Genomic DNA, 56,739 nt, shown 5'->3' on the forward strand with positions numbered 1-56,739 from the left:
GTCGTCTCGGCCCGCGACATGGCGCTGGCACGCCCGAACAAGAACGGCGCCACGGTGTTCGGCGTCGCCGCCGGCAAGCGCGTCAGCCCGGAATGGGCCGCCTGGGCGAACGGCACCGCAGTGCGCGAGCTCGACATGCACGACACGTTTCTTGCCGCCGACTACTCGCATCCCGGCGACAACATCCCGCCGATCCTCGCGGTGGCGCAGACAACGGACAAATCCGGCCGCGAGCTGATCCGCGGGCTGGCCACCGGCTACGAGATCCAGATCGACCTGGTGCGCGCGATCTGCCTGCACGAACACAAGATCGACCACATCGCCCATCTGTGTCCGGCGCAGGCCGCCGGCATCGGCACCTTGCTCGGCCTCAAGCAGGACATGATCTTCCAGGCGGTGCAGCAGGCGGTGCATGTCAGCTTCACCACACGCCAGTCGCGCAAGGGCGAGATCAGCTCCTGGAAAGCCTACGCGCCCGCGCACGCGGGCAAGCTGGCGGTCGAGGCGGTCGATCGCGTACTGCGGGGCGAAGGCGCGCCAAGCCCGATCTACGAAGGCGAGGACAGCGTCGTTGCCTGGATGCTGAACGGTCCCGAGGCGCATTACCAGGTGCCGCTGCCGGCGCAAGGCGAGCCCAAGCGCGCCATTATGGACAGCTACACCAAGGAGCACAGCGCCGAATACCAGTCGCAGGCGCTGATCGATCTGGCGTTCCGCATGCGCGAGAAGATCGAGGACCTCGGTACGATCGAGAAGATCGTGATCCACACCAGCCATCATACGCACTACGTGATCGGCACCGGCGCCAATGATCCGCAGAAGCTGGACCCGAAGGCGAGCCGGGAGACATTGGATCACTCGATCATGTACATCTTCGCCGTCGCCCTTCAGGATGGCACCTGGCATCACGTCGACAGCTACGCGCCGAAGCGGGCGGCGCGCGCCGATACCGTGAAGCTGTGGCACAAGATCGAAACGACGGAAGACCCGGAGTGGACGCGCCGCTACCGCGCCACTGATCCGAACGAGCTGTCCTTCGGCGGCCGGGTGGAGATCTTCCTGCGTGACGGCAGCAAGGTGGAAGACGAGATGGCGGTGGCCAACGCGCATCCCTTGGGTGAAAAGCCGTTCGGCCGCGAGGACTACATCCGCAAGTTCGAGATCTTGACCGACGGGATCATCACCGCACGGGAAGCGAACCGTTTCCTGGAAGCGGTGCAGGACCTGCCGAGGCTGCCGGCCGGCGAGCTGCACCGGCTGAACGTGGCGCTGCCCGCGGGTGCGTTGACCATCGGCAAGCCAGGATTGTTCTAGCAGGAGGAACCAGACATGAGCGAGACCACGCCGCTACCCAACCGCACGAAGAAAGGCGTCGGCCTGTCCGGCATCACCGCGGGCAACACCGCCTTGTGCACCGTCGGCCGCTCCGGCAACGATCTGCACTATCGCGGCTACGACATCCTTGAATTCGCCGACAGCAGTGAATTCGAGGAGATCGCCTATCTGCTGGTGCATGGCCTGCTGCCGACGCGTGCCGAACTAGCCAGCTACAAGGCCAAGCTGAAGGCGTTGCGCGGTCTGCCGGCATCGCTGAAGGCGGTGCTCGAAGCCCTGCCGCCGGCGACGCATCCGATGGATGTCATGCGTACCGGCGTGTCCGCGCTGGGCTGCATGCTGCCGGAGAAAGACGACCAGAACCCGGCCGCCGCACGCGACATCGCCGACCGGCTGATGGCCTCGCTTGGCTCGATGCTGCTCTACTGGTTTCACTACGCCCATAACGGCAAGCGCATCGACGTGGAAACCGATGACGATTCCATTGGCGGCCACTTCCTGCATCTGCTGCACGGCAAGTCGCCATCCGCGGAATTCGTGCGCGCCATGCATACCTCCTTGATCCTGTATGCGGAGCATGAGTTCAACGCTTCAACCTTTACCTGCCGTGTCGTGGCCGGCACCGGTGCCGACATGTACTCGGCGATCACCGCCGGCATCGGCGCGTTGCGCGGGCCGAAGCACGGCGGCGCCAATGAAGTGTCGTTCGAAACACAAAGCCGCTACACCTCGCCCGACGAAGCCGAAGCCGACATTCGCAAGCGTATCGAAGCCCGCCAGGTCATCATCGGTTTCGGTCATGCGGTCTATACGATCAGCGATCCGCGCAACAAGGTGATCAAGGAAGTCGCGCGCGGATTGTCGCGGTCGGCCGGTTCAATGAAACTGTTCGACATCGCCGACCGCATCGAGGCGACGATGTGGGACGCCAAGAAGATGTTCGCCAACCTCGATTGGTTCAGCGCCATCAGCTATCACATGCTGGGTGTCCCCACCGCGATGTTCACACCGCTGTTCGTGATTTCCCGCACCTCTGGGTGGGCGGCGCATGTCATGGAGCAGCGTGTCGACAACAAGCTGATCCGTCCCACCGCCAACTATACTGGCCTTGAGAATCAGACATTCGTGCCGATCGACCAACGCGGCTGAACAGTGTTTTTGCTCCGTGTTGGAACCGCCGCGGCAGCGATGTCGCGGCGGTTATTTTTTCCATACGCGCCTGAAACGCTATGCACAGAGATTTTTGCGGCAATCAACCCTTGAAAGGTTGCTTTTCGTTGACAACCATGGAGTAGACGCGGAATAGCGGAAACTGTGTTTGCAAATCGATTCGCTTGCCTCGCTCCGGCTGTCGATGCGCGCAGACATCTAGCAGAAGGACGGTCGATGGGCCGCGACCTTGGAAAGCCGACGAAAAGTCGATCAAGCACCGAAACATGTGCGCCGGGCAGCCGCGTATCAGTCCGGCGGATGTTCGTCCGATCGATTGCCACCGAAGCTCGACGGTTTTGTCCATGAAACAAATTTCGCCGCGCGGTGGCAGGAAGCGCGGATGCTTTGCTCGACTCGCGGCCCGGCTTGGTCCGGAGAAAGTCACAACGAAAAGCTGGTCAACAAGGAGTTTTACAGGTGAGCACTGAAGATTCAATCATCGAGACGCCGCGGGCGCAAGCCATCGAGACGCCGCGGGCGCAAGCCATGGCGATGCGCGCCGCAGTGAAGAAGGCGCCGGCAAGGAAGCCCGTCGCGAAGAAGACGGCCGTCAAGGCACCGGCTAAGAAAGCCGCCGCCAAGCCGATGGCGACGAAAACCCCGGCGAAAGCCGCAGCGAAGACATCGGCCAGCAAGAAGGTCACGGCGAAGAAGCCTGCTGTCGTGGCGAAGAAGGCCGCTGCTCCGGCCAAGAAGACCGCCGCGAAGAAGGCCGCCGCGCCGGCCAAGAAAGCCGCTGCTCCGGCCAAGAAGACCGCCGCGAAGAAGGCCGCTGCCCCTGCGTCCAGATCCGCGGCGCCGGCAAAGAAGTCAGCCACTCCGGTCAAGAAGGCCGTCGCGAAGAAGCCCGTCGCGAAGAAGGCCATGCGCAGGACGAAACCACCCGTCGTCTCCACCCCCGCGCCCGAGGTCACTCCTGTCGCAGCGAGTGAGGCGCAGGATTGATCGTATTCGTGCCTGACGACGAAAAGGCGCCCTCGTGGCGCCTTTTTGTTGCTGGACCATTTTCAGCCTGACTGCGCAGGCTGAAAATGGTCTATCTCCATGTCTGATCGCGTGATCGACGCCCTTTGGACGTTCTGCCCAGCGCGATCATGCCCAGCGCGATCATGCTCTAACTGAAGGTCCGCAGCAGGTCGTCCACCTGGTCGGAATCCAACAACCGAGGAGACTGGTTCCGCAGCATCAGGAACAGTTTCGCGGCTTCCTCCAGTTCCTCGGCGGCATGGACCGCATCAGTCAGCGTCTTGCCGGATACCACCGGACCATGATTTGCCAGCAGCACCGCACGCGCATCATGCGCCGCGGCATGGATCGCCGGCTCCATCGCCGGGTCGCCCGGACGATAGTAACGAATGATCGGCATGTGCCGGCCGACACGCATGACGAAATACGGTGTCAGCGGCGGGATTGGATTCCCCTGGTCGACATCAGGCAGGCACGACACCGCCGTCGCCTGGGTGGAATGAAGATGCACCACCGCGCCCACATCCGCGCGTGCCCGATAGAAGGCGCGATGCATGAACACCTCCTTGGACGGCTTGTCGCCGCCGACATGGTGGAAGTCGGCATCCAGTTTCGACAGTCGGGACGGTTCGAGTCTGCCAAGATTCGAATTGGTCGGCGTCATCAGGTAGCCGTCCGTCAGCCGCGCGCTGATATTGCCGGCGCTGCCGACCGAAAACCCGCGCGCGAACAGACTGAAGGCCAGTTCGCAGAGCAGTTGCCGCGTGTCTCGCTCGTTCATGTCCGTGCTGTCCGAAAGGCCTTCAGGAAGAAGTCGGTCGCACCGAAATTCCCCGACTTCAGCGCCAGCATCAGGTCGGGCCCGCTGCCCTCCGCATAGGTCCAGGGCACACCTGGATCGATCTCGCCGCCGATGCGCAGGGATCGCACCCTCAGCCGTCCGACCACGGCGCCGGAGGTCTCGCCGCCAGCCACGACGATCCGCCGCACGCCTCGCGCCACCAGACCCTCGGCAATGCGTGCGACCGCGTCCTCGACCAGCGCGCCAGCCTGTTCCCGGCCGAGCCTGGATTGCAGCGCCGCCACCTTGTCTGGCCCGGTGGACGCCGCGATCACCACGGGTTTGTCGCCCAGCCGCCCGGATGCCCAGTCCAGCGCGGCCGAACTCAGCGCCGCCGCGTCGGGTGTTGCCAGCGCGTCCACGTCCAGCACCGGCACGTGCTCTCGGGCAAAGCCGATCTGCGCCAGCGTGGCGCGCGAGCACGAGCCGGCCAGCACCGCGCAGGGACCTTCCAGCATGGGCAGGGCGGCTGGATCGGTCGCCGCCGCCAGCAGGCCGGCCCGCCGGAAATTCGCTCCCAGCCCCAGCGCGACGCCCGATCCGCCGGTGATCAGCGCATGCGCCGCCGCCGCTTCACCGATCGACACCAGGTGCGCATCGGTGATGGCATCGATGATGGCGTAGCGCCGGCCCTGTTCCTTCAGGCGCGTCATCGCGTCACGGATCGCCGCGACGCCCTGATCGACGGTCATGAACGGCACCAGCCCGACCGTGCCCTCGGTCTGCCGCGACAGCACGCGCACCAGGTTGGCATCGGTCATCGGCGTCAGCGGGTGGTTCTCCATGCCGCTTTCGTTCAGCAGCGTACCGCCGACGAACAGATGCCCCTGGTAGACCGTGCGGGCATTGGTCGGAAACGCCGGACAGGCCAGCGCGAAGCCGCAGCCAAGCGCGGCCACCAGCGCATCCGCCACCGGGCCGATATTGCCGCGTTCAGTGCTGTCGAAGGTGGAGCAGTATTTGAAGAAGAACTGCCGAGCGCCCGCGGCTTGCAGCCATGTCAGCGCGGCCAGGCTTGCGTCGATCGCCTGTCGCGCCGGCGCGGTGCGCGACTTGAGCGCCACCACCACCGCGTCCGCTTCCGGCACCGTCTGGTCCGCCGCCGGCGTGCCGATAAGCTGCACCGTGCGCAACCCGCCGCGCACCAGCATCGAGCAAAGATCGGTTGCTCCGGTGAAGTCGTCGGCGATCGCGCCAAGCAGCATGATGTCCTCCTGTTTTTATTCCGCCAGAACAGCGGCGAGCCGCATTGCCTGCTCGTGCCACGATGGCAGAGATCGACCGGACTGCCACGCCATGTCCGCCATCTCCCGGCGCAACGTCCGGTCGAAGATCAGCCGGCGCATGGCTTTCGATAACTGTCCCACATCTCCTGGCGGACAGACCACACCGGCTTCCGGCCCGACCAGGGTTGGCGCCGCTCCTGTGGCGGTGACGGCGACGGTAATACCACGGCGCAACGCCTCCGCCATCGCCGTGCCGTAGCCCTCCAGCCAGGATGCCAGCGCGAACAGGTCGGCGTTCTGCCAGAGGGTCTCCATCGCCGTCACCTCGATCTCGTCGGTGAAATGAACGTGATGCGCGATGCGGCATTCCTCGGCCAGCGCGAGCAGCCCTTGCGCATGCACCGGGTCGCGGTCAGCCGAACCAACGATCGTCAGGTGCCAGTCCAGGTCGAACAGCCGACTGAGCGCTCGCAGCAGCACGTCGTGCCCCTTGCGCGGGATCAACGGACCGACAGACAGGATCATGCAGGTGTCGCCGTCGGCGCTGCCGCTGCTGCGCGGCGGGTTCTCGATGCCGGGGGCGATCACGGCGATGCGCGCCCGGTCGGCGCTGAACTCGGCGACCAGCCGATCCGCCGTCTGCTCGCTTGTCACGACAAGGCGCGGTGCCGCCTGGAACAGTGCGGTTTCCAGCGTGCGCAGGCGTTCATGGGTCTCCTGCGGCCAACCGGTTTCCAGCGCCGCGGGATGATGCACCAGCACGATGGCGCGCCGTGGCGCCAACGCGGCCGCCAGCCCGGCGAACGCCGGCAGTGCCAGCCCCTCGATCACCGCCACGCTATCCGCCTCAAGCTCGGCCCAGGCGGCATGCGCGGCATTGATCGCCGTGCTGTCAGGGTCGGGAAAGTGTCCCGCCAGTTCCACCACCCGAACCGCATGGCCCAGTGCACGCAGACCCTCGGCCATGTGACGGTCATAGGCGGCGGCGCCGGAAATCGTGGAGAGACCGGCAGGGACAATCAAGGAGACATGCATCGGCGCAGGTTTAGCAGCCTCCACGCCGATGTCATACGGCAACCCGGGATGACGACGGCGAACCGATCGCCTAATGACAGTCTAGCCCCACAGCGGCCAACCCCACAGCGGGCAACCCTATCGCGGAGTATGTCATGCCGGCTCCAACCCAGTCGATCCTCGCGTCCGTGCTGGATCACGTCGACACCAACCTGGTTGCCTCCCGTGAGAACCTGTTCACGCTGCTGCGGATACCGTCGGTCAGTGCGCAGCCGGCGCATGCGGCGGACTGCGCGCGCGCCGCCGCGTGGTGGAACGATCAGCTTGCCGCGTTGGGTTTTGCCGCGGCGGTGCGGCCCACCGCCGGCCATCCGGTGGTGGTCGGGCATTATCCCGGGCCCGCTGATTACAAAGGTCCGCACATCCTGTTCTATGGCCACTATGACGTGCAACCGGTCGATCCGGTCAGTCTGTGGCACAGCCCGCCGTTCGAACCGCGGGTCGTCGATGGCCCGCGCGGCAAGCGCTACACCGCCCGCGGCGCGGTCGACGACAAGGGACAGACGCTGATGTTCCTGGAAGCCCTGCGCGCCTGGAGCACGGCCGGCGGCGGCATTCCGGCGCGCATCACCGTGCTGATCGAAGGCGAGGAGGAGGTCGGTTCGGCCAACCTCGAGCCGTTCCTGCGGGCCAACAAGGATGACCTGGCGGCGGATGTGGCGCTGATCAGCGACACCGGGATGTGGGACGTCGATACACCCGCCATCACGACGCGTCTGCGCGGGATGACCTATGCGGAGGTGACGCTGAAGGCGGCCAGTCGCGACCTGCACTCGGGATTGTACGGCGGGTCGGCGCTGAACCCGATCAACGCGCTGACCCGGATCCTGGGCGAACTGCAGGACGCGAACGGCCGCATCCAGTTGCCCGGCTTCTACGACAAGGTGTCGCCCGTCACCAATGCGCAGCGCACGCAATGGGATGCACTAGGCTTCGACGAGCCGGCGTTCCTCGGCCGCATCGGCCTGAGCACGCCGGCCGGAGAGCATGGCTATGCGGCGCTGGAGCGGCTGTGGGCGCGCCCGACCGCCGACCTCAACGGCATCTGGGGTGGCTACACCGGCGCCGGCAGCAAGACGGTGATCGCGTCGGAGGCGTCGGCAAAGATCTCCTTCCGGCTGGTGCCGAACCAGGATCCGGACGAAGTGCTGGAGCAGTTCAAGCGGTTCATCAACGACCGGCTGCCACCTGGTGCGACCGCCAGCTTCGCCGATTTCGCCCGGGCGCCGGGGATCGAGGTGAATGTGGACAGCCCCCATGTCCGCGCCGCCCAGGCCGCGCTGGCCGAGGAATACGGCAAGCCGGCGGTGCTGATGGGCAGCGGCGGATCGATCCCGGTGGTGACAGCGTTGCGTTCGATCCTGGGGGTGGATTCGCTGCTGATCGGATTCGGCCTGGACGACGACCAGGTGCACAGTCCAAACGAGAAATTCGAGGAAGCCTGCTTCCACCATGGCATCCGTTCGCACACGCGGTTGCTGGCGAAGTTCGCCGGCGGATAGATCACTGCCGCGGCAATCAAGGTGTTGCAGCGGGATGAGCGGCCGGTCGATCGAGATCATCGCAATACGGAACGTCTGGCCAAGGCGCCAAGGGCGCTTCACCATCAACAATGCCTAAACCCGTCCTTGCAGGCAGGCTTTTGGTTGGCCGTTTCGTTTTGGTAAAGCACTGACAGTCGCCTGGGATGATGCCGATCATCATCGAAGTTTGGACGACCTTGTAGATCATGGTCCAGGTTGCCGCCGCGGCCGTCGGGGCAATAGGCCATTGATGCTGACAGAAAATCCTTGCAAATTGGAAGTCCATGTGCGATATGAGCCTTGGTTTTCCGTGATCGCGTGATTGGCGGGCATTACGCTCGTAGTTCCGGAAATTTTCATCCGAAACGCGTTCGTCCCCATTCATCGCGCGGGGCGACGAACTTTCAGGCGCTGGCCATTCATTCATTCCCAGGCGGCGCTGGAGCAAACCTTACCTCGTGACAAATACCACTTTCGCCTCCCTCGGCCTGGCCGAGCCGCTGCTGCGCGCCTTGAGTGCGCGTAAATTCGAAATCCCGACGCCGATCCAGTCAGATTCCATCCCCTCCTTGTTGGTGAACAAGGACCTGCTGGGCATCGCCCAGACCGGCAGCGGCAAGACCGCCGCCTTCACCCTGCCCATGCTGCAGCACCTGTCCGCCCAGCAGATCAGGCCGGCCCCCTTCGTGGCGCGCGCGCTGATCCTGGCGCCCACCCGCGAGCTCGCCTTGCAGATCGATGAGACGGTGCGCGCGCTGTCCGTCAACCTCCGCCTGCGCACTGTCGTGATCATCGGTGGCGCCAGCCGCTACAAGCAGGTCGAAGGCATGCGCCGCGGCGCCGATATCGTCATCGGCACGCCCGGCCGGGTCTGCGACCTGATGCAGACCCGCGAACTGCAACTCGGCGCCGTCACCCGCTTCGTGCTGGATGAGGCCGACCGGATGCTCGACCTGGGCTTCATCAAGGACATTCGCCGCATCGTCGCGGCGCTGCCCGCCATGCGGCAGTCCTGCCTGTGGTCCGCCACCATGCCGGCCGAGGTCGCCAGCCTGGCGAACAGCCTGCTGCGCGACCCGGTCCGGGTGGAGATTGCCCGCAAGGAGGAAACCGCGCCGAAAATCGAGCAGTTCGTTCACCACATCCCGCAGAGCGGCAAGCAAAGCCTGCTGCTGTCGATGCTGCAGGACGCGGCGTTCAGCCGGGTGATCGTGTTCACTCGCACCAAGCACGGCGCCAACAAGGTCGCCGGCGTGCTGGAGGAAAAGGGCATCCAGGTGAACGCCATCCACGGCAACAAGAGCCAGCCGCAGCGGGAGAAAGCACTGCGCGACTTCCGTAGCGGCCGCGCCAGGGTGCTGGTCGCGACGGATATCGCCGCGCGCGGGATCGATGTGACGGGGATCTCCCACGTCATCAACTTCGATCTGCCGGCGGAGGCGGAGAGTTACGTCCACCGCATCGGCCGCACCGCGCGCGCCGGCGCCGCCGGAACCGCGATTGCCTTCTGCGACTCGTCCGAGCGCGGGACGCTGCGCCAGATCGAGCGGATGATGGGCACGCCGATTACCGTGGTCGGCGACGCGCCGCCGCCGATGGACCACCGGCACGCCCAGCCGAAGCGCCCCAGCGCCCCAGGCCAGGCCCAGCGCCGCCGCTTCGGCAACAACCGCCCGAAGGGAGGCATGCGCTCCGCCGCATGAAGCATGTTCCGATCAGGTTGCTCCGTTTTCAACCCGTCATGGCCGGGCTCGTCCCAGCCATCTCGAACCGGTGCAACTTGATCGGAAACCCCTCCAGACCATGATCGGATACCGGCGAAGATGCGCCTCGAACGATCATGGTCTGGCGTCTGCTGAATGACCACGCTGTTCGTCGATGGCGATGCCTGCCCGGTGCGCGAGGAAGTCTATCGCGTCGCCGACAGGCTTGGCCTGCCGGTTGTCGTGGTGGCCAATGGCTCGCGGCCCATCCGACCGCCGAACCGGCCGAACGTGACCATGATCACGGTCGAGGCCGGCGCCGACGTGGCCGACAACTGGATCGCCGAACGAATTGTGAATACAGATGTGTGTATCACGACGGATATCCCGCTCGCCGCGCGCTGCCTGGCCAAAGGCGCGCGCGGCGTCGCTCCGTCCGGCAAGATCTGGACGCGGGACAATATCGGCAATGCCTTGGCAGGACGGGCGGTCGGTCAATATCTGCGGGAGATCGGCGTAGCCACCGGCGGTCCGGCACCCTTGACCAAGCAGGATCGCTCACGCTTCCTCAGCGCGCTGGATTCGGTGGTGCAGGCAGCAAGGCAGGAAAAATCCGCATGAATCAGACGAACGACAAGGTTCTCGGTATCCTCGGCGGCATGGGCCCGCTGGCCAGCGCGCAGTTCATGGTGCGACTGACCCTGCTGACCCAGGCCAACCGCGACCAGGAGCATATTCCCGCCGTGCTGTGGTCCGATCCACGTGTGCCGGACCGCATCGCCGGGCGGGCAGGGACGGGTCCTGATCCTCTGCCCTGGCTGCTGCGCGGCGTGGATGGTCTGCGCCAGGCCGGCTGCGGTGCCATCGCGATCCCCTGCAACACCGCGCATGGCTGGTACGAAGCGATGGCAAACGTGGCCGGCGTGCCGATCCTGCACATCGTTGATGCCGCCGCCGCCGACCTGCGCCGGAATGGCATGACCAGTGGCACGATCGGTGTGATGGCCACCCAGACCACGCTGGACATGCGGCTGTATCAGGACCGTCTGGGCGAACAGGGCTGGACCTGCATTCAGCCGGACGCCGATCGGATGCAACGCCTGGTCGAGCCGGCCACCGCGCTGGTCAAGGCCAACCGCGTGGCTGAAGCTTATCTGCCGCTGCTGGAGGTGGTGAACAGCCTGGGTGCCCGCGGCGCCTCCGCCGTCGTACTGGGCTGCACGGAAATTCCCCTCGGCATCCTGGCGGGACCGGCCAGCGCCCTGCGTGTGCCTGTGGTCGATACCATCGACGCCTTGGCCCGCGCCGCCATACAATGGGCGCAGTCGGGGGCGTGATCAGCCGCGTTTCCAGCCGTCCAAGCCGGATGCGGCCGAACCGCTCCGCGTTGCCATCGTAATCAACCGCCAGATCACGAAACAAAGTCCGCGAGGGCGACACGTCATGAATTGGCGTTGGCACTGGACCCGAGGAGCAACCGGGCCGCGCGGACATCCAGTCCCGCTTTGCCGACACCGGACCACCGGCCCGTCGATTTTCAAAATCGGATCATCTGAATTAACCACTCCGTAACCCTGGCTCGCCAAAATGCGAAGACTGGCTTATCGGCCAGCCCATTCGCAGAGGCCTGGTCAATGCGGCATTCCCTGGTTGACCTGTCACGAGCCGGTTCGGATCAATCCGACAGGATCCGGCCGCCGCGCGCGAACGATGTGTCGCCGTCGGCCCTGCACGCCCTGCAATGCGATGTTCTCGAGGCCGTCGCAGCCGGTCACCCGCTCGACCGCGTCATGCACCTGTTGTGCCGCCGTGTCGAACAATTGGCACCGGCGGTTGTCTGCTCGGTTCTGGCGATGGACGATCAGGGACATCTATACCCGCTCGCCGCCCCAAGCCTGCCCGAAGACTACGCGGACGCGTTGGCTGGGACGCAGGTCGGTGCCGCGATCGGGTCGCGCGGTTCCGCCGCGGTTCACCACCGCTGTATCGACATCAATGCCGATGCAAGCTGGACGCTCTTCGAGGCATCGCCGCTTTCCGCCGGCCTCCGCGCATGCTGGTCGAGTCCGATCAAGCGGCGGGATGGGCAGGTCATTGGCACCTTCGCCTTCTACTATCGCCGGTGCCGTCCGCCCACCGCGCTGGAGCGTCGTATCGTCGAGATCAGCCTGCCTCTCTGTGCCCTGGCAATCGAACACCACAGGGTCTGGAGCCGGTTGGAACTGACCAACCAGCGCTTTGATATAGCACTCAGCAACATGTCCCAGGGCCTGTGCTTCTTCGATGGCGCCCAGAAGCTGATCGTCGCGAACCGCCGCTACAGCGAGATCTATGGGCTTGCCCCGGCCAGCATCGGTCCCGGAACCTCGCTTCAGGAGATCGTCGATCTACGTATCGCGGCTGGCTCGGGACCGCGCATGCGGGCGGGGGCTTATCTCGACTGGCGCGATACGGTGCGTGACTTTGACACACCGTCGGACACCGTCGTCGAACTGACCAACGGACGGGTAATCGCCATCCACCACCGTCCAATGCCGGATTTCGGATGGGTCGCGACACATGAGGATGTCACCGAGCGCAAGCGCGTCGAGGCACAGATCGTCTACATGGCACGCTACGACGCATTGACCGGGCTGCCCAACCGGGTCTTGTTCAATGAAAAGATGGAACAGGCCCTCGCCCTGACCGGCCGTGGGCAGGGTTGCGCCGTGCTTTGCCTCGACCTCGACCATTTCAAGGCGGTCAACGACACCTATGGTCACTCCATCGGGGATGCCTTGCTGAAGGGGGTGGCGGAGCGGCTGGCGGCCTGCGTGCGCGAGGTTGATACCATCACCCGTCTCGGCGGCGACGAGTTCGCCGTCCTGCTGGTCGGCCTTGACCGGCCTGAAAGTGCTGGGGAACTGGCGCAGCGGATCGCTCGCAGCCTGAGCGAGCCTTTCGAGTTGGACAGCCACAGCATCGTTGCCGGCCTCAGCGTCGGCATCGCGATCGCCCCGCAGGACGGCAACACGCCGGACAAGCTGCTGAAGAACGCCGATACGGCTCTGCATCGGGCCAAGCAGGACGAGCGCGGCAGCTATCGCTTCTTCGAGCCGGAGATGGACGCGCGGTTACAGGCGCGCATGGCGCTGGAGCGTGATCTGCGCCAGGCGGTGCGTGACGAGGCGTTCGAACTGGCGTTCCAGCCGGTGCTCAATCTCGCCGCGAACGCCATTTGTTCGTTCGAGGCGCTGCTGCGCTGGCGCCATCCGACGCGGGGCATGATTTCGCCGGCGGAATTCATCCCGCTGGCCGAGGAAACCGGACTGATCGTGCCGATCGGCGCCTGGGTCCTGCGGCGGGCCTGTGCGGAGGCCAAGAACTGGCCGTCGCCGGTGAAGGTGGCGGTGAACTTGTCCGTGGTCCAGTTCAAGAGCCGGTCCCTGGTTGAAACCGTGCGCCAGGCGCTGGCGGCATCGGATCTTCCGGCGACGCGCCTGGAGCTGGAGATCACCGAGTCGATGCTGCTGAAGAACAGCAATGACACCCTGGCCATGCTGCACGAACTGCGGGATCTGGGCGCCAGCATCGCCATGGACGATTTCGGCACCGGCTACTCGTCATTGAGTTATCTGCGCAGCTTTCCCTTCGACAAGATCAAGATCGATCAGTCGTTCATTCGGGACCTGTCGAAAAAGGATGACTCGGTCGCGATCATTCGTGCCATTGTCAGCCTGGGCCGCAGCCTGGGCATGGTGACAACGGCGGAGGGTGTCGAAACCGAGGACCAGCTCGCGCAACTGCGACGGGAAGGCTGCACCGAGATCCAGGGCTACCTGTTCAGCCGGCCGACGTCGGCCGAAAACGCCCGCCGCATGTTCGCGGCAGCCAACAACAATCTGGCGGCGGCACGTGCCGGGACGGCCGCCGTGGCCTGGTCGCCGGCGTTAGTCAGCCAGGCAACTGCACCAGCAGGTCGTCGCCCTCGACCTTGAGCGGATAGACGGCGATATCCTCATCCGCCGGTGCCGACATCGCCTTGCCGGTGCGCACGTCGAACTGCGCGGCATGTAGCGGGCACTCGATGCAGCCGTCCTCCAGCCAGCCGTCCGACAGCAGTGCATACTCGTGCGAGCAGACATTGTCGGTGGCACGGAATTCGCCGTTCGGCAGATGAAACAGCGCGACCTCCTTGTCGCCGACACGCACGCCTAGGCACGCGCCCTCGGCCACATCGCCCTTCGCCGCTACCCGCACCCAGTCACCCATGGTCATCTCCCTGATCAGTCCCGACAACATGCCAGCGCCTGACACCATGCCAGCTCTTGACACCATGACAGCGGAATTCGCATCAGCCAACCAGCTTTCCGCCATCGACCGGAATGATCCATCCGGTGGTGGAGGTCAGGTTGACCACGGCCGCCATCACCGCCTGCGCCACCTCATCCGCCTGCACCACCCGCTTGAGCGGCGTGGTCGCGGCGACCCTTTCTACCATTGCCGTCGTGCGGCCAGGCACGAACGCGGTATCCACCGCGGCGGGGGAGACGGTCAGCACCCGAATGTCCGGCCCCAGTATCCGCGCCAGCGACAGCGCCATGGTGTCCAGCGCCGCCTTTGAACCGCCATAGGCGATGTTGCTGCCGGTGCCGACAATCGCCGCGACCGAGGAGATGTTGACGATCACCGCGTCGCCCGACTGCTTCATCAGCGGCACGAAGGCGCGGATCGTCGCGAACGGCCCACGCACGTTGGCAGCGAAGATCGCGTCGATCAGGTCGTCGTCCAACGCCTCCAGATCGTGATGCGGGATCATCCGGGTGAACCCGGCGGAGTTCACCAGCACGTCGCAACGACCCAGCTCGTGCGCCACGATAGCGGCTGCCTGCCGGATCAGCGGCGTTTCCAGCATTGGCATCCGCAGCGCGCGGTGCCCGGCGTTCGGCAGCGCCGCCACGACCGCCTCGGCCTGCTGCGGCCTGCTGTTGTAGCCAACCACCACGCGCGCCCCGGCTTGGGCCAGGCGCCGCGCGGTCGCCGACCCGATCGCGCCGCTGCCGCCGGTCACCACCGCGACCTTGCCTTGCAGATCCATGCCGACCACCTCCTGAGCAGCGGCCCGGACCTGGCCGCGTTGCAGCGCTAGAGCAGTTTCCGATCAGATCGCTCCACTTTCAACCCGTCATGGCCGGGCTCATATGAGCCCGGCCATGACGGGTTGGTGCAGCTTGATTGTAAATTGCTCTAGTCCCGCCGTTCGAACCGCGCGCGATCGGCCGCCAGCAGCCGGACCCTCATGTGAACGGCGTTGTCCGCGTCCTGCCGTTCGACCACCTCGCCATGCTGATAAAGCCACGCCAGCCGAGCGCCGTCCTGCGGCGGGATATCGTAATCGGCCAATTCCATGCCCGCGGCGATGCGGGCATCGATCGCCGCCTTCAAGCTTTCCAATCCGTCGCCGGTGATCGCCGACACGGCGACGGCGCCGGGGCGAAGCGGAACCTGATCGATGCCACCAAGGAGATCGGCCTTGTTCAGCACCTCGATCGTCCGGTCCGGCCAGGACGCGTCCAGCGTTCCGTCCGTCACCATGGAGTCCAGCACGCTGACCACGTCGCCGCGTTGCGCCGCGCTCTCTGGATGCGCCACGTCGCGGACGTGCAGGATCACGTCGGCCTCGGCGACTTCCTCGAGCGTGGCGCGAAACGCTTCCACCAGCTCATGCGGCAGTTGACTGATAAACCCGACCGTGTCGGACAGGATCACCCGCCGGCCGGAGGGCAGCGCCAATCCGCGCATCGTCGGATCCAGGGTCGCGAACAACTGGTCCCGCGCGGTCACCGCGGCGCCGGTCAGGGTGTTGAACAGGGTCGATTTGCCGGCGTTGGTGTAGCCGACCAGTGCGATCACCGGAAACGGCACGCGCTGGCGGGCAGAACGATGCAGCCCGCGCGTCCGCCGCACCTGATCCAGCTCCTTGCGCAGTCGTACCAGGCGTTCACCGATCAGCCGTCGGTCAGCCTCGATCTGCGTCTCGCCAGGGCCGCCCAGAAAGCCGAAGCCACCGCGCTGGCGTTCCAGATGGGTCCAGGACCGCACCAGCCGTGAGCGCTGATACTCCAAATGAGCGAGTTCGACCTGAAGCGAGCCTTCCTTGGTTGCCGCCCGCTCCCCGAATATGTCCAGGATCAGGCCGGTGCGGTCGATGACCTTGCAGCTCCAGGCACGTTCCAGATTGCGCTGCTGCACCGGGCTGAGTGCGGCGTCAATGATCACGACCTCGACATCGTTCTGTGTGAGCGACCGGCCTTGATCGGCGACCTGTCCCTCCCCAAGCAGCATCGAGGGCCGGCGCGTGCGCAGCGGCAGGATCGCGGTATGAACCACGGCCAGCCCGATCGACGCCGTCAGTCCGACAGCCTCCGCCAGCCGCGCCTCGGCCGCGCGGGTCTGATCGGTCCCAGTTCCATCCAATGCGCTATCCCGGCCCAACCCGCTAGCCCGGCCATGACGCTGCCACGGCAGGATAACAGCCGCACGGGTGCTTGACCCGGAGGTTGTCGTCTGGGTCTGCCCCGCGTGGCCGTTCAATAACGGGGCGGCATCCGGCGTGATGTCAGTCATTCCCCGCCGCGGGCGTCAGCTCCCGCGCCGGCGCGGCGGCGGCACCTTCGGCCTTGGTCGCATCAAACAATTGAATCGGCGCACCCGGCATGACCGTGCTGATGGCGTGCTTGTAAACAAGCTGGGTATGCCCATCCCGGCGAAGCAGAACGGAGAAATTATCAAACCACGTAATGATACCCTGAAGCTTGACGCCGTTCACAAGGAAGACCGTGACCGGTGTTTTGCTCTTCCGCACATGGTTCAGGAACACATCCTGAACATTCTGCGACTTTTCGTTGGCCACGGTCACGATCCTTCTTTTCTCTCGTATGCATCGAGATTGATTGACAGGCTGGACCGGCGGTTCGTGGCACGGCCACCAGTCTGGTCGCTAGTTGTTTTTGGTAGCTAGTTGTTGCAAACTTTTTAATTATGTTCAGCAAGGCGTGTGACAAGAGCGTCGGTGGTCGAGAAATGGATATCGGGGCTGGCTCTTTCAACGCCTCCATCATGCAAGGCATCACCGACCATGACCGCGGTAACCCCGGCTGCACGCGCGGTCCGCATGTCCAGCGCGGTGTCCCCCATATACCAGACCGATCGATCGGCGACGCGCGCCATTTGCCGCAGCGCCAGATGGATCGGGGCGGGATCAGGCTTGTCAGCCGCGGCATCCCCGGCGCCGATGACGCATGCGAAGAACCTGTCCCAGCCCAGATGCGTCACTTCACGCCGCAGGAATGGCCCGGCCTTGTTCGACACCACCCCCTGTGGCCAAGCGGCCCCGGCCGTCAGCACCGCCTCGGCGCCCGGCATCGGACTGACGTGCTGAAGGTGCTCCTGCGTGAGGACACCATAAAACAGGTCTCGGGCGTGCTCCCAGCGGTCGCCGAACATCACCGGAAAGCTTTCACGCAGGGAAACCCGCAGGCGATGACGCGTATCGTCAACCGTCCAGAGCGGATGGCCGAATTCAGCGAAAACCGCGTTCAAGGCGGCGGCGATGCCGGCCCAGCCATCGACCAGGGTGTTATCCCAGTCATACAGCAAGACCGAGGGACGCGTCGGCGTCATTACGATCCACTCCATGGCGGCTCTGGTTTGCGCAGACGATCGAGCACGCAGGCATTGGCGCAGATGCGAAGCCAGCCGTCGAAGGAGAAGTCGTGCGCGTTGTCGTCGGGCGCGAAGCGGTCGATATAGCCTTTCAGCAGGCCCGGCATGATGACCTCCACCGTGCCGGCTGGCCGGTTCGGCTCCGCCGGCTGCACCCACAGCAGGGTGTTCTCGCCGTATTGATTGAGCGCCATGTGCAACGGCAGGATCTCCTCCTCGGCGACCACGGCGTTGCGCTTGTAGACAAATATCTTTTCCGCGACAGCCAGCTCCTCCATGAACTTGCGCAAGAGGAACTTGAGGCGGGCGGACTCCTGCTCCCGCATCAGCCAGATGCTGCGCTGACCTTCGTAGACGAACGTGTGGTACACCAGACCGAATTTCTTCTCGTGGATCATGTACTCCCTGGGTTTGTCACCCTCCAGCCGCGGGTCGATGTCTTCCGCGGCGCCCAGCCCCTGAAAGCCGTTGTTGATGCCGCGGATCAGATTGCGCGCGAACGTGCTGGAGAAGCGGAGCAGCCCCAGCGGTTCCGAGTCACAACGCCGCTGAAACAGGCCGAATTCGCAATTTTCGCCCAGCGACTCGAACCGAAGGGCGATCTGTGGGACGCTCATGCCGGTTTGCCGCCTGGCCCATTCGGTCACCTCCGTATCGCCGCGGGCGCCGCATCCGGCTTGCCTTGCTGGTCCAAGCATCAGGCCCGGCGGAAGCCGATCCGGAACACCGCCGTCCAGGCCGGCGATGCGATACAGCTTGGCCTCGGACAGCGCGAACGCGAGAAAGCGATCATCACCGTTTGCCGCGAAATCCGTCGGCCTTGCCGCGTCCGGATGCCGCAGCGTGATCAGCACCCGCTCGCCTGGTCCGATCATGCCGCGCGAAAAACGATAGCCGAGCAAGGTGGGGCGGGATAGGTCGGACGACCCGATGACGGTATCATTCATCGAGACGATCAACCGCTGGCTTGGCAACGCCGGCGTATGCACGAAAGGAACCACATCCAGCGTCAGGACATACGCGTCCGCCGCCTGTAGTTTTGGCAGGACGATATGGCTTTCCGCGCCGATGCCCCAGGTGAAGTCGGGTTCGGACCGGGCCCATCCGCCGCCGAGGTAAGCCAGACTGTTGCCGGCTGTGCCGAAGTTGATCGTCAGGTCACACTCGATTGCCATGCGCTTCCCATGAGGCCCTTCCAGGAGATGATCTCGTGCGGGGTCTTTCTATGACAATCCCTGTATCACTCCTGCCGGGCGAGAACCATGTGAAAACGCAACTAAAAGTTGCAAAAATGGTACTGTTGCCACCTTAACGCGTGCAGTCCCACTTTGGTGGGTTGATCACGCCAAGGACGTCTGCCCGTTCCGAGAGCCGCCGTCAGATCGCTATGTCTAGCGCGTATGGAGTATGACCTTCGGTGTCTTTCCTAGCAGGCGGTGAAGCTCTGTCCGAAGCACATCAGCCCAGCGCCGCGAGATCTTGCGGCGAAAGCGCGATATCGCGCGCGGCAACGTTCTCTTCCAGATGTTCCGGTGAGGTGGTGCCCGGGATCGGGATAACGTTCGGGCCCTGCTGCTGCAGCCACGCCAAGGCGACCTGGCCAGAGGTGGCGCCGAGACGCCTGGCGATCGGCTCGAGCAGGCTGCCGGTCTCGGCCAGGGGCGCGCTCTGCACATAGGCGCGCCTATCGAACGGCCGATAGGGGATGAAGGCGATGCTTTCTGCCTTGCAATAGTCCAGCACATCCTTGCAGGCCCGCTCCCTGACGTTATAGGGGTTCTGCACCGACACGATCGGCGTGATGGCGCGCGCCGTCTTCACCTGTTCGACCGTGACGTTGCAGATCCCGACGCGCCGGATCTTGCCTTCCTGCTGCAGCGCGGCGAGCGCGCCGATCGAGTCCTCATAGGGCGTATTCGGATCGACGACGTGATATTGATACAGGTCGATGCAATCGACCTTCAGGTACGACAGCGAGCGTTCGCAGGAAGAACGCAGGTTGCTCGGCGAGCCGTCCCTGTAGGGTCTCCCTGGGGCCGATCTCAAATTGCCGCCCTTCGTCGCGATCATCAGATCCTTCGGATAGGGATGGAGGATGTCCGCGATCAGCATCTCCGAATGGCCGGCGCCATAGCTGATCGCCGTGTCGATGAAATTGACCCCCAGTTCGATCGCCCGGCGGTAGACGCGCTCAGCCCGCGGCTTGTCCGGGTATGGTCCCCAGTTGCCCGGCCCGGTCAAACGCATGGCGCCAAAGCCAAGCCGGTTCACGCTCTGACCGTCGGGGAACGTCCAGGTTCGCATGGGAGCCTCCTGTCGCGCTGGTGATCGCTCAGTCCTGCGCGGTTGGCCGGATGACGATGCTGCCGACATCCACTTCGGGCGGTTGTTCGAGCGCAAATAGGATGCCGCGCGCGATCGCGTCCGGCGGGATCGCGATGCCCTTCAAGCGTTCCTCGGCCGCCGCCCTCGCCCGCTCATCGGTCATGGAATTCGCGAAGTTCGTGGCGATCACGCCCGGCGACACCTCGGTCACGCGCAGGTTCGGCCCGGCTTCCTGTCGCAGCGCCTCCGTCGCCGTGCGCACCGCGTTCTTGGTGGCGGCATAGACGCCCTGGGTCGGCAGGATCTTCAGACCGGAGGTGGAGATGACGTTGATAACGTGGCCACGACCCTGTCGCGCGAATACCGGCAAGGCAGCGGCGATGCCATAGAGGGTGCCGCGCAGGTTGACGTCGATCATCGCGTCCCAATCCTCGACACGCAGCGCGTCGAAGCGCGAGATCGGGCCGATCCCAGCATTGTTGACGATCGCGTCGAGCCGCCCAAAGCGTTCGACCGCGTGCGCGACCAGCGCTTCGAGATCGCTGCGCCGCGTGACGTCGGTCACGCGATACTCCGCCCGGCCGCCAGCATTGTTCAACTCGGACGCCAGCGCGGCGAGGATGCCCTCGCGCCGTGCGCCGAGCACCATTGTATGTCCACGATCGGCAAGCAGCCGCGCGGTCGCCTGCCCGATGCCGCTGCTCGCACCCGTGATCGCGACCACCAAACCTGTATCGCTCATATCGCTGCTCCTTCGGGAAGGAAGCTAGACGTTCTGGGAAGATGGTCCATGCGCGCGCCTCCAGGAACTTGTCGCGATCGTCCAAACCCATGCTCGACGCGCACTACCCGTCCCTCGCGGCTTCAGGCCGCGGATGACCTCGGGTCCGGACATGAAAGCGCCTTGTCGGTGTTTGTGCCACGGCTGGGCATGGCGAGACCATTGCGAGGCCTTGCTGGACGATCTACGTGTCATGCTGGATGATACCGGTGTGATCGTCTAGAACCGCCATGGACCCATTATCCGAGGTCTTCTCATTGCTCGAGGTCCGAAGTGCCCGATGCACCCGCCTCGAGGCAGGCGGCACCTGGGCGTTGCGGTTCCCCGCCAAGCCCGCTCTCAAGTTCGCCGCCGTCCTGCGTGGGCAGTGCTGGATATTGCTTCCAGGGGACCCGCCACACCGGCTCGGGACGGGCGACACCTTTCTGCTTAGCAAAACGCCCTCCTACGTGTTGGCGAATGATCAGCGGAAAGTCCCCGAGGACGGGATCGCGCTGTTCGATTGGACCCATTCCGACACCGCCCACCATGGTGGCGATGAAACCGTGCTGATCGGGGGCAGCTTCGTGTTCCAGCCCGGCAACGCGCAACTGCTGCTCGATGCTCTGCCCGTGTTCATGCACATCCCTGCTCAGGATCCCGCGGCGGCGATTCTGAGCAACACGCTTGAGCTGCTGGACAGCGAAGTCAGGAGCACCCGGATCGGCGCATCTCTGATGACCGACCGTCTGGCCGATATCCTGCTCGTTCAGGCGCTCCGCGCTTACGTAGGCATCCGTGGAAAAGACAGCGCCGGGTGGATCGGCGCATTGACCGACCGGAGGATCGGGAACGCCCTGCATCTCATGCATGGTGACGTCGGCCATCACTGGACCGTCGATGAACTTGCCCGTGCGGTTGGCATGTCTCGTTCCGCCTTCGCGGCCCGCTTCAAAGATCTGGTCGGCGCTTCCCCGCTTGACTACTTGCTGCGATGGCGCATGCAGCTCGCTCGGCAGGCTCTGCGCCGCAGCGACGGGTCCGTGGCAAATCTCGCCAACAGGCTAGGCTACGCGTCGGAGAGCGCGTTCGGCAATGCGTTCAAGCGCGTCTGTGGAAGCGCACCGAAGCGCTACTGGCTTGCTCATGATCCGGTGGCGGCGACAACTCCCAGGCCCGGTGAGGTTCACTGATCAACCATGACTTGATGCCCTCGATTTTGCCCAATTACGCTGATCCCGCTTCGGTAAAGCCGCAATCGTGCCGCTGATCGGGACTCTGTTCCAGATGGAAGCGTGCTTGACGGCTTTACGACCGCCCTCCACATGTCGCCTGCAATGTCCACAACACGCCTGATCATCGACCACCGCATGGCCGACCACGCTGCCGGAACCGCTGGAGCCACCATCCCGCGGCATCCGGAGAAGGCGCATCGGCCGGACAACCCGATCCAGCGCAAGCCGGCCTGGATCAGGGTCAAGGCGCCGACGCATCCGGTCTATCATCAGACCCGTGCGCTGATCCGGGACAACCGGCTGGTCACCGTGTGCGAGGAAGCCGCCTGTCCGAACATTGGCGAGTGCTGGTCGCAGCGCCACGCCACCATGATGATCATGGGCGACACCTGCACGCGCGCCTGCGGCTTCTGCAATGTCCGCACCGGTCATCCCGCCGAACTGGAGGCTGACGAGCCGGCCAGGGTCGCCGATGCCGTGGCAAAGCTGGCGTTGCGGCACGTGGTGATCACCTCGGTGGACCGCGACGACCTGCCGGATGGGGGCGCCGCGCATTTCGCCGCGGTGATCGCCGCCATCCGTGCCGCCGCACCCGGCACCACGGTCGAGGTGCTGACCCCAGACTTCCTGCGCAAGCCCGGCGGCGCCGAAACCGTGGCCGCCGCCGCGCCGGATGTGTTCAACCATAACCTGGAAACCGTGCCGCGGCTGTATCCCACCATCCGTCCCGGCGCGCGCTACTACCAGTCGCTGCGACTGCTGGACCGGGTCAAGCAGATCGACCCCGCGATCTTCACCAAATCCGGTCTGATGGTCGGGCTGGGGGAAAGCCGAGCGGAAATCATGCAGGTGATGGATGATCTGCGGATCGCCGATGTGGATTTTCTGACCATTGGCCAGTACCTGCAGCCAAGCGTGAAACATGCCGCGGTCGACCGCTTCGTCACGCCGGAGGAGTTCGCCGAATACGCCTCGATTGCGCGGTCGAAGGGGTTTCTGCTGGTATCCGCCACGCCGCTGACGCGCAGTTCCTACCATGCCGATGCCGATTTTGCCGCATTGCGCCTGGCGCGCGACGCCAGGCTGGCGCAGCCCGCCGCCTGATGCCGACTCATGCGGAGCGCCAGATCCTTCCTTACACGCCCGAACAGTTGTTCGATCTGGTGGCGGATGTCGGCAAGTACCCTCAGTTCCTGCCCTGGTGCGTGGCGTCCCGCGTTCGTCACCAGACGGACGAGGAGCTGGTCTCCGACCTGACCATCGGCTTCGGCCCGTTCCGCGAGAGCTTTACCAGCCGCGTTGCCTTGCGCCGGCCGTACCGGGTCAAGGTGCGGTACGAGAATGGACCTTTCCGCTACCTGAACAACCAGTGGGACTTCATCCCGCACGCCAGGGGCACCGAAGTCGCCTTCTTCGTCGATTTCGAGTTTCGCAGCCGCATCCTGCGGGCGGCGATCGGCCCGGTCTTCAACGAGGCGGTGCGCCGCATGGTCAAGGCCTTCCTCAAGCGGGCCCGTGACGTCTATGGTCCGCCAAACGTCTCCTAGGAGTCCGACAATGGTCTATGCGCCGATCCGGCAGGACAGGTCGCTCCCGCCGGTGCGGGTGAACCTGTATTCCGACACTCAGACCCGTCCGTCCGAAGCCATGAAACAGGCGATGATGCGGGCCGAGGTCGGCGATGAGCAGCACGGCGACGATCCCACGGTCGATGCCCTGTGCGACCGGATGGCGGCGCTGCTCGGCCAGCAAACGGCGATGTTCCTGCCGTCCGGCACCATGTGCAACCAGATCGCCATCCTGACCCACTGCCGTCCAGGCGATGAAATCCTGGCGCACGAGAGTTCCCATATCGTCGCCAATGAAGGTGGCGGCCCTGGCGCCCTGGCCGGCGCGGTGGTGCTGGGGCTGCGCGGCGCGCGCGGGATGTTCGACAGCGCCACCCTGACCGCGGCATTGCGGGAGAAGCGGCGCAATGCGCCGCCGCAGACGCTGCTGGAGGTGGAGCAGACCGCCAACGCCGGCGGCGGCTCGGTCTGGCCTGTGGGTTTGCTGACGCAGGTATTCGATACCGCGCACGAGCACGGCCTGAAGACCCATATGGATGGTGCCAGGCTGATGAACGCGGTGGTCGCCGCCGGGGTGACCGCACAGGAGATGGTGGTGGGCTGCGATTCCGTCTGGCTGGATTTCACCAAGGGCTTAGGCGCCCCGCTGGGCGCGGTACTGTGCGGCTCGACGGCCTTTATTGATGATGCATGGCGCTGGAAGCAGCGCCTGGGCGGATCGCTGCGGCAGGCCGGGATCTGCGCCGCGGCCTGCTTGTACGCGCTGGACCACAACATCGATCGGCTGGCCGAGGATCACGCCAATGCCCTCGTGCTGGCCCGCGGCCTGGCACAGTTGCCTGGCCTCGCGGTGGAGGAGCCGGAAACCAACCTGGTGTTCTTCGACACCCGCGCCACCGGTCTGACCGCGGACGAACTGGCCGACAAGGTTCGCCTTGACGGCGTGATGCTGTCCACCGTCGGACCCCATCGAGTGCGTGCCTGCACGCATATGGACGTGGACGGCGCCGGCATCGAGCTTGCGGTGCGGGTCATCGCGCACGCGATTCGCGGTTAAAGCACTTTTCGCTCACGCTGACGCGGCACCGGTCAGGAACGTGCCGCCGCGATTCATCTTCTGTTAGGATTTGCTGGTTAGACTTGGCTTGACTTGAACAGCCCAGGTGATAGCCGTGATGCACCGATTTCTTGCCGTTTTCCTCCTGTCGGCGATGACCCTGCCGGCCTTTGCCGACGATACGCCAGCCCAGGACAAGCCCGCCGCGCACCATGCCAGAATGACCTGGGAAGAACGTTTCACCCAGGCCAACCTTGCTCATGACGGACACCTGACGCTGGAGGAAGCCAAGCACGGTTACCACGCCATCGCCCGCCACTTCGGCGACGTGGATGTCGACGGCAAAGGGTATGTGACCGAGAACGACATCCGGGCCTGGCACGCGTCGCAGAAAACCGCGCGCGAACATCTCAAGGCCGCCGAGGATCCGCTGCGTCCCCGCAACGCGTTCCAGCAGCACGCCTTTACCAAGCAGCAGACGTTCAAGACAAGCGCTGATCAGATAGTTCCAGGACCGGCTGCTTCGCCGCGCCAGATGGAGGCGGCGTCCGATAAACCGTGACCGTCCAAGCGGCGTATCAGTCTTTGATCTGGCCTTTCGCTCGGGTGAAGTTGACCCGATCCTGTGGAGTGTTGGTGGACTTCGGTGGCTAGGCCTGGGCTTTGGCCACCTCCGTCGCTGCGGCGGCGGCTTCGTAGACCATGGGCGAGCGGTAGCCCAGGCTCGAGTGGAGGCGGACGGGATTGTACCAGCCCTCGATAAAGCTGAAGCAGGCCATGCGGGCCTCGGCCTGAGACGCGAACCGGCGGCGCTCCAGCAGCTCGCATTCCAAGGTAGCGAAGAAGCTCTCACACATGGCGTTGTCGTAGGCGTCGCCTACCGACCCCATGGATGGCCGCACGCCGGCCTCCTTGCAGCGGCTGCCGAACGCCAGAGACGTGTATTGCGACCCCTGATCCGAGTGGTGGATCACACTGCCCGGCCGGCGCTGGCCAATGGCCATCTCCATCGCGTCCAGCACCAGCTCGGCGCGCAGGTGGTTCGCCATGGACCAGCCCACGATCTTGCGGCTCCAGGCGTCCAGGACGACGGCAAGGTACAGGAACCCCGTCGCTGTTGGCACAAACGTAGTGTCTGCCACCCACAACCGGTTTGGCGCTGTCGCCGTGAAGTCCCGGTCCACCAGGTCCGGTGCCGGCCGGGCCTCCTTGTCCCGCTTCGTGGTGGTCACGCCAGCCCGGCGGCGGCTCGCGCCCACAAGGCCCGTGGAGCGCATCAGGCGTGCGACCCGCTTGCGGCCATGCTTCTCCCCTCCTGCCCGCAGCTCGGCATCAACACGGGGCGATCCGTATGTCTCGCGCGAGCCGGCGTGGATGGTCCGGACCCGCTTGAGCAGCGCCGCATCGGCCCGGGCGTGGGTGGACGCAGGGCGCTTGAGCCAGGCGTAGTAGCCGGCCTCGGACACGCCCAGCACCCGGGCCATGGTGGCGATGGGGAACACGGCCTGGTTCGCGCTCATGAACCGGAAGAGCCGGACGACACGGCCCCGGTCTCGCGTGCGAACCAGGCCGCCGCTCGAGAGAGAATGTCGCGCTCCACCCGCAACTGCTTGTTCTCGCGCCCAGCACGGGCCAACTCGTCGCGCGCGGTCGCGGACAAGCCATCCCCTGCCGCGGCCTGAGCGTCACCCCTTTCCCGGCTGCCCTCCTTGCGATCAGCGGCAGCAACCCACTTGCGGATCGTCTCCGCAGTCGGCTCGAACTCCTTGGACAAGCTGACGGGATCGCGCCCAGCACGGGCCAGGTCGATGACCTGTTGCCGGAACTCCGGCGAATACGGGGGACGGGTAATCGGCATGAAAGGAACCTCCTGCAAAAGCATGAAAGGCTCCACCAGAGCGGGTCAACTTCAGTCCCTGGAGGATCGAAGGCATTCAGTGCCATGTGTCCGCTTGGCTTGGACATAGCCCCGACAAAGCCTGCCGGCCACGCCGGGCCGCGTGAAATGACGGTATCGCCCGTGCCAAATGCCGCCGGGCATATCCCGCGGCATGATCCCGGCTGCTTCCCCAGTGCTTCCCCGGCACCGACCCGTTGGGCGGGGAAGCAAAAAACGGCCCCGAAGGACCGTTTTAACACTCTGTTTTCATTGAGAAAATCTGGAGCGGGCGAAGGGATTCGAACCCTCGACCCCAACCTTGGCAAGGTTGTGCTCTACCCCTGAGCTACGCCCGCGCTCCGAACAGGACGCGCGTTCTAGGCGGGTTCCTCCGCCAATGCAAGCGCCGAAGCACGCCCGCGTCTTCCCCACTTAACCCGTCCCCATTATAGACATCCCACAACACCGGGGGGACAGGCAACATGCGCCAAATGACAATGGTCGGGTTCCTGCAGGCGCAGAACTGCACCAACTTCGTCGGCTCATGGCGCCATCCACTCGCCGATCAGGCCTTCACCAGCGCCGACTACTATCGCCGCATCGGCCGAGCGTTGGAGGCCGGAAAATTCCATCTGGGCTTCTTCGACGACCGCCTGGCGATGCCCGACCTGTTCGGCGGCGACCACGCCCACACCGTCGCCAACGGCATCCGCTGCGTCAAGCTGGACCCAATCACCGTCCTGACCGCCATGGGCATGGCGACCGAGCGCCTGGGTCTCGGCGCCACCTTCTCCACCACCTATTTCGAGCCGTTTCACGTCGCCCGCGTCTTCGCCACCCTGGACCTGCTGACCGAAGGCCGCGCCGCCTGGAACGTGGTGACCTCGATGAACGACGGGGAGGCGCTGAACATGGGCCACGCCTCGCACGGCGAGCACGACCGCCGCTACGACCGCGCCGATGAGTTCATGCAGGTCGTCATGGGCCACTGGGACGCCTGGGACGACGGCGCCATCGTCGCCGACCGGGAAACCGGCCTGTTCGCCCATCCCGACAAGGTGCATCGCCTGGACCATGCAGGCGAATTCTTCCGCTCCCGCGGCCCCTTCACCGTGCCGCGCTCCGCCCAGGGCCATCCCGTGCTGATCCAGGCCGGTCAATCCGGCCGTGGCCAGCGCTTCGCAGCACGCTGGGCGGAATGCGTGTTCGTCGCCTATCACGGCCTGGCGCAGGCGCAGCGCGACTATGCATCCTTCAAGACCCAGGTCGAAGCCGCCGGCCGCGACCCAGAGAAAGTCTTCGTCTGCGCCGGCGTCTATCCCATCGTCGCGGAAACCCGCGCGCAGGCGGAAGACCACGCCGCGCTGATCGACCGCCTGCCCAAGGAGATCGACAGCCTGTCGCTACTGTCGGAGGTGCTGAACTTCGATTTCGCCAGCCAGCCCATCGACACGCCGTTCACCCAAGAACAGCTCGATAGCTGGACCGGCGTGCAGGGCATGCGCGACCGCATCCGCCGCGAACTCGGCAACCGACTGCCGACGCCGCGCGACTTCATCAACATCACCCGCCGCGGCACCTTCCACGACCATCCACGCTTCGTCGGCTCGCCAAACGATGTCGCCGACGGGCTGGAGGAATGGTTCGCCACCCGCGCCTGCGACGGCTTCGTCGTCGGCGCCTCGCACGTGCCGGGCGCCTATGAGGACTTTTCCCGGTTGGTTGTCCCCGAATTGCAACGCCGCGGACTGTTCCATACCGACTATACCGGGACGACACTGCGCGATAATCTCGGCCTTGACCGGCCTGCCGTCGGCGCATGGCGATAGCACGCCTGACGTTTAGCAAAGGAGAACACCCAATGAAACTCTATTACGCACCCGGCGCCTGCTCGATCGGCATCCATGTGCTGCTGGAAGAGATCGGCAAGCCGTACGAATCCGAAGCGGTCAACCTGCGCGAAGGCGCCCAGCACAAGCCGGACTTCACCGCGGTGAACCCCAAGTCCAAAGTGCCCACCCTGGCCCGCGACGACGAAACCATCCTGACCGAGTATCCGGCGATCGCCTACTGGCTCGCCCGCGACAATCCCTCCGCCGGCCTGTTGCCCGACAATCTCGACCAGCAGACCCACGCGCTGGAAATGACTGATTATGCCGTCTCCACCATCCACATGCAGGGGTTCGCCAGGCAGTTCCGCTCCTCGGCCTTCTCGCCGAACCCGGCGGACGAGGACAAGGTGAAGGCCCAGGGCAAGCAGATCGCCGAGAAGGGGTTCGGCCTGCTGGACAAGGCGCTGGCCGGCAAGGACTACGCGGTGGGATCGTTCTCCATCGCCGACTCGGCGATCTTCTACGTGGAGTTCTGGTCAAAGCGCGCCGGCATGACGCTGCCGTCCAACTGCGCCGCGCATCTGGACCGCATGCTGGCCAGGCCGGCCGTGCAGCGCGTCATGCAGCAGGAAGGCCTGGCCTGAACCATGGCCCTGTCCCCTGATCAGGTAACGCCCGTCGCATTCTGGTTCCTGCGCCATGGTGAGACCGACTGGAACGCGAAGGACCTGTCCCAGGGAAACGTTGATATCCCGCTGAACGAGAACGGGCTGGCGCAGGCCCGTTCCGCCTCCCTGCTGCTGCGCAACCGGGGCATCCGCGGCATCGTCTGCTCGCCGCTGTCACGCGCGAAAGTCACCGCCGATATCGCCGGCGCGACACTCGGGCTGCCGGTGGAGGTCGAGGACGGCCTGCGGGAGGTTTCCTTCGGCGTCAAGGAAGGCGAGCCGATGGCCGGCTGGCTGCCCCATTGGATACAGGGGGAAATGACGCCGGAAGGCGCCGAAAGTTTCGCCGCCCTCACCCATCGCGCGATCGCCGCCGTCAACCGCGCCATCGCTCGGCCGCCGGTCGTGCTGGTGGTGGGACATGGCGCGATGTTCCGGGCGCTGCGCGGCGCCATGGGACACGAGCCGAACTACCGCACCCGCAACGCGATACCGGTCTGGTGCGAGCCGCCGGCGGGCGGCACCGGACGGTGGGGGATCAGTTACGCGGAGTGAGCGGGTCGTGGACGCAGCCAAAATCCGCAAGACCGGCGACAAGATTAGCTGCAAATGACTGCGCCTTCGCAAGGTGGCCAGCAATAGCCGCGGGCAATAGCTGAAGCCATCTGCTTGACCTTGAACGGCCGGCATTGTCCTCGCACCTGACGAACAGCGGCGACCGGCGCCGCCCTCGGATCGCTGGACTGCTCGGCCTATGCGTGTTCCCTGGCAGGTTGATAGCGGCAGGCAGACTGAGATATCCAGGCAGCGCCGGGGTCAGGCAGTACCCAAGCCTCGGTTTCACGGCGGGGAATGATCGTGACGCCTCGACCCACAAGGCGCACGCACGACTTCGGGTGAGTGTTCCGGCTGGAGAGCGGGGCCGTGAAGTGCAGCCGCCACGCCTGAGTTGGGTACGGGGACAGCGCCTTCGGCGGCGACCAGTGACATTCACACGCCGGGACTCGCCTACCGGCCATCATCGTCAAGCGATAAAGGGTCCGGTGCCCGAAAACTGATTACATTTGCACCAAGGACCAGACCGGCAACCGCGATAAGTGTCGCGCCGTGCCACCGCGGGGCAAGATATCCACCCAGGATCGCGCCTAGCGCGAAGGCGACGCAAATCCATCCGAGCGCGAGAGTGTGAAACCAGTGTGGCTTCGATCGCGGATCGAAACACGCCTGGGAGAACGCCGAGACAGCGCCGAGCAAGTTGCCCGTTGTCATGCCAGTGTTGAAAGACCAGTCGCCGATATGGGACAGGGTCGTGATCTGCACGGCGGCCAGGAATCCGACGCAAGCGGTAACGACGTGGTCTGAAAGACGATCCGCGACGCCCGCCAGGGCAACCAGCAGGACGCATTCCACCGACAGCCGGATCGCGCGCGAGTTCCGGCCCGACCGTTTCAGCATCGTTCCTGTGGTGCGTGACAGCAGAAGGCCGACGACAAAAGCCGTCATGGATGGGACGTGCCGCAACGCCTCAACCGTATGACCTGCCGCCAAGCCGATCGCGAACAAGACGATGTTTCCCGTCTGCGCGTTGGCGAACACGTGGCCGTGGGTCAGATAAACCCATACATCCAGCATCCCGCCTGCGGCAGTCAGCAGGCAGGCTGCGGTCACTGCGATCAGGAAGCGAGCGGATGGATGGATCGTGCTCCACCCTCGCGCGTGGCGGTCGGCTTCCTGCCCGCCGGAATTAGGAGGCGGCCGCTCTGTCATCGCTTGCAGTCCTTTGCTGGAGCCAGGTACTGAGGTAGCTGGCGTCGCACTTTGACCACGTCGTCCACGATGGTGCGCAAGTGTCCGCGACACCCGTTGTGCCATGCGCCCACGCCAGCGGCGGCCAGCCGTCGGCGCGGCGGTCCTTGCGGCACAAAATGGGTTTCCGACTTGGCGACGGGCGTCTTCATCCGTCACCTGTAGAAATACAAGACTGTGCAGCGGAGGCGATCCCAGCATGGCTATTCACCGGACATAAAACTGACGCTACCCCTTGCACCCGCGCGGGCGGCGCCCCACCTCCCGCAACATTTAGAACAAAGCACGAACATAAACCGGATATGCCCCGCCCCATCCCAGCCGCCAACACGCCCGCCGCCCACACCCTCGCCGCCAGCACCCTCGCCGCCAGCACGTTCGTCGCTTCCAACCCCGCCGCCAGCACGCTCGTCGCTTCCAACCCCACCGCATCACCCGACACCCTGCCACCGCCAGCCGACGACCCCCAGGCGATCTTCGCCCTCGACGGCCCGATCAACCCGGCCTTCGTCAATGAAGCGGTCCGCGTGCTGATGCGCGCCCTGCCGCTCGATCCGGCCGAACCGCAGGCCTGGGCGCACCGGCGCATGCACGCTGGCCTGCTCGCACTCGCCGCACTGCACCCGCGCGACGAGATCGAGCTGATGCTCGGCGTGCAGGCCGTCGCCGCCTGGCACGCCGCCGCCGCCGGCTGGCGCCTCGGCATGAACCACCACCGCCCGTGCGGCGACAGCACCCGCCACACCGCCGCCGCCGCCACCGCCGCGCGCAGCTTCGACAGCCTGCTGCGCGCGCTGGAGCGCCGCCAGGCCAAGCCGCTCACCATCCCGCCCGGCCGCCCGCCCAGCCGCGCCTGGCCGCCCGCGGACGCCAGCGCGGTGATGCAGGCGTGGGAGGCGCGCATCCGCCAAGGCACCACCACTCAGGGCACCACCACTCAGGGCACCACCACTCAGGGCACCACCACGCAGGCGGCCGATGCTCAGGCCACCACCCACGCCGCCGATCCCCACCCCTCCGCTGCCCACGCCGCCGACCCCGCCCCCGCCGTGGTCTGGAGCCCGCGCGCCATCGCCCTCGCCAACGAACTGCGCGAGGCCGACCGCATCGCCGTCGAGAACGAGGGCCTCGACATCGAACACACCGACGGCATCCTGCCCGGCGGCGGCATGATCATGCCCGAGCACCCGACGCCGCAGCAGGAGGCCTACATGGCCCGCCGCCTCGGCCTGGCCTACCGCCGCGAGTGCCAGGAGAACCTGCGCCGCGGCCTGCGCCAGTATCCGCCGATCCGCCACATCCGCCCTGGCGACCTGATCCTGTGAGCCCTCCCCCGGCACGCCATCCCTCGGCCCGCCCTTCCCCGGCCCGCCACCCCCCAGGGAGCCCTTCCGCCGGACGCCAGCCCGCTGGACGCCCGCCGTCTGTGAGCGCTTCCCCTGGATGCCCTTCCGCTGGCCACCATCCCGTTGCAAGCCCGCCGCTGCCGCCGTCCGCGCCGCCGCCCACTCCGCCAGGCGACCCGCTGCGGGCGTTGCTGCCCGGCTTCCTGGTGCCGCTGCTGCTGGCCGGCGGCGGCGACACCGCACTGGCGCACGCCGCCGCGCACGCCGCCATCGCCGGCGCCGCCGCGCCCGGTCCCGACGCGGCGGCGCTGCTGACGCTCACCCGGATGGTCGGCTACGCGCTGGCCGAACTGGACGCGCTGCGGCTGTCGGCGGCGGTCTCGCTGACGATGAAGCTGAAGCTGCGTGGCAACGCCAACGCGCTGAACCGCTCGGCCCAGCGGATGACCGAGGCGCTGGCGGCGGGGCGCCACGCGGCGGCGGCGGCCGACCCGCGCGAGGCGGTCGACGAGGCGGCGGTGCTGGCCGCGCTGGACGCTGCCCAGGCGATGCTGCGCCAGGCCACGGCCGCACCGTCTGATGCGCCAGCCGCCGCCGCACGCGCCGCCGCGGCACCGGCTGAACCGATCGCCGTTCCGCCGGCGCCCGGCGAACCAGCGCCAGACGAACCAGGGCCAGACGCACCAAGACCAAGTGAACCAGGGCCAAGCGAACCAGGGCCAGGCGAACGGGCGACGAACGAGGCGATGCCGCGCGATCCGGCGCCCGCCGATGCCGGGTTGGACCGCTCAACCCCTGCCGCACCAACCCCTGCCGATCCAGCCCCTGGCGAGCCAACCCCTGGCGAACCGTCACCCACCACAGCGGTGCCGCCGGCACCGTCCCGGCATCGTGGCGCGATGACGGCGGCCGCTCAGATGACAGCCGCCCATCCGGCACCCGCGCCCGTCATGGCGGGCGGAGCCCTCCCTTGCGTGCTCGGTCGCCCGCGATCCACGGCTTTGCCGCCACCCGTCCCGCAACGCGTGGCCAGCCACCCCCGCGGCCCTGGCCAGTCGCCTGCCACGCCCGCCCCGAAGGCGCCCGTGCCGCACGCGGCCGCAATCCTCCGATCGGCGGCGCCGCCCGCCAGCCACGCCCACAACCGGCTGTGGGCCAAGGCGATGACCGACGTGGCCGAGGAATGCCGCGCCAACCTCTGCCGCCTCGCCCCGGCGCAACGCCGCCTGGAACTGCTGCGCATCGAGGCGCTGACCACCACCGCCCTCACCCTCGGCAGCGGCCTGCCCGCCATGCCCGCACTGCGCCGCGCCGACCTGCTGGCCAGCACGGCAATGCCGACCCCGCCGCCCGCGATGGCGCCGTTCGTCTCCGGAACACAGCGTACGAGCGGTCAGGCCATGATAACCGACAGCCCCACCCGATCTTGATGCCGATGCGACCTCGCCCGCTGTCGCGCGATCTGACAACCGTGCATCAGCCGCATCGATCCATGGCCAATACAACCCGGTGACCGCCGCACCAGCGGGCGAAATCACGCCCAGGCGATCGCGGGATGCGCTAAACCTTCCGCCGCAGCCGTTTGGCATTCGCCTGTGCACGGCTCAAAAATGGTTTCACCACCGCGGCGTCACCACGACCCAGCATCAGGTTCATCGCCGACTGCCGCACCGCCGCCGCCTTTTCTGCCGTCATGCGGCGATATTCGGCCGGTGAGCACGTGCCCTGCGCCATCCGCACCGAGCGATGCAAGATCGTTTCCCATGACGCAGCCATCAGCCGAACCATCATCACGGGAGCAGCAGGCGACAACCGACGCGAATGTCTTTTCATCGCCGGTCAATGATCCCTCAAGACGCAAGCGGCAAGTGCCAATTCAGTCAACATAGGCAACCAGCCGGTGGACAGCGCGTTGCTTATGGGTAATCCGTGCCACAACCCATTGTAATGTCCGCGATGATGCGGCGGGCAAAGCTGGGCCGGCCGGACGAAGTTCGTATCGGTGCCTCGTACACAACAGGAGACGTCTGTCATGTCTATCATCGCCTGGCTCATTCTGGGACTTGTCGCCGGCTTTATTGCCAGCAAGGTCGTCAACAAAAGCGGCGAGGGGCTGCTCCTCGACATCGTCCTGGGTATCGTCGGTGCTGTTGTCGGCGGCTTCCTGTTCTCGTTGGTCGGGGCGGCCCCGGTCACTGGCTTCAATATATACAGCCTTATCGTCGCGGTGATCGGCGCGATCGTCGTCCTTGTCATCTACCACGCCATCGCCAGGCCGCGGACGATCTGATCCTCGGCCAGCATGGGCCCCGGCGGGCGGTTGCGTACCCACACCCCGTCTACGAAGCGCCGCCGCCCGCCGGCGCGGGCGGTGGCAAAGGCCCAGCCGCGTCCCAGCCGCCTCCCAAGGCTTTATACAGCGCGACAAGGTCGGTGCAGACCGTCGCTGTACTATCCGCAAGCTGCTGCTGCTCACTCAGAAGGCTGCGCTGCGCGGTCAGCACCTGGAGGAAATCGGCCAGCCCCTGGGTATACAACATGGTCGCCAGGTCCAGCGCCCGCCGTGCCGCCGCAACGCTGATGATCAGACGCGCCCGCCGCCGCTGTTCCGCGGCATAGGCGGTCAATGCGTCGTCCACATCCCGAAACGCCGCCAGCACCGTGCGCTGGTAGTTGGCCGCCGCCTCCTGCTGCTGCCCTTGCCGCAGCGCCAGCGTCCCCCGCAGCCGCCCGCCTTCGAAAATCGGCAGCGAAACGCTCGGCCCGATCCCGTACTGGCGTGAACCCCAGTCGCCGAGCTGATGGAACTGCAGCGCCTGAATCGAGACGCTGCCTGACAGCGTCACCTGCGGAAAGAAGTCCGCCTCGGCCGCGCCAATGCTGGCGGTTGCGGCATGAAGCTGTGCCTCGGCTTCCCTGATGTCCGGCCGGCGGTGCGCCAGTTCCGACGGCAGACCAACGGGCACCAGCGGCGGCACCAGCGGCGTCGCCTTCGGCAGCGCCAGTTGTGCCTGCAACGCGCCGGGATATTCACCAAGCAGCAGGCCGATCGCATTGATCAGCCGCTGCTCCTGCTGCTCAAGCTGCGGAATGATCGCGCCGGTGTCGGACGCCTGTTGCTGGGCATTGGCCAGATCCAGTTCAGTGGACAGGCCGCGGTTGTAGCGATCGGTGGTGAGCTGCACGCTGTTGTTGGCGCTGGCCAGATTCTGCCGCGCGATGCGCAGCCGTTCCTGCGTGCCGCGAAGCTGCATGTAGTCGTTCGCCACCTCCGCCATGCTGGACAGCACCGTGTCATTGCGTGCCTCCCGCGAGGCATCCAGTGTCGCCCGCGCGTTTTCCACCGTCCGGCGCACCCGGCCCCACAGATCGACCTCCCACGAGGCATCGAAGCCATACTGATACAGGTCGAACGGCGGGATGGCGACGGGCCCTCTCCCGGTACTGACTGGAATACCGCCGTTGGTGCCGGTCGCGCCGTTGAATTGCGTCGCTGGCGTGCCCCCAGGACTGCCGAGCGCACTAAGGACGCCGTTCTGGCTGACACGCTCCCTCGTGTAGGCCGTATTGCCGTTCAACGTCGGATACTCGCTCGCCCCGGTGATCCGCAGTTGCGACCGGCTCTGCGCGATGCGGGTGGTGGCCGCGCGGACATCCAGGTTGCTGTTCGCCACCCGGAGCACGAGGCCGCTCAGCACCGGATCGTTGAACGTATCCCACCACTTCGGCTGGATCGGTGTCGCCACCGGGAAACTGGCATGGGCTGGCGCCGGGGCGGGATTCTGACGCGGGCTGAACCAGCTATCCGGGGAAGCCGGTTTGGACGCCTGGAAGTTCGGGCCGAGCGTGCAACCGGCAAGCAAGGGCGCCAGCAGCAGCAGGCGCAGGCGCAGTGGCATGGAAGGCAATTCCTTTTCGCGGAGGAGGCCGGCAGGGGGCCTCCGCTTTTGCCACGGCCGACGCGGGACGACCACCTAGGACTTTGCGGGAGTCAGCATCATAGGCCATGGGTGGCCGGCGGAACACACTCGGGTTTGGTCTAAGTGCGCCGCCGGCCCCGACAGATTCCAGGAATCTGCGGTGCGCTTCAACGCCGTCATCGTTCATGCGCCCTGTCCACGCAACGACGATGTCGGGACCAGTGCGCCTCAGGCCGGCGTAAGCACGTCCACGTCCGCCGCCACCGGTTCCGTCGCATGCCGCGCCGCGATCACCAGATACACCGCCGGCAGCACGAACAGCGTGAACAGCGTGCCGATCGACAGACCGCTGGCGATCACCAGCCCCATGTTGAAGCGCGAGGCGGCGCCGGCGCCGGAGGCGGTGATCAGCGGCACCACGCCCAGCACCATTGCCGCCGTGGTCATCAGGATCGGCCGCAGCCGCAGGCCGGCGGCGTAGATGATCGCCTCCAGCTTGGTCTTGCCGGCGCGCTGCGCTTCATTGGCGACCTCGACGATCAGGATGCCATGCTTGCTGATCAGGCCCATCAAGGTCACCAGCCCGACATCCGTGTAGATGTTCAGGGTGGCCTGGCCGAGACCCAGGCTGATGAACACCAGCGCGCCGGCGACCGACATCGGGATCGACACCAGGATGACCAGCGGATCGCGAAAACTCTCGAACAGCGCCGCCAAGACCAGGAAGATGATGATCAGCGCCAGCGCGAACGTGGCGACGAAGCCGCTGCTTTCCTGGACGAACTGCCGCAGCGGCCCGGCGTAGTCGATCAGCACGTCGGGCGGCAGGGTCTTCGCCGCCAGGGCCTGCAGCGTGTGCAATGCCGCGGCCTGCGAGACACCGAGCGAGGGCACACCCTGGATGGTCGCGGAGTTCACCTGCTGGAAATGCGTGATCGTCTCCGGCACCGTCTCCTGCCGCACGTGGGCGATGGCGGAGATCGGGATCGGCACGCCGTTCAGGGTGGCGATCTGGTAGTGCATCACCTGGTCGATGGTCAGCCGGGACCGCTGCTGCACCTGGGAGATCACCTTATAGGAACGTGATCCCAGGCTGAAATAGTTGGTATAGGCGCCGCCGAGCAGGCCGCCGAGGGCGCTGCCCACCTGGGTCATGGATAGCCCGAGCTGCGCCGCCTTGTCGCGGTCGACCTCGATCACCTGCTGCGGCGCGTCGATCTTCAGGTCGCTGTCGATGAACAGGAACATCCCGCTGGCCGCGGCGTCGGCGAGGAACGTCTGCGCCGTCGGATACAGCGTCGACAGCGGCTGGGTGGACTTCAGCACGAACTGGATCGGCAGTCCTTGCGCACCGGGCAGCGCCGGCGGCTGGAATGCCACGACGCGCTGGCCGGCCACGCTGCCGAGCTGGTTCTGCAACTGGCGCTGGATGGTCGTGGCGTCACGCTTGCGCTGGTCCCACGGCTTCAGGGTAATGCCGGAGATCGACTGGGTCGGGCTGATCACCTGGAAGCTCTGATCCGCCTCCGGCAGCTTCGACATGATGCCTTGCACCTGGTCGGCGAACATCTGCTTCTGCGCCACGGTCGCATCCGGGGCGGAGGTGGGCAGCAGGATGACGACGCCCTGGTCTTCCTGCGGGGCCAGTTCGCTGTCGGCGCTGCCATACAGGAAATAGATGCTGCCGATGACCAGGCCAGCGAACAGCAGCGCCACCGATTTGGTCCGCAGGCTGCCGCGCAGCCAGCGCTCGTAGCCGCGTTGCAGCCGGCTGAAGACACGGTCGATCAGGCCGGTCAGGCGATCGCCCCAGCCACGGGCCGATCCCTCGGCATGGGGTTTAAGCAGATAGCCGCACATCATTGGCGACAGGGTCAGCGCGACGATGGCGGACATTGTCACCGCGCCAACGACGGTGAAGGCGAACTCGGTAAACAGCGCCCCGGTCAGGCCGCCCTGGAAGCCGATCGGCACGTAGACAGCGATCAGCACCGCGGTCATGGCGATGATCGGGTTGGCCAGGCCGCGCGCTGCCTTCATGGCGGCGTCACGTGGCCGCAGGCCTTCCTCCAGATGGCGGTTGACGCTCTCCACCACGATGATGGCGTCGTCCACCACCAGTCCGATTGACAGCACCAGCGCCAGCAGGGTCAGCAGATTGATCGAGAAGCCGAACACCAGCATCGCCGCGAAGGTGCCGATCAGCGACAGCGGGATGGTGATGACCGGGATCAGCACCGAGCGCGGCGAACCCAGGAAGGCGAACACCACCAGCGTGACGATCAGCACGGTTTCCCCAAGAGACCGTTCGACCTCATTGATCGAGCTGTTCACGAAGGTGGTGGAGTCGTAGATGACATCGCCGTTCAGCCCGGCCGGAAGCTGCTGCTTGATGGAGGGCAGCACTGCCTTGACGCCGGCGATGACGCTGAGAAGGCTGGAGCCTGGAACGGTCTGGATGCCGATGTAGACGCCCTTCCTGCCGTTGTACTCCACGCTTGTTTCATAGTCGTCGGCGCCAAGCGTGACATTGGCGACATCGCTCAGTCGGATGACCCCGCCGTTCACCTGCCTGAGCACCAGGTTGCGGAACTGGTCCACCGAATGCAGGTTGGTCGAGGCGGTCAGGTTGTACTGCACCATCTGGCCCTTGGTGGTGCCGATGCCGGCGATGACGTTGTTGGCCGCCAGGGCCGCGTTGACGTCGGACGCGGTCAGGCCGTAGGCGGCCAGCTTGCGCGGGTCGAGCCAGGCGCGCAGGGCGAAGCTCTGCTTGCCCAGCAGTTCCGCCGTCTGCACGCCCGGCACCGCCTGCAGCCGCGGCTGCACGTTGCGCACCAGGTAGTCGGTGATCTGGTTGGGCGAGAGCTGGTCGCTGGCGAAGCCGATGATCAGCGCGTCCAGCGACTGGCCGATCGCCACTGTCAGGGTCGGCTGCTGCACCCCGGCCGGCAACTGGTTGAGCACGGAGTTGATCTTGGCGGTGATCTCGGTAACCGCCTTGTCCGGATCGTAGTTCAGCACTAGATTGGTAACAATCGTGCTGGTGCCGGAAATGCTGTTCGAGGTCATGTAGTCGATGCCGTTGGCCTGCGCGATGGCGTTTTCCAGCGGCGTGGTGACGAAGCCGGCCACAGTGTCCGGATCGGCACCGTAATAGACCGTGGTGATGGTAATGATGGCGTTGTCGGTCCTCGGGTACTCGAGGATGGGCAGGGAATAGAATGACTTCAGCCCGATCACCAGCAGCATCAGGCTGACCACGCAGGCCAGCACCGGCCGGCGGATGAAGATGTCGGTGAACTTCATGTCAGGGTCCAATTGGTGACAGCCATCGCACGGGAGATGACGCGCCTGCCGTGTCCGGTCATGGCGGAACGGCTCCCGCGCGGAAGCAGCAGACTCATTTGGCTTTTTGCCTGATCGCGTGATTTACCGACTGCGGAGGGCCGGTTCGGCGCGATCATGCTTTATTGATCCACCGGCACCGGCGCCGGGTTGTCGGTTGGCTGCACCGCGTTGTCGATTTTCACCGCCGACCTGTTGTGCAGCTTCAACTGCCCGGCGGTGACAACCACGTCGTTCGCGTTCAGGCCTTTCAGCACGCTGACCTGATCGCCGCGCGCATCGCCGGTGGTGACGAACTGCTGCAGCACGACGGGCTGGTCCTTGCCCTGGGCATCCTTCTCGTCGTGCACCACGTAGACCAGCGACCCATATGGGTTATAGGCGACCGCGGTTGCCGGGATGGTGACCAGCGACTGGACGGTGCCTGAGTCGACGGCGACGCTGAGATACATCCCCGGCAGCAGCGCCCCATCCGGATTAGGGATGCTCGCCCGCACCTGGAGCATGCGGCTGGTGGCATCGATCTTGGAATTGAACGACTGCACCTGGCCGTCGAAGGTTTTCCCCGGATAGGCATCGGCGGTCACCTCGACCTTCTGGCCGACGGCGATCCGCCCTAGCGCCTGCTGGGGCAGGTAGAAATCGACGAACATCGGATCGAGCTGCTGCAGCGTCACGATCGTGGTGCCCGCGGGCAGGTACTGGCCGAGGTCGACCTGGCGGACACCCAGCCTTCCGGCGAACGGTGCGCGGACGGTCTTCTCATTGATGATTGCCTGCTGTGCCGCGACCTGCGCCTGGGCGACCTTGAGGCTGGCGGCGTCGCTGTCCACGGTGGCCTGCGCCACGGCATGCGCCGCCAACTGCCGCTGGTCGCGTCCGAGCGTCACCGCCGCCAGCGCCGCGCTGGCCTGAAGCTGCTGCAGCTTGGCCTGGTCATCATTCAGCCGCAGCCGCAGCAGCACGGTTCCCGCCGGCACCGTCTGGCCGGACTGGAAATCGATCTGGTCGACCACGCCGGCGATCTCGGCCGCCAGGTCCGCCCCATTGGACGCACGCGCGGAGCCCACGGCGGTCTGCCGGGGCTGCCACGTCCGCATCGTGGCGGTGGCGGTGGCAACCGTCGGCAGTTCGGACTTTATGGTCGCCACCACCTGCTTGAGGATGCCGGCCTTGAACCGCTGGAAGCCGATCAGCCCCGCCGCGAGCAACGCCATCACCAGCAGCATCAGCCCCATTCGCAGCCAGGTCCTGGGCGGCCGTGTGGTGCGGCCTTTTGGGACAGCGCCGCCTGGGATGCTGCCTGGGGCGGTGCGAGGCACCACGGTGCTGTCGTTCATGGGAAAACTCCGCCGGAAAAAGCGCCGCCAGGAAAAACGCCGTCAGCCTGGGCGATTTTCGGGTCGACATCGGTGCGGTTCCACCAGCCGCCGCCCAACGCCTGGAACAGGGTCACGGTGTCGGTGAAGCGGGCGGCCCGGGCGGTCACCAGGTTAAGCCGAGCCGAGAAGTCGGTCTGTTCCGCCGTCAGCACGTTCAGGTAGGTGCCGGCGCCTTCCCGATACTGCGTCTGCGCCACCGCGAGGCTGGCCGCCGCCGTCTGCTCCGCGGCCAGAGCGGCCCGCAGCGTCTCGGCATCCCGCTCGATCGCCACCAGCGCGTTGGCGACGTTCTGGAACGCGGTGTTCACCGTGCTGCTGTATTGCGCGGCGGCGACCTCCAGCGCGGCCTGCGCGGCGCGCTTGCGGGCGCGCAGGGTGCCGCCCTCGAAGATCGGCTGGGTCAGGCTGCCGGCGATGGTCCAGACGATGCCGGCGGGGGTGAACAGGTTGGGCAGGTTGCTGCCTTCGCGCCCGTAGCTGCCGGTCAGGCTGATCTGCGGCAGCATGTTGGCGGTGGCGACGCCGACCGACGCGGTGGCCGAATGCAGCAACGCGGCATAGGCACGGATGTCCGGCCGCTGCTGCACCAGGTTCGACGGCAGCGACACCGGCAGGTCGTTCGGCAGGGTCAGCCGGTTCAGGTCCAATGTCGGCATCGCGTACTGGTCCGGATGGCCGCCCAGGTAGACGGCAAGCTGGTTGCGCGCCTGCTGCAACAGCTTCTGCAGGCCGGGCAGGGTGGCGATCTGCGCGTCCACCAGCGACTGCTGCTGCAGCACATCCACCTGGCTGACGCCGCCAAGCTGGAAACGCTGCCGGGTCAGCGCCAGCCCCGCCATATCGATCCGGATGATGTCGCGCGTGGTGTCGATCTGCGCCTGATAGGACGCCTCGGTGATCGCCGCGTTGACGACGTTGGCGGCCAGGATCAGGTCGGTGGCTTCCAGCTCGAAGCGCTGATACTCGGCTTCGGCGTTGAGCTGCTCGATTTGCCGGCGGATGCCGCCGAAGGCGTCCAGCGTGTAGGACGCGTTCAGCGTGCCGCTGTAGACGGTGTAGACGGACGAGCCGTTGCCGAAGCCGAACCCGGCCAGGGATGAGCGCACGTGTTCCGGCTGCACGGCGGCACTGAGCTGCGGGAACAGCGCGCCCTGTTCGGCGCGGGTATTCTCCCGCGCCTCGCGCAGCGTGGCCTGGGCGGCGGCGACATCCGGATTGGCTCGCAAGGCCTGGGTCACCAGGGTGGTGATCTGCGGCGAGTGGAACAGCGCCCACCACTCGCCCGGAATATCCCGCCCTTCGCTGAGTTGCTGCGGCGAACCGCCAGGGGTCGCGGCCTTGACGGTGCTGGCGGGCAAGGCGGCCTCGGTAAAGCGGGTGCTGCCGGGTGCCGCCGGCGTCTTGAAGTTCGGCCCGACCGCGCAGCCGGCCAGAATCGCCAGAACGGGGACCGCCAGAACGGGGACCGCCAGAACGGGGACCGCCAGAACGAAAGCCGAGCCGACGCGCCGGCGTCGGCGATGGAGCGGGAAAAAGTCAGCGAGAAGCATGGAAAGATGGAATTCCTGGACCAACGAGTCTAATATGCGGCATTCTATACCGGTTAGTCCAGTAATTTTTATCGAGGAGGATGTCACCTGGCGAAACGACCCGCCGCTGCGTTATCCGCTGGCCGAACCGGGCGGCCGAAGGACAACGCGAAGCATGCGGCCATCATCGCGGCGGCGAAGCACCTGTTCGCGCGCCTGCCGTTCGAGCTGGTGACGATGGAGGCGGTGGCGGCGCAGGCACAAGTCTCGAAGATGACCGTCTACAGCCACTTTGGCGACAAGGAAACGCTGTTCGAAAACATCGTCAGCGCGACTGCCCAGGAGATGATCGCGGCGTTGTCGGCGCCGGAGGGCGAAGGCGGCCTGCGGGACCGGCTGGCGGCATTCGGCATCGCCTTCCTGGACGTGATCCTTGGGTCGGAGGTCTGCGCCATGGCGCACACGCTGCCGATGACGTTGCGCGGCAACCGGTCGCTGGCGGAGCGCTTCTATGCCGCCGGACCGGGGCGGGTGCGGGCGGCGCTGGCCGAGATCATCGCCGCCGCGGCCGAACAGGGCGAATTGATGGTGGACGATGCGGACCGGGCGGCCGATGACCTGGTCTGCCTGTGGCAGGGCAGCATGCCGGAGAGGCTTGCGTATGGGCTTGAGCAACCGGTCGTGTTGGAAGAGATCGAGCGGCGGGCGGTTCGCGGTACGGAGGTGTTCCTGCGAGCCTACCGGAAAGCCGTGCAGCATTGCGGAGCTGGTGAGAAACAACGGCGGCGGCTGGGGTGTTGAGCAGATCAGATGGACGCGTGTCACGCGCGCGAAACTCATCCGTCGTCGGCTGGTCGCCGGCATCGCCTGGTGATGACCCTGGCGGCGCGGTGCGCGCCGTCATCCTTGTCAGCCCAGTCTCTGGTTGAGCGGGGTATCGCCAAGACCCGGTCGTCGGTTGGCTGCCATCCTGGATCAGGCGTTTGAGCACTTGCTCACCGCCGCAATTTCGATCTAGTTTCGTAACTGTATAGTGGCCGCCGCGACTTTCCCTTTTGGATTGTTCTCGGGTTTGGTTATCTCGTAATGCACCTGGTCAACGATCTTCAACGGCACCGAAAAGGTTCCAAGCAGGCCGATCCTGCCAATTCGGGCGAGCGTCAGGTCCGACTGGCATCCGGAACAATCACAGCGACATCAACGGCTTCACGAGCCACGTTTTCTCGCCAAACCAAGCTTACATCACAGGTTTTGAGAAGCCTAAACCGCGAATGAGTTTCCAGGAGCCGACTTGCCTGCTTCGGGCTGGGGCGTGACCTTCAGCGCTGATAGGCACGGTTCTCCAGCGCTAGGTGGCATCGCCGGACAGCGAGGAGTGGTGGTCAAGGGACAGGCGGGTTTCGGGAAGGCAAGTGGCGATAGCTGCCGTTGGCAGGCGGCGGTTTTCTCAAAAAGGATAGTGTTTTGGGAAAGTAAGCTTGGACCTACGGTACATCGGGATACAGCATCATGCCAACGCGGCGAGTCGGTCGCGCAGCCAGCTCTGTGCCGGGTGGGTAGTCGTCCGTTCGTGCCAGATACTGGCGATGACGAAGCCGGGTATGGTGAGCGGCGGTTCCAGCACCTGCACCCGATCCGACCAGCCTTCTGCGATCCGGCGCGGGATCAGTGCGATCATGTCGGATCGTGACACGATCTCCGGCACGATCAGGAAGCCCGATGTGGACAAGGCGACGGTGCGACGACGGCCGATTGCTTCAAGCGCTGCGTCGGTAGGCCCGGTAAAGCCGCCACCCTGAGGCGATACGACGACGTGGTCCAGCGCGCAGAACACGTCTAGCCCCAGATCGCCCTGCACGCCTGGATGTCCTTGTCGCGCGATGACCGCGTAATCCTCCTCGTAGAGTCGACGCTGGCGCATCGCCGCCGGCGCGTGTTCAGGCGCAGCCAAGGCCAGGTCCACCTCACCACGCTCCAGCTGCGTCGTGAGTGCCATCACGTCGAGCGCCCGCCACGCGATGCGGACCATGGGCGCCTCGGCCCGCAACGCAACCGAGAAGCGCGCCAGCAGCGCATACTGGACGTAGTCGCTCGCCGCGATCACCAGGGTTGCCCGCAGGGTCGCCGGATCGATTGGCGCTCCTTGCTCGATAACGCGGCGGACACTCTCCAGCGCCTCGTGCAGTGGCTGCATCAGCTCGAGTGCCCGCTGGGTCAGCACCATCCCGCGCTGGGCCGGGATCAGGAGCGGATCGCCGAGCGCCTCACGGAGCCGCGCCAGCCGCGCCGACAAGGCCGGCTGACTAAGGTTCAGCCGGCGCGCGGCGCGTGTGACGTTGCGTTCCACAAGCAAGGCTTCGAGCGTCACGAGCAATCCGAGATCGGGGTTCCTGGTATCCATTGTGTCGATAACGGCACGCAAGAGGTTCGATTTCAATGCCCGAGGTGGCTGGGTCATATGCTTTAGGAGCGGGCTGGAGCCCGTGACACTCCAATCGACGACACGGATAGCAGCTTGCCCGAAGCAACCTCCCCGGCATCGCCACCCGACTCCTCGATCGCCTTCCCATTGCTCGCGATCACCCTGTTCCTGTTTTTCGTGTCGGCCAGTGTGCCCTCCCCCTTGTTCGTCGTGTTCCAGGGGCGGTGGGGGTTCTCCCCGGGCATGCTGACGGTCGCGTTCAGCATCTACTCGCTGGTGCTGCTGGTGACGTTGCTCGTGGCCGGCTCGCTCTCCGACCATCTCGGCCGCAAGCCGGTGATCGTCGCGGCACTGGCCATCCAGGTCGTGGCCATGGCCCTGTTCCTCACGGCGGACGGCATCGGCGGGTTGCTCGCCGCCCGGATCGTCCAGGGGCTGTCCATGGGCGTGGTGAACGGCGCGCTGTCCGCCGCGGTGATCGAGGCGGCGCCCCCGGCCCGAAAGGCGCTCGGCAGCCTGCTGACCGGCATCTCGCCCCTGGCCGGGCTCGCGACGGGTGCGCTCGTCACCGGAGCCCTGCTCGGGGTCACGAACCAGGCGGAAGTCTGGGCCTTCGGCGTCCTGGGTGGAGTGTTCTGCCTGGGCGCGGTGTCGGTGGCCCTGATCCCCGAAACGGCGAGCCCGGTGCCCGGGCTGCTCCGGTCGATGGTGCCGAGCGTGCATGTCACCCGGGCGGCGCGGAGCGGCTTCACGCGTGCCCTGCCCCTGCTCCTGTCCATCTGGGCCTTGTGCGGCTTCGTCATCGCGCTCGGGCCGTCGCTGCTGCGCACCGTCTTCTCGGTCAACAGCGGGGTGCTGAACGGTGCCACCGTGGCCGTGCTCTGCGGAGCAGGCGCCGTATCGCCGCTCCTGATGCGTGGGCAGCCACCCGGGCGCATGGCCGCGCTGGGCATGGCGGCGGTGACGGCCGGGGTCGGCCTGCTTCTCGTGTCGATCGGCACGGGCACCCTGGCGCTGTTCTTCGTCGGCAGCGCGGTGGCCGGTGCCGGGCTGGGTGCATCCTTCAGCGGCCTCATCCAGTCGCTCGTGCCGCTCACCCCGGTGCATGAGCGCGCGGAACTCTTCGCGGCGATCTTCCTGGTCACCTACCTGTCCCTGAGCGTTCCTCCCATCGCCGCCGGCTTCTCCGTTCCGCTCACCGGCTTCCTGGGCACGACCCAGGCCTATCTCGGCGCCGTCCTGATCGTGTCGGCGACGGCAACCGTCCTGCAATGGCTGCCCTCGCGCAGCCGAGGAGCACCCGCATGAAGGCCATCCAGGCTCATCCGCAGCAAGGGCTCGACGGCCTGACGTCGGTGGACCTCCCCGATCCCGGCGATCCCGGACGGGACGCCATCCGCGTGCGCGTGCATGCCACCTCCCTGAACTTCCACGATCTGGGCGTGGTGACGGGACGGTTGCCGGCCGCCGATGGGCGCATCCCCATGGCCGATGGCGCCGGGGTGGTGGAGGCGGTCGGTTCCGAGGTCACTGGGTTCAAGCCCGGCGACCACGTCGTATCGACCTTCTTCCCGACCTGGCTGGACGGTGAGGCCACCCTTGCCGATTTCGCCACCACGCCGGGCGACGGGATCGACGGCTTTGCCCGGGAGGTCGTGGTGGCGCCGGCCACGTCCTTCACGCGTGCGCCGGCCGGCTGGAGCCACGCCGCCGCGGCGACCCTGACCACGGCCGGTGTGACCGCCTGGCGCGCCCTGGTGGTCAACGGCGGCCTGAAGGTTGGGGACAGCGTGCTGGTGCTCGGCACGGGCGGCGTGTCGATCTTCGCGTTGCAGATCGCGCGGGCCATGGGGGCCACGGTGATCGCGACCTCCTCCTCCGACGAGAAGCTGGAGCGGCTTCGCACGATGGGCGCCGCGCACGGCATCAACTACCGCCGGGACGAGAACTGGGGCGATCGGGTGAGGGACCTGACCGGCGGCACCGGCGTCGATCACGTCGTGGAGGTGGGCGGCCCGGGCACGCTGGCGCAATCGATCAGGGCCGCGCGCGTGGGCGGCCACATCTCGCTGATCGGCGTGCTGACCGGCCGGGCGGGCGCCGTGCCGACGGCCATGCTCATGGCGCGGCAGCAACGGCTCCAGGGCCTGATCGTCGGCAGCCGCCGTCATCAATTGGACCTGATCCGCGGCATCGACGCCGTCCATGGCCACCCGGTGATCGACCGCTCCTTTCCTCTGGCCGAGATCGTGGACGCTTTCCGGCTCCAGGAGTCTGGCGGCCATTTCGGCAAGATCGTCGTCGAATTCTGACAAACCCCGACCAGCAGGAACAGGCCACCATGAAGGTTTTTCTCGTTTTCGCCCACCCGGAACGCCACTCCTTGAACGGCGCGCTGCGCGACGTTGCCGTGGCCGAGTTGCAGGCACAGGGGCATGAGGTCCGGGTCAGTGACCTTTACGCCAATGGATGGAAGGCGGCCGTCGATCGATCGGACTTTCCCGGCGTGGCACCGGACGAGCGGCTGCGGGTGGCTGGTGCATCAGGCCAGGCCTTTGCTGCCGGTGCACTAACGGAGGACGTGAAGGCCGAGCAGGAGAACCTGCTCTGGGCCGATGCCCTGATCCTGCAGTTTCCGCTGTGGTGGTACTCCATGCCGGCCATCCTCAAGGGATGGGTGGACCGCGTGTATGCCTTCGGTTTCGCCTACGGAGTTGGCGAACGGAGCGACACGCATTGGGGCGACCGCTTTGGCGAGGGCACACTGGCCGGCAAGCGGGCGATGCTGATCGTGACCGTGGGCGGCTGGGCGACGCACTACGCCCCGCGCGGCGTGAACGGCCCGATCGAGGACATCCTGTTCCCGATCAATCATGGCATCCTCTATTACCCCGGCTACACCGTCCTGCCGTCCTTCGTGGCTTACCGCGTGGACCGGATGGACGAGGCCGGCTTTGGGCTGGTGGCGGAGCAGTTGAAGGAGAGGATGCGGACCATCGAAACCGCTGCGCCCATACCCTATCGAATGCAGAACGGTGGCGACTACCAGGTTCCCAGCTTGGAGTTGCGGCCAGAGCTGGGCGACTCTGGCGTGTCCGGCTTCGCCTTGCACGTGGACCAGGGGCGGGTAGGGTAATTCGTCCTGCGACTCCTCGAAGGCATCATCAAATCCGCTGGGCCTGAGCGACGGGCGTATTCAACGGTCGCTGCCTTCCCATAAAGGAACATGCAGCGGGAAAGCCGCGCCAGCATGACTGATGCGACGCCTATGATCACGCCGTTTCCCAAAATATGTTCCCGATTGGCTTTTCCCGAAATGGCGCATTCCGCATGGAGAAACGGGAATGGGCGGCCTGCCAGAACGACCGTTTCTTGGGCGAAGTCCCAACCCTCGGAAAGGCGTGGAATGGGGCGAAAGCGACCGATCAAGCTGCCTTGGCCGCAAGCGCGTGAGGCTGGCGACCAAGGGTGCGATACACGGTTGGCCGCGAGATGGAGAACAGCTCGGCCAGATCGCTGATCGAGCAGTCGCCGGTGTCGTACATGCCGCACCGGTTCCTCCCTTGCCTTGAAGAAATTTCGAGTGAACCGATCACCACGGGACGGTGCGGCCGAGATAGTCGAGATATTGCAGACCGGGGTTGCCCTGCTTCGCGAGAAGGACGTTCACCAGGTTCGGCACGCTTTCCTCGATGCTCAAGCTCGCATCCGGGCCACCCATGTCGGTGCGGACCCAGCCGGGCGCCATCACGACCATCGCGCGCGAGGTTCCGGCGTGACGGGCCGCGAAGCTTCGCATGAACATGTTCAGCGCCGCCTTGCTGCCGCGATAGACCTCTCGCAGGCCGGTCTCGTTGTTGCTGATGCTACCTTGCCCGGATGACATCACGCCGATCGTGCCCGTCGTGGGGACGCAGTATTCCAGACTCTCGATAACACGCATGGGGCTCAATGCATTTGTGATCATGACGCGCATAAACTCGTCCGTCGTCACCTCTCCAATCGTTTCCTCTGCATTGTTGGTCGTCCCGGCGTTGACGAACAGCATATCGAACATTCTGCCCGACAAGCGGTCATGCAGCGCCGCGAGTTGGTCCGCTTCGCAGATGTCCAGGATCTCGATTTCGACACGGCCCTTGTGCTTGTCCGCCAGGTCGTGGAGCAACGTTCGGTTTCCGCCGCCTCGGACCGTGCCGACGACGTTCCACCCTTTCTTCAAGAACTCCGCGGCCATCGCGTGGCCGAGACCGCGAGATGCGCCGATGAGAAGGATTGTGCTGCGGGTATCGCTCGAAGCGGCTGGGGGCATGGCGCAATGTCTTTCGGTGATGAGTCTGGCCGCGAATATGAGCAACCCGCACGACCAGCGCTAGACGCATCGAATGCAAACTATGGTTGCGCGCGGCGCTATGTCATCCCAAGCACATGAGATACCGTCAGGTGATGAATAATGTGGACCTGAACCTGCTCATAGCGCTGGATGCGTTACTTGCCGAGGGCAGCGTGACGGGCGCGGCCCGTCGGCTTGGCTTGAGTTCGTCCGCCATGAGCCGGACGCTGACACGACTTCGGTCGGCGACAGGCGATCCGCTACTGGTGCGCGCTGGGCGTGGTCTTGTGCCGACACCGCGGGCTGCTGAACTGCGCGATCGCGTTCATGATCTCAGTCGTGACGTGCGAGCGGTGCTTCGGCCGCAAACCAATCATGTGGACGTCGCCTCGCTCGAACGAACGTTCACCGTTCGGGTCAGCGAGGCATTCCTGGAATTTCTCTCCGCGCGCGTAGTGGCCGCCATTACCCTTGCGGCGCCGCGCATCCGCCTTCGCTTCGCAGCCAGACCTGACAAGGATGCACGCCCGCTTCGGGAAGGACTGATCGATCTGGAGATCGGCGTGCTTGGAACGTCCGCCCCGGAAATACGCACCCGGTTGCTGTTCCACGACAGGCTTGTCGGCGTGGCCCGGGCCGGACATCCCCTTCTGGCAGGCACGGGAGTGACACCCGAACGATATGCGGCCTGCAACCATGTCGTGGCGTCACGGGAAGGGAATGTCATCTCGCCAGTCGATGACGCCTTGGAGAAACTCGGCCTCAAACGGACAATACTCGTTGTCGTGCCCGGATATCCGGATGCGATGCGGATCGCGCGCCAATCGGATCTGGTCGCGGCCGTGCCACGTTCGTGCCTTGGCAACAGCCTTGGGAGTGACCACGGCGCCACGTTGGGCCTTGAAAGCTTCGAATGCCCGGTCCCGACGCCAGGGTTCATGATATCGGCGATGTGGCATCCGCGCATGGACGCCGATCCGGCGCATCGCTGGCTGCGCGACACCGTGATGTCGGTTTGCCGGACGGCGTATCCGCGGTGATGAATGCTGGCAGGTGTGACGAACCGAACGTCCGGCCGCCGGATCAGATCATGCGCGGAACAACATGTCCTTGTCAGCGGATGACCGGTTTCTGGCATGCGCCGACGACCGCTGGACGCCCTGCGCGGGTCCCTGTCGATCCTAGAGCCCATCGACGTCGATCCGCCCGCGTCATGGCAAGGGATTTTTAGCAGTCCGTCAGACGTCTGTTGACCGGCTGCGCTAGTTCGCCGCCTTGATCCTTTCGGTGATCCTCGCGATCGCATAGTGCGCTGATACCACCGCGCCCTCCTGCCATCCGGTGATGTGGCTGAGATGCTCGCCGGCGAAGGTGAAGGGGCCGTCGCCATCCAGCAGAACAGGGTAGGCTTGCGCGCGGGCTTCAGAGGTCCATTCCGCCCAGGCGCCTTCGTTGAACGGGATGTTGGGCCAGGCGACGCTGATCGCGTGGCGCAGCGACTTGCCGTAGCCGGGATGCAGATGCTCGCCGTCCGCCAGGGCATCGGCGATCCTGGCATCCGGTGCCTTCGCCGCGAAGGCGTGTCCGAGATCGTCCGACCAGATATAGGCGCCGACCAGGATGCCGCGCGCCTGCTGCAGGCCGGCGGACGGATACCAGATCTGCGTGATGTCTCGGCTGGTCCACGAGATGCCGCCATAGATCTGCGCATCAAGCTCCCAGAATCGCCGGTCCGCCTGGAACGCGATCTTGCCGGCGGGCACATAGTCGACCGCGGCCAGCGCGGCCCGCACGGCCGAAGAGAAATCGGTGTCGAGACGGCGCAGGACAGGGCAGGGGATGGTGCAGAGGACATGCGCCGCCTCGACGACGCTGACCTGGTTGCTTCGCCGGTCGCGCCACACTACCTGGGCGCCGTCGCCCTGTCGCCGCAACTGGGTGACCTCGGCGTTGTAGGTGATCACGTCGCCCAGGCGCCGGCCGAACGCCTCGCCGATCCGGCCCATGCCGCCGACCGGCTGCATCATCGTCGCGGCCATCGAATAGAATTCGCCGAATTCGCTCGGCCCCTGCCAGAAATCCGCCTGCACAAGGCGCCGCAGATCCAGCGGCGGCACGATCTTTCCTGCCGTCAGACCGCCACCGGATGGTTCGAGGTAGCCGGAGCGCGCGGAGCCCCGATATGCCATGTCGTGGTCGAGCGCGCCAAACGCGCGCAGGAAGCCGTGCAGCCGCTCACGGTCCTGGTCCGAAACCGGCGCATCCAGCAGTCCGTGATCGACCGCCTTGGCGGCCAGTTCGGCAACATAGCCGCGGCTGTCGTTGACCACCGCCGCATTGCGCTGCGGGCGGCCATCGAATGCCTGGTCGTCCTGCATCAGCGCGCCGCGGTTGTCGTTGCACATGACCTCGAGCGGCACACCGAGTTCACGGCAGTAGCCGAGGATCCCCTGATGGTGGAATGGCAGGCGCGCCGGGCCAGGATTGAAATACAAATGAGGTTCGGCGTCCCAGGCCACTGTCTGGATGGTGGATGCCTCGGCGACGGTGTCGCCGGCACGCAGGCTCCAGTTGCGGCCGCCCGGCCGAGCGCGGGCTTCCAGAATGTTGCAGTCGTAGCCGGCACGTTGCAGTTCCAGCGCGGCGACCATGCCGGCGATCCCGGCGCCGAGGATGACGATCGGTCCGCCGCCGTCGGAGTTCGGGGGCAAGGAGGGCGGTTCCGAATGGGCTGCCGGCACCGCCAGCAATCCCATGGCGGCCATGGTGCGATAGGCCGCCGCGACGCCGCCGGCGCGACCGACCTGGTGGATCAGCGTTCGCCGCGTGATGGTCATGCTGTCAGGTGCCGAGGCTGTGGCCAGCAATGATCCGCACGCGGAGGTGCGGTTGCGCACGTTTGCCGCCGGATCTCATTCGGGTCGATCTGAAGGAAACACCCTGGGTTCTTCGGATTTTCATCATTCCAAACTATATTAATGACTTGTACTATGGAGATCCAGACCATGGCGTCACCATTAGGCGCCCTGGGCGATGCTTGTTGAAGCAGCGGTTAAGAAGTCCAAGGCCGGCGCGGCGGCTGAGAAAGTCGCTGAGGCGACCACGCCATAACGGTTACCTACCGAAGGGATGAACTCATGAACGAGTTCTATGAACTTGCGACCCTGTCGTTTCCGCTTCTTTTCGTTTCCAAGGCGTCGGAGGGCGCGCGTGCCTTCATCAATGAGCCCGAGGCCAAGGGTGAGCTGCTTGGTTGCTGGCGGACCGACATCGGCACGCTTGGCCGCCTGCTGATTCTGCGTGGCTTCGCGAACCCCGAGGATTTGACGGCCGAGCGTCGGCGCGCATTGTTCAGCGCCAATCCGTTCAACGCCGGCAGCGTCGTGACCACGCTGGAGATGGACAGCTACGCGCCGTTTCCCTTCCTGCCGCGCATCAAACCCGGCAGCTACGGCCGCGTCTACGAGTTCCGCACCTACAAGCTGAAGCCCGGTGGGTTGCCGCCGACGCTGGCGGGCTGGGAAGCGGCCATGCCGGCACGTGAACCGATGTCGCATCTGGTCATCAACATGTACGCGCTGGATGGCGCGCCGCGCATCACCCATATCTGGCCCTATGCCGGGGTCGATGAGCGCTTCGCCATTCGTGCCAAGTCCTATGCGGACGGCATCTGGCCACCCAAGGGCGGACCCGAGCAGATCCTGGAAGCGACGTCGACGATCGCCCTGCCGGAGCCGTATTCGCCGCTGTCCTGAAGACGCCGACCGCGGGCAGGGATCGTCAGCATCGCCCGCCGGGGCTTGGTGCAGACGCGTTCGCCACCCGCGTCGGTCATGGGGTCGGTGGCCTAGTTGACTGATCCGACAACAGCCGGCGCTGGCTTGCCGTGCTACGCCTCGAACAGGTTCTGGCCGAGATAGCGGCCGGGGGCCACGCCGCCCGGGCAGGCAAACAGGCCGCCGCCGACCGGCGTGACGAACTGGTTCATCATGTCGAACCTGGCCATCCGATCGAAGATGCGGATGAAGCCCGCGCGCGGGTCCCGCTGGTAGCACACGAACAGCAGGCCGGCGTCCAGTTCCATCTGGTGACGCCAGGGCGGCCAGCGCTCGGCGACCATGCTGACACCGTTGTCGTAACCGTAGCCGCGCCGCAGGATCTGCGCGCCGTCGTTGGTCTTGGGCGAGGCAAGGCGGATATGCGCGTTCTCCGCGATCATCGGATTGCCGTCACCGTCGACCGCGTCGAGGTCGGCGGCGGCGAACTCCTTCTTAGCGCCAATCGCGGCGCCGGACGCCTTCTCGCGGCCCACGGTCTGCTCCTGGAAAGCGAGCTTCATGCGGTCCCAGTGTTCAAGCGCGATGCGGATCGGACGGACGACCGCGTAGCTACCGCCGCGCATCCAGGCGCCACCCTCTTCCCCTACCCAAAGGTGCCGCGTGACCGCATCGGGATCGCTCAAATCAAGGTTGGCGGTGCCGTCCTTGAAGCCCATCAGGTTGCGCGGCGTCGTCTTCGGAGCGCTACCGGGGAGGAAGCCCGATTGCACCCAGCGCACCCGCGCGACCCCGTCAGCGACGCGCATGATGGCGCGCAGGGCGTGGAAGACGGCCTGCTTGTCGTCGCCGCAGACCTGGACGGACAGGTCGCCGCCGGTGCGCTCGGGCACCAACTGGTCGCCGACAAATCTCGGCAGGTCGACGAACGCCTCGGGGCGGTATCTTGCAAGGCCGTAGCGATCGACGCCATCGGCGCTGAACAGGCCCGGCCCAAAGCCAAAGGTGAGGGTGAGGCGGTTCGGTGGCAGGCCGTCGGCCTCGCCGGAATCGCCCGGCATGGCGGCAGGGTCGCCGCTGGCGGCGAGCGGCAGCCCTTGGGTGAGCTGGGCCGCCGCATCCGTCCATGCCCGCATGAGGGCGGCAACGTCAGCGGCCTTGTCTGCCAGAAGGTCGAAGGCGGCAAAGCTGGTGTGCGCCTGCATCGGCGTCACGATGCCGTTCTGGTTCGGGCCGTGGAACGGCAGCGTCGGGTCAGGCGGCAGCGACGCCGTCTTGATCAGCGGCGGTTGGCTGGGCGGCTTTTCGTCGGCATTCGCCAGGCCGGTGGCACGAACGGCACCAGCCAGCCCAACCGCGGCGCCGAGGACGCCGCGGCGACCGAAGCCCTTCATCGGGCGCCTCGCATCAGTGTGTTGGTGTCGTCCATGACGTAGTAGAACCCCTTGTTGTCCGGCATCAGGGCAATGCCAAACAGGTCACCGTTGCCCGGTGGGGACTGCGCCTGGTCGGTGTTGATCCACTGCGCATACACCTGCTTGCCGGCAACCGGGTCGACCTCGACCAGGCGCCCGTCCTTGCCGTTGCAGACCAGCAGATGTCCCTCCGGCGACCAGGTCATGGCGAGCGGCCAGGACAGCAGGCCGCCTTGTGTGACCAGCTTGCCGGTGCCGGCGCTGTCGGTGCGGGCGGTGGCGTTCGGGATCGCGGTGATGACGTTGTCCAGGCCATCGGTGACATACAGCGTGCCGTCGGGCGCCAGCGCCAGGCCGGTCGGGCCAAGCAGGAAGTTGTCGGGGTCGGCGCGCTGGGCAAAGCCGTTGGCCACCACCGTCTGGTCGGTCAGCACCGGCGGCTTGCCGGCGGGGACAGACAGCCGAAGCCGCAGCACCGTCGCCTTGCGCATGACGACGGGCAGGTGCGTCCGCGGGTCCACCACGCCGGGTCCCGGCAGGCTGAATCCGGCCATGCTGATGAACAATGTCGCCGTGGCACCATTGTCGACAACCGCCATGTTGCCCCAGGGATCATTGATGGTCGGTCCCGACCAGGCGGCGACCAGCGCACCGGCCGGGTCGAGCACCAACACGCAGCCGTCTCCCTTGGTCGCGGTCGTCCCGTCACGGCTCGGCGTGCTGCCGACGATCACCCAGCCGGTCTTCAGCATGGTCATGGCCGTGGTGAGGCCAACGCCGCCGGGGCATTGCGGCAGCGACTGCGGCAGGCGTGTGAACAGGTAGGTCTGCTGGGTCGATGGACGGTAGCCGACGATCGTCGTGCCGGTCCCCTGCAGGTTCGAGATGTTGTTGAAGTTGTCGACCAGCACGTCGTCCTTCGCGACCTTGCCGGTGGAGACCGGCGCTACCACGACGGCGTAAGGATTAAGGTCGCCGTTGTCAGTCACGGTCGACGACAGCGTCGTGTGCCGATGAATGGTTTCTAGAAAGCCACGCGGTTCGTCGGCCCAGGCGGGCCAGACAAACAAGGCGGCGATGACGAGGCCGACGCGAGCACGGCGGATGGTTGGCATGGAACGTCCTCCTTCAGAACAGGATGTTGGTGCGCAGGCCGAGCACGAGCTCGTTCTTTACGCGTTCGCTCGGATTGACCGGATTCGCACTGCCGCCGCCGGGGTTGAAGACATATTGCAGGTCCGGCTGTAGCTGCCACCAGGGGCGGACCTGGTACTGGTAAGAAACCTCGACAAACGTTTCGCTGCTGCGAATCGGCAGGTAATTGGCGGGGCTCACGGTCATGTTGTAGGCGGCGACGTCACGGTCGTAGCCCGAGGCGCGAGGGCTCACATGGGCATGGCCGACGCCGAGGCCGGCGGTATCATCGGGCCGGCCCGCAAAGGGATAGTGATACACGATGCCGCCGTTGAAGCTGTAATCAACCAGGTTGCGGTCGCCCTGCGGCGTGCCCATGATGCGGCCGAACACGGTGATGGAGCGGTTGGGGTTGTCCTGCTGGCGCCAGACCATCTGGTCGGCGACGACATAGAACGAGTAGTCGCCATGATGCGACAGCGGCACGCCGCCGCTGTTCGGCGAGGCGAGCGACAGTCCGGTGTTGTCGTATCGCAGATCGTCGAACGATTCCGAGTCAAACCATGCGCCAATCCGATAGGTATGGCCTAGCGGTGCGCCCGCGCCTGGTTCGACCATGCTGCCAAGGGCCGGATAGGTATATTGCAGCTCGGCGATGGCCAGCGCGCCGCGATGGAACGGGAAGCTCGTGCCGGACGCGTTGACCTGCTGCGGGTCGCCCTGATTGCTGTTGGCTGGGCTGCCGCTGAACAGGCCGACCAGGACGGAGATAGCGTTGTCGGGCTTGTAACGGACCCGCACGGCGGGCGCGGAAAGCGGATAGGCGGGGCCACCGCCCGGCAGATCATAGGAAGGCACGACCGGCCAGCCAAACATCGTGTTGACGAAGTAGGCGCCGTTCGGATTGACGATGAACTCCTGGTCCGCGCTCTGCTGGCCAATCCTGATGTCCAGCCGGTCCTCTGCCAGGAATTTCTGGTCGTACCACAGCTCCCATAGCCGGGTGGCGCGGTCGGCCTCGATGCCGCTTGCGGTCTGCAGGCTGCCGAGGTTGTCGGCGCTGAGGTTGCGACCGTGGATCTGCAACGCGCTGATGTTGAACAGGCCGCCGTACCAGCCAAAAGCGCGCTGTGTGTCCAACTGCACGACCGCCTGCGTCAGGCCATCATAGTCCGCGCCGCGCCGGATGCCGCCGGTGACATTGCCCAGCACCTCGCTGGTTTCCTGCAACGCGATCGAGATGCCGTAGGGACTGAGAGCACTGCGCATGCCAAACAGGTCGCCGAGCAGGAAGTTGCTTCGCTCCAGGTTGCCGAGCAGGCCGGTCGAGACCTGCGGCGCGCCGGTCGTGGTGTCCTCGGAGGTGATCGGCACTGACAGGGGCGGCGGCGCCGCGAGGGCCGGGCGAGGCGCCGCCGCCCAT

General features: G+C 65.8%; 50 protein-coding genes, 1 tRNA gene and 1 pseudogene (2 of these 52 running past the window's edge). 25 read left to right on the forward strand and 27 right to left on the reverse strand.

Going from position 1 to position 56,739, the window contains the following annotated elements:
- The 3 genes from ACQY4S_RS27515 to ACQY4S_RS27525 form a co-directional block, all read left to right on the forward strand.
- Positions 1-1,314, forward strand: partial view of an MmgE/PrpD family protein gene (locus ACQY4S_RS27515; protein ID WP_428488366.1) — the 3' portion only. The gene continues 186 nt to the left of window position 1, outside the view; the window shows 1,314 of its 1,500 coding nt (coding positions 187-1,500); its start codon lies off the left edge, out of view; its stop codon occupies positions 1,312-1,314.
- A gap of 15 nt (positions 1,315-1,329) precedes the next feature.
- Positions 1,330-2,484, forward strand: coding sequence for a bifunctional 2-methylcitrate synthase/citrate synthase (gene prpC, locus ACQY4S_RS27520; protein WP_428488367.1), 1,155 nt, complete (start codon positions 1,330-1,332; stop codon positions 2,482-2,484).
- A gap of 480 nt (positions 2,485-2,964) precedes the next feature.
- A complete protein-coding gene (locus ACQY4S_RS27525) occupies positions 2,965-3,492 on the forward strand; it encodes a hypothetical protein (RefSeq protein WP_428488368.1) in 528 nt (175 codons plus the stop codon).
- A gap of 169 nt (positions 3,493-3,661) precedes the next feature.
- Here the strand turns inward: ACQY4S_RS27525 and ACQY4S_RS27530 are convergent, their stop codons facing one another.
- From ACQY4S_RS27530 to ACQY4S_RS27540, 3 genes are read right to left on the reverse strand one after another with little or no spacing between them, the layout of a single operon-like run.
- Positions 3,662-4,294: an aldolase gene (locus ACQY4S_RS27530; protein ID WP_428488369.1), complete on the reverse strand. Its 633-nt coding sequence runs from the start codon at positions 4,292-4,294 to the stop codon at positions 3,662-3,664.
- On the reverse strand, positions 4,291-5,559 hold the full coding sequence (gene otnK / locus ACQY4S_RS27535) for a 3-oxo-tetronate kinase (protein ID WP_428488370.1): 1,269 nt from the start codon (positions 5,557-5,559) through the stop codon (positions 4,291-4,293). Before otnK ends, ACQY4S_RS27530 begins: the two co-directional genes overlap by 4 nt.
- Before the next feature lie 15 nt (positions 5,560-5,574).
- Positions 5,575-6,603, reverse strand: a complete 1,029-nt coding sequence (locus ACQY4S_RS27540) for a glycosyltransferase family 4 protein (RefSeq protein WP_428488371.1) — start codon at positions 6,601-6,603, stop codon at positions 5,575-5,577.
- A 146-nt stretch (positions 6,604-6,749) separates the two neighbouring features.
- Between ACQY4S_RS27540 and ACQY4S_RS27545 the strand changes: the two genes are divergently transcribed.
- Positions 6,750-8,156 carry a dipeptidase gene (locus ACQY4S_RS27545; protein ID WP_428488372.1) on the forward strand — a complete coding sequence of 469 codons (1,407 nt, stop codon included), beginning with the start codon at positions 6,750-6,752 and terminating at the stop codon, positions 8,154-8,156.
- 16 nt (positions 8,157-8,172) lie between these two features.
- Here the strand turns inward: ACQY4S_RS27545 and ACQY4S_RS27550 are convergent, their stop codons facing one another.
- Positions 8,173-8,385, reverse strand: coding sequence for a hypothetical protein (locus ACQY4S_RS27550; protein ID WP_428488373.1), 213 nt, complete (start codon positions 8,383-8,385; stop codon positions 8,173-8,175).
- 250 nt (positions 8,386-8,635) lie between these two features.
- Between ACQY4S_RS27550 and ACQY4S_RS27555 the strand changes: the two genes are divergently transcribed.
- The 4 genes from ACQY4S_RS27555 (at position 8,636) to ACQY4S_RS27570 (ending at position 13,857) form a co-directional block, all read left to right on the forward strand.
- Positions 8,636-9,880: a DEAD/DEAH box helicase gene (locus ACQY4S_RS27555; RefSeq protein WP_428488374.1), complete on the forward strand. Its 1,245-nt coding sequence runs from the start codon at positions 8,636-8,638 to the stop codon at positions 9,878-9,880.
- A 156-nt stretch (positions 9,881-10,036) separates the two neighbouring features.
- Positions 10,037-10,501 (forward strand): YaiI/YqxD family protein, encoded by a 465-nt coding sequence (locus ACQY4S_RS27560; protein WP_428488375.1) that lies wholly within the window; start codon positions 10,037-10,039, stop codon positions 10,499-10,501.
- Complete coding sequence (locus ACQY4S_RS27565; RefSeq protein ID WP_428488376.1) at positions 10,498-11,217, forward strand: aspartate/glutamate racemase family protein; 720 nt, start codon at positions 10,498-10,500, stop codon at positions 11,215-11,217. The genes ACQY4S_RS27560 and ACQY4S_RS27565 overlap by 4 nt, the downstream gene beginning before the upstream one ends.
- Positions 11,218-11,514: 297 nt before the next feature.
- Positions 11,515-13,857 (forward strand): putative bifunctional diguanylate cyclase/phosphodiesterase, encoded by a 2,343-nt coding sequence (locus ACQY4S_RS27570; protein WP_428488377.1) that lies wholly within the window; start codon positions 11,515-11,517, stop codon positions 13,855-13,857.
- On the opposite strand, the gene ACQY4S_RS27575 is transcribed toward ACQY4S_RS27570, so the two are convergent.
- The 8 genes from ACQY4S_RS27575 to ACQY4S_RS27610 form a co-directional block, all read right to left on the reverse strand.
- Entirely contained in the window at positions 13,814-14,161 is a 348-nt protein-coding gene (locus tag ACQY4S_RS27575; protein WP_428488378.1) for a non-heme iron oxygenase ferredoxin subunit, read from the reverse strand. The genes ACQY4S_RS27570 and ACQY4S_RS27575 overlap by 44 nt on opposite strands.
- A 52-nt stretch (positions 14,162-14,213) precedes the next feature.
- Entirely contained in the window at positions 14,214-14,957 is a 744-nt protein-coding gene (locus tag ACQY4S_RS27580) for an SDR family NAD(P)-dependent oxidoreductase (protein ID WP_428488379.1), read from the reverse strand.
- Between the two features lie 149 nt (positions 14,958-15,106).
- The gene (hflX, locus tag ACQY4S_RS27585; RefSeq protein WP_428488380.1) at positions 15,107-16,336 is read right to left on the reverse strand and encodes a GTPase HflX; all 1,230 of its coding nucleotides are present in this window, start codon (positions 16,334-16,336) and stop codon (positions 15,107-15,109) included.
- A 142-nt stretch (positions 16,337-16,478) separates the two neighbouring features.
- Entirely contained in the window at positions 16,479-16,772 is a 294-nt protein-coding gene (hfq, locus tag ACQY4S_RS27590) for an RNA chaperone Hfq (RefSeq protein ID WP_428488381.1), read from the reverse strand.
- 122 nt (positions 16,773-16,894) lie between these two features.
- The gene (locus ACQY4S_RS27595; protein ID WP_428488382.1) at positions 16,895-17,542 is read right to left on the reverse strand and encodes an HAD family hydrolase; all 648 of its coding nucleotides are present in this window, start codon (positions 17,540-17,542) and stop codon (positions 16,895-16,897) included.
- On the reverse strand, positions 17,542-18,759 hold the full coding sequence (locus ACQY4S_RS27600) for a hypothetical protein (protein ID WP_428488383.1): 1,218 nt from the start codon (positions 18,757-18,759) through the stop codon (positions 17,542-17,544). The genes ACQY4S_RS27595 and ACQY4S_RS27600 overlap by 1 nt, the downstream gene beginning before the upstream one ends.
- 283 nt (positions 18,760-19,042) lie before the next feature.
- Positions 19,043-19,855: an aldo/keto reductase gene (locus ACQY4S_RS27605; RefSeq protein ID WP_428488384.1), complete on the reverse strand. Its 813-nt coding sequence runs from the start codon at positions 19,853-19,855 to the stop codon at positions 19,043-19,045.
- 61 nt (positions 19,856-19,916) lie between these two features.
- A complete protein-coding gene (locus ACQY4S_RS27610; RefSeq protein WP_428488514.1) occupies positions 19,917-20,633 on the reverse strand; it encodes an SDR family oxidoreductase in 717 nt (238 codons plus the stop codon).
- 287 nt (positions 20,634-20,920) lie between these two features.
- On the opposite strand from ACQY4S_RS27610, the gene ACQY4S_RS27615 reads away from it, so the two are divergent.
- The 5 genes from ACQY4S_RS27615 to ACQY4S_RS27635 all read left to right on the forward strand — a co-directional run bounded on the left by ACQY4S_RS27615 (position 20,921) and on the right by ACQY4S_RS27635 (position 25,091).
- Positions 20,921-21,862 carry an AraC family transcriptional regulator gene (locus ACQY4S_RS27615; RefSeq protein ID WP_428488385.1) on the forward strand — a complete coding sequence of 314 codons (942 nt, stop codon included), beginning with the start codon at positions 20,921-20,923 and terminating at the stop codon, positions 21,860-21,862.
- A 144-nt stretch (positions 21,863-22,006) separates the two neighbouring features.
- On the forward strand, positions 22,007-23,008 hold the full coding sequence (lipA, locus tag ACQY4S_RS27620) for a lipoyl synthase (RefSeq protein ID WP_428488386.1): 1,002 nt from the start codon (positions 22,007-22,009) through the stop codon (positions 23,006-23,008).
- Positions 23,008-23,451: a type II toxin-antitoxin system RatA family toxin gene (locus ACQY4S_RS27625; RefSeq protein ID WP_428488387.1), complete on the forward strand. Its 444-nt coding sequence runs from the start codon at positions 23,008-23,010 to the stop codon at positions 23,449-23,451. Before lipA ends, ACQY4S_RS27625 begins: the two co-directional genes overlap by 1 nt.
- A gap of 10 nt (positions 23,452-23,461) precedes the next feature.
- On the forward strand, positions 23,462-24,529 hold the full coding sequence (locus ACQY4S_RS27630) for a threonine aldolase family protein (protein ID WP_428488388.1): 1,068 nt from the start codon (positions 23,462-23,464) through the stop codon (positions 24,527-24,529).
- Between the two features lie 154 nt (positions 24,530-24,683).
- Positions 24,684-25,091: a hypothetical protein gene (locus tag ACQY4S_RS27635; RefSeq protein WP_428488389.1), complete on the forward strand. Its 408-nt coding sequence runs from the start codon at positions 24,684-24,686 to the stop codon at positions 25,089-25,091.
- An 88-nt stretch (positions 25,092-25,179) separates the two neighbouring features.
- Here the strand turns inward: ACQY4S_RS27635 and ACQY4S_RS27640 are convergent.
- A protein-coding gene (locus ACQY4S_RS27640; protein ID WP_428488515.1) for an IS3 family transposase occupies positions 25,180-26,387 on the reverse strand; the annotation gives its coding sequence in 2 pieces (ribosomal slippage) (positions 25,180-26,102 and positions 26,102-26,387; 1,209 coding nt in all).
- 302 nt (positions 26,388-26,689) lie between these two features.
- Positions 26,690-26,764, reverse strand: a tRNA-Gly gene (locus ACQY4S_RS27645).
- Positions 26,765-26,890: 126 nt separating this feature from the next.
- Between ACQY4S_RS27645 and ACQY4S_RS27650 the strand changes: the two genes are divergently transcribed.
- From ACQY4S_RS27650 to ACQY4S_RS27660, 3 genes are read left to right on the forward strand one after another with little or no spacing between them, the layout of a single operon-like run.
- Complete coding sequence (locus tag ACQY4S_RS27650) at positions 26,891-28,237, forward strand: LLM class flavin-dependent oxidoreductase (RefSeq protein ID WP_428488390.1); 1,347 nt, start codon at positions 26,891-26,893, stop codon at positions 28,235-28,237.
- A gap of 32 nt (positions 28,238-28,269) precedes the next feature.
- Complete coding sequence (locus ACQY4S_RS27655) at positions 28,270-28,884, forward strand: glutathione S-transferase family protein (protein ID WP_428488391.1); 615 nt, start codon at positions 28,270-28,272, stop codon at positions 28,882-28,884.
- 3 nt (positions 28,885-28,887) lie between these two features.
- The gene (locus ACQY4S_RS27660; RefSeq protein WP_428488392.1) at positions 28,888-29,463 is read left to right on the forward strand and encodes a histidine phosphatase family protein; all 576 of its coding nucleotides are present in this window, start codon (positions 28,888-28,890) and stop codon (positions 29,461-29,463) included.
- A gap of 453 nt (positions 29,464-29,916) precedes the next feature.
- Here ACQY4S_RS27660 and ACQY4S_RS27665 read toward each other — a convergent pair whose 3' ends face one another.
- On the reverse strand, positions 29,917-30,675 hold the full coding sequence (locus ACQY4S_RS27665) for a YoaK family protein (protein WP_428488393.1): 759 nt from the start codon (positions 30,673-30,675) through the stop codon (positions 29,917-29,919).
- A gap of 341 nt (positions 30,676-31,016) precedes the next feature.
- Between ACQY4S_RS27665 and ACQY4S_RS27670 the strand changes: the two genes are divergently transcribed.
- Positions 31,017-32,039: a hypothetical protein gene (locus tag ACQY4S_RS27670; RefSeq protein ID WP_428488394.1), complete on the forward strand. Its 1,023-nt coding sequence runs from the start codon at positions 31,017-31,019 to the stop codon at positions 32,037-32,039.
- A gap of 101 nt (positions 32,040-32,140) precedes the next feature.
- A complete protein-coding gene (locus ACQY4S_RS27675; RefSeq protein WP_428488395.1) occupies positions 32,141-33,490 on the forward strand; it encodes a hypothetical protein in 1,350 nt (449 codons plus the stop codon).
- Positions 33,491-33,620: 130 nt separating this feature from the next.
- Here the strand turns inward: ACQY4S_RS27675 and ACQY4S_RS27680 are convergent, their stop codons facing one another.
- Positions 33,621-33,836 (reverse strand): hypothetical protein, encoded by a 216-nt coding sequence (locus ACQY4S_RS27680; RefSeq protein ID WP_428488396.1) that lies wholly within the window; start codon positions 33,834-33,836, stop codon positions 33,621-33,623.
- A gap of 256 nt (positions 33,837-34,092) precedes the next feature.
- Between ACQY4S_RS27680 and ACQY4S_RS27685 the strand changes: the two genes are divergently transcribed.
- Positions 34,093-34,350, forward strand: coding sequence for a GlsB/YeaQ/YmgE family stress response membrane protein (locus ACQY4S_RS27685; protein ID WP_428488397.1), 258 nt, complete (start codon positions 34,093-34,095; stop codon positions 34,348-34,350).
- 49 nt (positions 34,351-34,399) lie between these two features.
- On the opposite strand, the gene ACQY4S_RS27690 is transcribed toward ACQY4S_RS27685, so the two are convergent.
- From ACQY4S_RS27690 to ACQY4S_RS27705, 4 genes are all read right to left on the reverse strand, one after another.
- Positions 34,400-35,959, reverse strand: a complete 1,560-nt coding sequence (locus ACQY4S_RS27690; RefSeq protein ID WP_428488398.1) for an efflux transporter outer membrane subunit — start codon at positions 35,957-35,959, stop codon at positions 34,400-34,402.
- 249 nt (positions 35,960-36,208) lie between these two features.
- On the reverse strand, positions 36,209-39,289 hold the full coding sequence (locus tag ACQY4S_RS27695; protein WP_428488399.1) for an efflux RND transporter permease subunit: 3,081 nt from the start codon (positions 39,287-39,289) through the stop codon (positions 36,209-36,211).
- 161 nt (positions 39,290-39,450) lie between these two features.
- Positions 39,451-40,668 (reverse strand): efflux RND transporter periplasmic adaptor subunit, encoded by a 1,218-nt coding sequence (locus ACQY4S_RS27700; protein WP_428488400.1) that lies wholly within the window; start codon positions 40,666-40,668, stop codon positions 39,451-39,453.
- Entirely contained in the window at positions 40,665-42,260 is a 1,596-nt protein-coding gene (locus ACQY4S_RS27705) for an efflux transporter outer membrane subunit (protein WP_428488401.1), read from the reverse strand. The genes ACQY4S_RS27700 and ACQY4S_RS27705 overlap by 4 nt, the downstream gene beginning before the upstream one ends.
- Positions 42,261-42,425: 165 nt before the next feature.
- Between ACQY4S_RS27705 and ACQY4S_RS27710 the strand changes: the two genes are divergently transcribed.
- Positions 42,426-43,040 carry a TetR/AcrR family transcriptional regulator gene (locus tag ACQY4S_RS27710; protein ID WP_428488516.1) on the forward strand — a complete coding sequence of 205 codons (615 nt, stop codon included), beginning with the start codon at positions 42,426-42,428 and terminating at the stop codon, positions 43,038-43,040.
- A 706-nt stretch (positions 43,041-43,746) separates the two neighbouring features.
- Here ACQY4S_RS27710 and ACQY4S_RS27715 read toward each other — a convergent pair.
- Positions 43,747-44,661, reverse strand: coding sequence for a LysR family transcriptional regulator (locus tag ACQY4S_RS27715; RefSeq protein ID WP_428488402.1), 915 nt, complete (start codon positions 44,659-44,661; stop codon positions 43,747-43,749).
- Between the two features lie 93 nt (positions 44,662-44,754).
- Here ACQY4S_RS27715 and ACQY4S_RS27720 point away from each other — a divergent pair, with 93 nt between their 5' ends.
- Genes ACQY4S_RS27720 through ACQY4S_RS27730 form a run of 3 tightly spaced genes read left to right on the forward strand, consistent with a single transcriptional unit; the run spans position 44,755 to position 47,797 of the window.
- Positions 44,755-45,969: an MFS transporter gene (locus ACQY4S_RS27720; protein ID WP_428488403.1), complete on the forward strand. Its 1,215-nt coding sequence runs from the start codon at positions 44,755-44,757 to the stop codon at positions 45,967-45,969.
- Positions 45,966-46,973, forward strand: a complete 1,008-nt coding sequence (locus tag ACQY4S_RS27725) for a zinc-dependent alcohol dehydrogenase family protein (protein ID WP_428488404.1) — start codon at positions 45,966-45,968, stop codon at positions 46,971-46,973. Before ACQY4S_RS27720 ends, ACQY4S_RS27725 begins: the two co-directional genes overlap by 4 nt.
- A 29-nt stretch (positions 46,974-47,002) precedes the next feature.
- A complete protein-coding gene (locus ACQY4S_RS27730) occupies positions 47,003-47,797 on the forward strand; it encodes an NAD(P)H-dependent oxidoreductase (RefSeq protein WP_428488405.1) in 795 nt (264 codons plus the stop codon).
- Between the two features lie 289 nt (positions 47,798-48,086).
- On the opposite strand, the pseudogene ACQY4S_RS27735 reads toward ACQY4S_RS27730, so the two are convergent.
- A pseudogene (locus ACQY4S_RS27735) lies at positions 48,087-48,209 on the reverse strand (helix-turn-helix domain-containing protein); the annotation flags it as partial.
- Between the two features lie 44 nt (positions 48,210-48,253).
- On the reverse strand, positions 48,254-48,970 hold the full coding sequence (locus ACQY4S_RS27740) for an SDR family NAD(P)-dependent oxidoreductase (RefSeq protein ID WP_428488406.1): 717 nt from the start codon (positions 48,968-48,970) through the stop codon (positions 48,254-48,256).
- A gap of 134 nt (positions 48,971-49,104) precedes the next feature.
- On the opposite strand from ACQY4S_RS27740, the gene ACQY4S_RS27745 reads away from it, so the two are divergent.
- Positions 49,105-50,031: a LysR family transcriptional regulator gene (locus ACQY4S_RS27745; RefSeq protein ID WP_428488517.1), complete on the forward strand. Its 927-nt coding sequence runs from the start codon at positions 49,105-49,107 to the stop codon at positions 50,029-50,031.
- Between the two features lie 222 nt (positions 50,032-50,253).
- On the opposite strand, the gene ACQY4S_RS27750 is transcribed toward ACQY4S_RS27745, so the two are convergent.
- On the reverse strand, positions 50,254-51,828 hold the full coding sequence (locus ACQY4S_RS27750) for a flavin monoamine oxidase family protein (protein WP_428488407.1): 1,575 nt from the start codon (positions 51,826-51,828) through the stop codon (positions 50,254-50,256).
- A gap of 300 nt (positions 51,829-52,128) precedes the next feature.
- On the opposite strand from ACQY4S_RS27750, the gene ACQY4S_RS27755 reads away from it, so the two are divergent.
- Positions 52,129-52,746 (forward strand): NIPSNAP family protein, encoded by a 618-nt coding sequence (locus ACQY4S_RS27755; RefSeq protein WP_428488408.1) that lies wholly within the window; start codon positions 52,129-52,131, stop codon positions 52,744-52,746.
- A gap of 134 nt (positions 52,747-52,880) precedes the next feature.
- On the opposite strand, the gene ACQY4S_RS27760 is transcribed toward ACQY4S_RS27755, so the two are convergent.
- The 3 genes in view from ACQY4S_RS27760 to ACQY4S_RS27770 are tightly spaced (at most 13 nt apart) and all read right to left on the reverse strand, a layout consistent with a single transcriptional unit that may run on beyond the window.
- Positions 52,881-54,161: a Dyp-type peroxidase gene (locus ACQY4S_RS27760; protein ID WP_428488409.1), complete on the reverse strand. Its 1,281-nt coding sequence runs from the start codon at positions 54,159-54,161 to the stop codon at positions 52,881-52,883.
- Positions 54,158-55,297 carry a hypothetical protein gene (locus tag ACQY4S_RS27765; protein WP_428488410.1) on the reverse strand — a complete coding sequence of 380 codons (1,140 nt, stop codon included), beginning with the start codon at positions 55,295-55,297 and terminating at the stop codon, positions 54,158-54,160. The genes ACQY4S_RS27760 and ACQY4S_RS27765 overlap by 4 nt, the downstream gene beginning before the upstream one ends.
- 13 nt (positions 55,298-55,310) lie before the next feature.
- Positions 55,311-56,739 carry the 3' portion of a carbohydrate porin gene (locus ACQY4S_RS27770; protein WP_428488411.1) on the reverse strand. It continues 80 nt past the right edge of the window, so only the last 1,429 of its 1,509 coding nucleotides appear in the window; its start codon lies beyond the right edge, outside the window; it ends in the stop codon at positions 55,311-55,313.

Source organism: Rhodopila sp. (assembly GCF_965276935.1).
Lineage (GTDB): Bacteria > Pseudomonadota > Alphaproteobacteria > Acetobacterales > Acetobacteraceae > Rhodopila.

Bases quoted from the DNA above. Each gene is read 5' to 3' on its own strand.
- ACQY4S_RS27650 (WP_428488390.1), top strand. From the start codon at position 26,891: ATGCGCCAAATGACAATGGTCGGGTTCCTGCAGGCGCAGAACTGCACC.
- ACQY4S_RS27560 (WP_428488375.1), top strand. From the start codon at position 10,037: ATGACCACGCTGTTCGTCGATGGCGATGCCTGCCCGGTGCGCGAGGAA.
- ACQY4S_RS27705 (WP_428488401.1), bottom strand. From the start codon at position 42,260: ATGCTTCTCGCTGACTTTTTCCCGCTCCATCGCCGACGCCGGCGCGTC.
- ACQY4S_RS27615 (WP_428488385.1), top strand. From the start codon at position 20,921: ATGGACCCATTATCCGAGGTCTTCTCATTGCTCGAGGTCCGAAGTGCC.
- ACQY4S_RS27680 (WP_428488396.1), bottom strand. From the start codon at position 33,836: ATGGCTGCGTCATGGGAAACGATCTTGCATCGCTCGGTGCGGATGGCG.
- ACQY4S_RS27695 (WP_428488399.1), bottom strand. From the start codon at position 39,289: ATGAAGTTCACCGACATCTTCATCCGCCGGCCGGTGCTGGCCTGCGTG.
- lipA (WP_428488386.1), top strand. From the start codon at position 22,007: ATGTCCACAACACGCCTGATCATCGACCACCGCATGGCCGACCACGCT.
- ACQY4S_RS27670 (WP_428488394.1), top strand. From the start codon at position 31,017: ATGCCCCGCCCCATCCCAGCCGCCAACACGCCCGCCGCCCACACCCTC.
- ACQY4S_RS27745 (WP_428488517.1), top strand. From the start codon at position 49,105: ATGAATAATGTGGACCTGAACCTGCTCATAGCGCTGGATGCGTTACTT.
- ACQY4S_RS27635 (WP_428488389.1), top strand. From the start codon at position 24,684: ATGACCCTGCCGGCCTTTGCCGACGATACGCCAGCCCAGGACAAGCCC.
- ACQY4S_RS27740 (WP_428488406.1), bottom strand. From the start codon at position 48,970: ATGCCCCCAGCCGCTTCGAGCGATACCCGCAGCACAATCCTTCTCATC.
- ACQY4S_RS27570 (WP_428488377.1), top strand. From the start codon at position 11,515: ATGCGGCATTCCCTGGTTGACCTGTCACGAGCCGGTTCGGATCAATCC.
- ACQY4S_RS27765 (WP_428488410.1), bottom strand. From the start codon at position 55,297: ATGCCAACCATCCGCCGTGCTCGCGTCGGCCTCGTCATCGCCGCCTTG.
- ACQY4S_RS27565 (WP_428488376.1), top strand. From the start codon at position 10,498: ATGAATCAGACGAACGACAAGGTTCTCGGTATCCTCGGCGGCATGGGC.
- ACQY4S_RS27685 (WP_428488397.1), top strand. From the start codon at position 34,093: ATGTCTATCATCGCCTGGCTCATTCTGGGACTTGTCGCCGGCTTTATT.
- ACQY4S_RS27730 (WP_428488405.1), top strand. From the start codon at position 47,003: ATGAAGGTTTTTCTCGTTTTCGCCCACCCGGAACGCCACTCCTTGAAC.
- ACQY4S_RS27700 (WP_428488400.1), bottom strand. From the start codon at position 40,668: ATGAACGACAGCACCGTGGTGCCTCGCACCGCCCCAGGCAGCATCCCA.
- ACQY4S_RS27550 (WP_428488373.1), bottom strand. From the start codon at position 8,385: ATGATCTACAAGGTCGTCCAAACTTCGATGATGATCGGCATCATCCCA.
- ACQY4S_RS27760 (WP_428488409.1), bottom strand. From the start codon at position 54,161: ATGAAGGGCTTCGGTCGCCGCGGCGTCCTCGGCGCCGCGGTTGGGCTG.
- ACQY4S_RS27750 (WP_428488407.1), bottom strand. From the start codon at position 51,828: ATGACCATCACGCGGCGAACGCTGATCCACCAGGTCGGTCGCGCCGGC.
- ACQY4S_RS27660 (WP_428488392.1), top strand. From the start codon at position 28,888: ATGGCCCTGTCCCCTGATCAGGTAACGCCCGTCGCATTCTGGTTCCTG.
- ACQY4S_RS27545 (WP_428488372.1), top strand. From the start codon at position 6,750: ATGCCGGCTCCAACCCAGTCGATCCTCGCGTCCGTGCTGGATCACGTC.
- ACQY4S_RS27690 (WP_428488398.1), bottom strand. From the start codon at position 35,959: ATGCCACTGCGCCTGCGCCTGCTGCTGCTGGCGCCCTTGCTTGCCGGT.
- ACQY4S_RS27755 (WP_428488408.1), top strand. From the start codon at position 52,129: ATGAACGAGTTCTATGAACTTGCGACCCTGTCGTTTCCGCTTCTTTTC.
- ACQY4S_RS27580 (WP_428488379.1), bottom strand. From the start codon at position 14,957: ATGGATCTGCAAGGCAAGGTCGCGGTGGTGACCGGCGGCAGCGGCGCG.
- ACQY4S_RS27630 (WP_428488388.1), top strand. From the start codon at position 23,462: ATGGTCTATGCGCCGATCCGGCAGGACAGGTCGCTCCCGCCGGTGCGG.
- ACQY4S_RS27725 (WP_428488404.1), top strand. From the start codon at position 45,966: ATGAAGGCCATCCAGGCTCATCCGCAGCAAGGGCTCGACGGCCTGACG.
- ACQY4S_RS27600 (WP_428488383.1), bottom strand. From the start codon at position 18,759: ATGGCAATCGAGTGTGACCTGACGATCAACTTCGGCACAGCCGGCAAC.
- otnK (WP_428488370.1), bottom strand. From the start codon at position 5,559: ATGCTGCTTGGCGCGATCGCCGACGACTTCACCGGAGCAACCGATCTT.
- ACQY4S_RS27595 (WP_428488382.1), bottom strand. From the start codon at position 17,542: ATGACGCCGACGCGTCCCTCGGTCTTGCTGTATGACTGGGATAACACC.
- ACQY4S_RS27655 (WP_428488391.1), top strand. From the start codon at position 28,270: ATGAAACTCTATTACGCACCCGGCGCCTGCTCGATCGGCATCCATGTG.
- ACQY4S_RS27665 (WP_428488393.1), bottom strand. From the start codon at position 30,675: ATGACAGAGCGGCCGCCTCCTAATTCCGGCGGGCAGGAAGCCGACCGC.
- ACQY4S_RS27575 (WP_428488378.1), bottom strand. From the start codon at position 14,161: ATGTTGTCGGGACTGATCAGGGAGATGACCATGGGTGACTGGGTGCGG.
- ACQY4S_RS27530 (WP_428488369.1), bottom strand. From the start codon at position 4,294: ATGAACGAGCGAGACACGCGGCAACTGCTCTGCGAACTGGCCTTCAGT.
- prpC (WP_428488367.1), top strand. From the start codon at position 1,330: ATGAGCGAGACCACGCCGCTACCCAACCGCACGAAGAAAGGCGTCGGC.
- ACQY4S_RS27625 (WP_428488387.1), top strand. From the start codon at position 23,008: ATGCCGACTCATGCGGAGCGCCAGATCCTTCCTTACACGCCCGAACAG.